At 27.5% G+C, this 57,671-nt stretch carries 58 protein-coding genes and 1 other annotated feature (2 of these 59 cut by a window edge); of the genes, 9 read left to right on the plus strand and 49 right to left on the minus strand.

Going from position 1 to position 57,671, the window contains the following annotated elements; all coding sequences use genetic code 11:
• Nucleotides 1–306: the 3' portion of a 2,3,4,5-tetrahydropyridine-2,6-dicarboxylate N-acetyltransferase gene (gene dapD, locus I2E98_RS03705; protein ID WP_195467620.1), read on the plus strand. It extends 405 nt beyond the left edge of the window; the window shows 306 of its 711 coding nt (coding positions 406–711); its start codon lies off the left edge, out of view; the stop codon is at nt 304–306.
• 40 nt (nt 307–346) lie between these two features.
• On the opposite strand, the gene I2E98_RS03710 is transcribed toward dapD, so the two are convergent.
• Both I2E98_RS03710 and I2E98_RS03715 read right to left on the minus strand, forming a co-directional pair.
• The gene (locus I2E98_RS03710; RefSeq protein WP_195467621.1) at nt 347–1,015 is read right to left on the minus strand and encodes a single-stranded DNA-binding protein; all 669 of its coding nucleotides are present in this window, start codon (nt 1,013–1,015) and stop codon (nt 347–349) included.
• A 117-nt stretch (nt 1,016–1,132) separates the two neighbouring features.
• Entirely contained in the window at nt 1,133–1,891 is a 759-nt protein-coding gene (locus I2E98_RS03715) for a polysaccharide deacetylase family protein (protein WP_195467622.1), read from the minus strand.
• A gap of 125 nt (nt 1,892–2,016) precedes the next feature.
• Here I2E98_RS03715 and I2E98_RS03720 point away from each other — a divergent pair, with 125 nt between their 5' ends.
• A complete protein-coding gene (locus I2E98_RS03720; RefSeq protein ID WP_195467623.1) occupies nt 2,017–2,550 on the plus strand; it encodes a DUF4364 family protein in 534 nt (177 codons plus the stop codon).
• On the opposite strand, the gene I2E98_RS03725 is transcribed toward I2E98_RS03720, so the two are convergent.
• On the minus strand, nt 2,547–3,422 hold the full coding sequence (locus I2E98_RS03725; protein WP_195467624.1) for a YncE family protein: 876 nt from the start codon (nt 3,420–3,422) through the stop codon (nt 2,547–2,549). The two genes, I2E98_RS03720 and I2E98_RS03725, sit on opposite strands and share 4 nt — an antisense overlap.
• Before the next feature lie 157 nt (nt 3,423–3,579).
• Here I2E98_RS03725 and I2E98_RS03730 point away from each other — a divergent pair, with 157 nt between their 5' ends.
• Entirely contained in the window at nt 3,580–3,831 is a 252-nt protein-coding gene (locus tag I2E98_RS03730; RefSeq protein ID WP_195467625.1) for a TIGR03905 family TSCPD domain-containing protein, read from the plus strand.
• 49 nt (nt 3,832–3,880) lie between these two features.
• Here the strand turns inward: I2E98_RS03730 and deoD are convergent, their stop codons facing one another.
• From deoD to I2E98_RS03835, 22 genes are all read right to left on the minus strand, one after another.
• Nucleotides 3,881–4,591, minus strand: a complete 711-nt coding sequence (gene deoD / locus I2E98_RS03735; protein WP_195467626.1) for a purine-nucleoside phosphorylase — start codon at nt 4,589–4,591, stop codon at nt 3,881–3,883.
• Nucleotides 4,592–4,804: 213 nt separating this feature from the next.
• Nucleotides 4,805–6,103: a folylpolyglutamate synthase/dihydrofolate synthase family protein gene (locus I2E98_RS03740; protein ID WP_195467627.1), complete on the minus strand. Its 1,299-nt coding sequence runs from the start codon at nt 6,101–6,103 to the stop codon at nt 4,805–4,807.
• Nucleotides 6,104–6,227: 124 nt separating this feature from the next.
• Nucleotides 6,228–8,210: an ABC transporter permease gene (locus I2E98_RS03745; RefSeq protein ID WP_195467628.1), complete on the minus strand. Its 1,983-nt coding sequence runs from the start codon at nt 8,208–8,210 to the stop codon at nt 6,228–6,230.
• Complete coding sequence (locus tag I2E98_RS03750; RefSeq protein ID WP_195467629.1) at nt 8,188–8,970, minus strand: ABC transporter ATP-binding protein; 783 nt, start codon at nt 8,968–8,970, stop codon at nt 8,188–8,190. Before I2E98_RS03750 ends, I2E98_RS03745 begins: the two co-directional genes overlap by 23 nt.
• Before the next feature lie 129 nt (nt 8,971–9,099).
• A complete protein-coding gene (locus I2E98_RS03755) occupies nt 9,100–10,113 on the minus strand; it encodes an ATP-binding protein (RefSeq protein ID WP_195467630.1) in 1,014 nt (337 codons plus the stop codon).
• A gap of 1 nt (nt 10,114) precedes the next feature.
• Nucleotides 10,115–10,789, minus strand: a complete 675-nt coding sequence (locus I2E98_RS03760; protein ID WP_195467631.1) for a response regulator transcription factor — start codon at nt 10,787–10,789, stop codon at nt 10,115–10,117.
• 44 nt (nt 10,790–10,833) lie between these two features.
• Complete coding sequence (locus tag I2E98_RS03765; RefSeq protein ID WP_195467632.1) at nt 10,834–11,241, minus strand: YrvL family regulatory protein; 408 nt, start codon at nt 11,239–11,241, stop codon at nt 10,834–10,836.
• 247 nt (nt 11,242–11,488) lie between these two features.
• Nucleotides 11,489–11,713, minus strand: a complete 225-nt coding sequence (locus I2E98_RS03770; RefSeq protein ID WP_195467633.1) for a DUF3892 domain-containing protein — start codon at nt 11,711–11,713, stop codon at nt 11,489–11,491.
• Nucleotides 11,714–11,858: 145 nt separating this feature from the next.
• Nucleotides 11,859–14,501: a valine--tRNA ligase gene (locus tag I2E98_RS03775; RefSeq protein WP_195467634.1), complete on the minus strand. Its 2,643-nt coding sequence runs from the start codon at nt 14,499–14,501 to the stop codon at nt 11,859–11,861.
• 175 nt (nt 14,502–14,676) lie between these two features.
• Nucleotides 14,677–14,906 (minus strand) — a binding site (T-box leader).
• Between the two features lie 176 nt (nt 14,907–15,082).
• Complete coding sequence (locus tag I2E98_RS03780) at nt 15,083–15,487, minus strand: hypothetical protein (RefSeq protein ID WP_195467635.1); 405 nt, start codon at nt 15,485–15,487, stop codon at nt 15,083–15,085.
• Nucleotides 15,488–15,571: 84 nt separating this feature from the next.
• Complete coding sequence (gene clpA, locus I2E98_RS03785; RefSeq protein ID WP_195467636.1) at nt 15,572–17,806, minus strand: ATP-dependent Clp protease ATP-binding subunit ClpA; 2,235 nt, start codon at nt 17,804–17,806, stop codon at nt 15,572–15,574.
• A gap of 3 nt (nt 17,807–17,809) precedes the next feature.
• Entirely contained in the window at nt 17,810–18,109 is a 300-nt protein-coding gene (locus I2E98_RS03790) for an ATP-dependent Clp protease adaptor ClpS (protein WP_195467637.1), read from the minus strand.
• Between the two features lie 235 nt (nt 18,110–18,344).
• Nucleotides 18,345–18,515: a hypothetical protein gene (locus I2E98_RS03795; RefSeq protein WP_195467638.1), complete on the minus strand. Its 171-nt coding sequence runs from the start codon at nt 18,513–18,515 to the stop codon at nt 18,345–18,347.
• Between the two features lie 17 nt (nt 18,516–18,532).
• Nucleotides 18,533–18,793 carry a hypothetical protein gene (locus tag I2E98_RS03800; protein ID WP_195467639.1) on the minus strand — a complete coding sequence of 87 codons (261 nt, stop codon included), beginning with the start codon at nt 18,791–18,793 and terminating at the stop codon, nt 18,533–18,535.
• A 17-nt stretch (nt 18,794–18,810) separates the two neighbouring features.
• Nucleotides 18,811–18,942 carry a CPC_1213 family protein gene (locus tag I2E98_RS16160; RefSeq protein WP_279324961.1) on the minus strand — a complete coding sequence of 44 codons (132 nt, stop codon included), beginning with the start codon at nt 18,940–18,942 and terminating at the stop codon, nt 18,811–18,813.
• A 459-nt stretch (nt 18,943–19,401) separates the two neighbouring features.
• Complete coding sequence (locus I2E98_RS03805; RefSeq protein WP_195467640.1) at nt 19,402–19,872, minus strand: hypothetical protein; 471 nt, start codon at nt 19,870–19,872, stop codon at nt 19,402–19,404.
• Between the two features lie 110 nt (nt 19,873–19,982).
• Nucleotides 19,983–20,990: a hydrogenase expression/formation protein HypE gene (hypE, locus tag I2E98_RS03810; RefSeq protein WP_195467641.1), complete on the minus strand. Its 1,008-nt coding sequence runs from the start codon at nt 20,988–20,990 to the stop codon at nt 19,983–19,985.
• 27 nt (nt 20,991–21,017) lie between these two features.
• Nucleotides 21,018–22,097 (minus strand): hydrogenase formation protein HypD, encoded by a 1,080-nt coding sequence (gene hypD, locus I2E98_RS03815; protein WP_195467642.1) that lies wholly within the window; start codon nt 22,095–22,097, stop codon nt 21,018–21,020.
• The gene (locus I2E98_RS03820; RefSeq protein WP_195467643.1) at nt 22,069–22,329 is read right to left on the minus strand and encodes a HypC/HybG/HupF family hydrogenase formation chaperone; all 261 of its coding nucleotides are present in this window, start codon (nt 22,327–22,329) and stop codon (nt 22,069–22,071) included. Before I2E98_RS03820 ends, hypD begins: the two co-directional genes overlap by 29 nt.
• Complete coding sequence (hypF, locus tag I2E98_RS03825) at nt 22,301–24,625, minus strand: carbamoyltransferase HypF (RefSeq protein ID WP_195467644.1); 2,325 nt, start codon at nt 24,623–24,625, stop codon at nt 22,301–22,303. Before hypF ends, I2E98_RS03820 begins: the two co-directional genes overlap by 29 nt.
• 173 nt (nt 24,626–24,798) lie before the next feature.
• The gene (locus I2E98_RS03830) at nt 24,799–25,749 is read right to left on the minus strand and encodes a carbohydrate kinase family protein (protein WP_195467645.1); all 951 of its coding nucleotides are present in this window, start codon (nt 25,747–25,749) and stop codon (nt 24,799–24,801) included.
• 130 nt (nt 25,750–25,879) lie between these two features.
• Nucleotides 25,880–30,169 (minus strand): 2-hydroxyacyl-CoA dehydratase, encoded by a 4,290-nt coding sequence (locus tag I2E98_RS03835; protein ID WP_195467646.1) that lies wholly within the window; start codon nt 30,167–30,169, stop codon nt 25,880–25,882.
• A 151-nt stretch (nt 30,170–30,320) separates the two neighbouring features.
• Between I2E98_RS03835 and I2E98_RS03840 the strand changes: the two genes are divergently transcribed.
• Nucleotides 30,321–30,677: a tetratricopeptide repeat protein gene (locus I2E98_RS03840; RefSeq protein ID WP_195467647.1), complete on the plus strand. Its 357-nt coding sequence runs from the start codon at nt 30,321–30,323 to the stop codon at nt 30,675–30,677.
• Between the two features lie 13 nt (nt 30,678–30,690).
• Here the strand turns inward: I2E98_RS03840 and I2E98_RS03845 are convergent, their stop codons facing one another.
• The 3 genes from I2E98_RS03845 to I2E98_RS03855 are packed head-to-tail and all read right to left on the minus strand — an operon-like array spanning nt 30,691 to nt 33,653.
• On the minus strand, nt 30,691–31,746 hold the full coding sequence (locus I2E98_RS03845; RefSeq protein WP_195467648.1) for a transglutaminase-like domain-containing protein: 1,056 nt from the start codon (nt 31,744–31,746) through the stop codon (nt 30,691–30,693).
• Nucleotides 31,747–31,759: 13 nt separating this feature from the next.
• Nucleotides 31,760–32,398 carry a recombination regulator RecX gene (gene recX / locus I2E98_RS03850; protein WP_195467649.1) on the minus strand — a complete coding sequence of 213 codons (639 nt, stop codon included), beginning with the start codon at nt 32,396–32,398 and terminating at the stop codon, nt 31,760–31,762.
• A 13-nt stretch (nt 32,399–32,411) separates the two neighbouring features.
• Entirely contained in the window at nt 32,412–33,653 is a 1,242-nt protein-coding gene (locus I2E98_RS03855) for a pitrilysin family protein (protein ID WP_195467650.1), read from the minus strand.
• A 204-nt stretch (nt 33,654–33,857) separates the two neighbouring features.
• On the opposite strand from I2E98_RS03855, the gene I2E98_RS03860 reads away from it, so the two are divergent.
• Together I2E98_RS03860 and I2E98_RS03865 are read left to right on the plus strand one after the other, a co-directional pair.
• Nucleotides 33,858–34,544 (plus strand): response regulator transcription factor, encoded by a 687-nt coding sequence (locus I2E98_RS03860; RefSeq protein WP_195467651.1) that lies wholly within the window; start codon nt 33,858–33,860, stop codon nt 34,542–34,544.
• Entirely contained in the window at nt 34,534–36,048 is a 1,515-nt protein-coding gene (locus I2E98_RS03865; RefSeq protein ID WP_195467652.1) for a HAMP domain-containing sensor histidine kinase, read from the plus strand. Before I2E98_RS03860 ends, I2E98_RS03865 begins: the two co-directional genes overlap by 11 nt.
• Before the next feature lie 451 nt (nt 36,049–36,499).
• Here the strand turns inward: I2E98_RS03865 and I2E98_RS03870 are convergent, their stop codons facing one another.
• The 3 genes from I2E98_RS03870 to I2E98_RS03880 form a co-directional block, all read right to left on the minus strand.
• Entirely contained in the window at nt 36,500–36,907 is a 408-nt protein-coding gene (locus I2E98_RS03870; protein ID WP_195467653.1) for a hypothetical protein, read from the minus strand.
• Between the two features lie 30 nt (nt 36,908–36,937).
• Nucleotides 36,938–37,681, minus strand: a complete 744-nt coding sequence (locus tag I2E98_RS03875) for an SDR family oxidoreductase (RefSeq protein WP_195467654.1) — start codon at nt 37,679–37,681, stop codon at nt 36,938–36,940.
• A gap of 65 nt (nt 37,682–37,746) precedes the next feature.
• Nucleotides 37,747–38,679: a metallophosphoesterase gene (locus tag I2E98_RS03880; RefSeq protein WP_195467655.1), complete on the minus strand. Its 933-nt coding sequence runs from the start codon at nt 38,677–38,679 to the stop codon at nt 37,747–37,749.
• 172 nt (nt 38,680–38,851) lie between these two features.
• On the opposite strand from I2E98_RS03880, the gene I2E98_RS03885 reads away from it, so the two are divergent.
• Nucleotides 38,852–40,024, plus strand: coding sequence for an amidase domain-containing protein (locus I2E98_RS03885; protein WP_195467656.1), 1,173 nt, complete (start codon nt 38,852–38,854; stop codon nt 40,022–40,024).
• A 30-nt stretch (nt 40,025–40,054) separates the two neighbouring features.
• On the opposite strand, the gene I2E98_RS03890 is transcribed toward I2E98_RS03885, so the two are convergent.
• The 3 genes from I2E98_RS03890 to I2E98_RS03900 form a co-directional block, all read right to left on the minus strand.
• Nucleotides 40,055–42,154 carry a sodium-translocating pyrophosphatase gene (locus I2E98_RS03890; protein ID WP_195467657.1) on the minus strand — a complete coding sequence of 700 codons (2,100 nt, stop codon included), beginning with the start codon at nt 42,152–42,154 and terminating at the stop codon, nt 40,055–40,057.
• Between the two features lie 135 nt (nt 42,155–42,289).
• Nucleotides 42,290–42,439: a hypothetical protein gene (locus I2E98_RS03895; RefSeq protein WP_195467658.1), complete on the minus strand. Its 150-nt coding sequence runs from the start codon at nt 42,437–42,439 to the stop codon at nt 42,290–42,292.
• 31 nt (nt 42,440–42,470) lie between these two features.
• Nucleotides 42,471–42,620: a hypothetical protein gene (locus I2E98_RS03900; RefSeq protein ID WP_195467659.1), complete on the minus strand. Its 150-nt coding sequence runs from the start codon at nt 42,618–42,620 to the stop codon at nt 42,471–42,473.
• Nucleotides 42,621–42,782: 162 nt separating this feature from the next.
• Between I2E98_RS03900 and I2E98_RS03905 the strand changes: the two genes are divergently transcribed.
• Nucleotides 42,783–42,938 carry a hypothetical protein gene (locus I2E98_RS03905; protein WP_195467660.1) on the plus strand — a complete coding sequence of 52 codons (156 nt, stop codon included), beginning with the start codon at nt 42,783–42,785 and terminating at the stop codon, nt 42,936–42,938.
• Between the two features lie 68 nt (nt 42,939–43,006).
• Here the strand turns inward: I2E98_RS03905 and I2E98_RS03910 are convergent, their stop codons facing one another.
• The 15 genes from I2E98_RS03910 to glyA all read right to left on the minus strand — a co-directional run bounded on the left by I2E98_RS03910 (nt 43,007) and on the right by glyA (nt 56,906).
• Nucleotides 43,007–45,007 carry a YgiQ family radical SAM protein gene (locus I2E98_RS03910; protein WP_195467661.1) on the minus strand — a complete coding sequence of 667 codons (2,001 nt, stop codon included), beginning with the start codon at nt 45,005–45,007 and terminating at the stop codon, nt 43,007–43,009.
• Nucleotides 45,008–45,284: 277 nt separating this feature from the next.
• Nucleotides 45,285–45,923, minus strand: coding sequence for a hypothetical protein (locus I2E98_RS03915; protein ID WP_195467662.1), 639 nt, complete (start codon nt 45,921–45,923; stop codon nt 45,285–45,287).
• Nucleotides 45,924–46,122: 199 nt separating this feature from the next.
• A complete protein-coding gene (locus tag I2E98_RS03920) occupies nt 46,123–46,872 on the minus strand; it encodes an N-acetylmuramoyl-L-alanine amidase (protein WP_195467663.1) in 750 nt (249 codons plus the stop codon).
• Between the two features lie 68 nt (nt 46,873–46,940).
• A complete protein-coding gene (locus tag I2E98_RS03925) occupies nt 46,941–47,453 on the minus strand; it encodes an AmiS/UreI family transporter (RefSeq protein ID WP_195467664.1) in 513 nt (170 codons plus the stop codon).
• 35 nt (nt 47,454–47,488) lie between these two features.
• Nucleotides 47,489–48,691, minus strand: a complete 1,203-nt coding sequence (locus I2E98_RS03930) for an ammonium transporter (protein WP_195467665.1) — start codon at nt 48,689–48,691, stop codon at nt 47,489–47,491.
• Nucleotides 48,692–48,738: 47 nt separating this feature from the next.
• Nucleotides 48,739–49,587 (minus strand): urease accessory protein UreD, encoded by an 849-nt coding sequence (locus I2E98_RS03935; protein ID WP_195467666.1) that lies wholly within the window; start codon nt 49,585–49,587, stop codon nt 48,739–48,741.
• 1 nt (nt 49,588) lies between these two features.
• Complete coding sequence (ureG, locus tag I2E98_RS03940) at nt 49,589–50,200, minus strand: urease accessory protein UreG (protein ID WP_195467667.1); 612 nt, start codon at nt 50,198–50,200, stop codon at nt 49,589–49,591.
• A 118-nt stretch (nt 50,201–50,318) separates the two neighbouring features.
• The gene (locus I2E98_RS03945; RefSeq protein ID WP_243250926.1) at nt 50,319–50,909 is read right to left on the minus strand and encodes an urease accessory UreF family protein; all 591 of its coding nucleotides are present in this window, start codon (nt 50,907–50,909) and stop codon (nt 50,319–50,321) included.
• Nucleotides 50,910–51,009: 100 nt separating this feature from the next.
• Nucleotides 51,010–51,474, minus strand: a complete 465-nt coding sequence (locus I2E98_RS03950; protein WP_195467669.1) for an urease accessory protein UreE — start codon at nt 51,472–51,474, stop codon at nt 51,010–51,012.
• Between the two features lie 18 nt (nt 51,475–51,492).
• On the minus strand, nt 51,493–53,208 hold the full coding sequence (gene ureC, locus I2E98_RS03955; protein ID WP_195467670.1) for an urease subunit alpha: 1,716 nt from the start codon (nt 53,206–53,208) through the stop codon (nt 51,493–51,495).
• Nucleotides 53,208–53,543 (minus strand): urease subunit beta, encoded by a 336-nt coding sequence (locus I2E98_RS03960; protein ID WP_195467671.1) that lies wholly within the window; start codon nt 53,541–53,543, stop codon nt 53,208–53,210. The genes ureC and I2E98_RS03960 overlap by 1 nt, the downstream gene beginning before the upstream one ends.
• Before the next feature lie 13 nt (nt 53,544–53,556).
• Nucleotides 53,557–53,859 (minus strand): urease subunit gamma, encoded by a 303-nt coding sequence (locus I2E98_RS03965; protein ID WP_195467672.1) that lies wholly within the window; start codon nt 53,857–53,859, stop codon nt 53,557–53,559.
• Nucleotides 53,860–53,958: 99 nt separating this feature from the next.
• On the minus strand, nt 53,959–54,501 hold the full coding sequence (locus tag I2E98_RS03970) for a carbonic anhydrase (RefSeq protein ID WP_195467673.1): 543 nt from the start codon (nt 54,499–54,501) through the stop codon (nt 53,959–53,961).
• Nucleotides 54,502–54,724: 223 nt separating this feature from the next.
• Nucleotides 54,725–55,477, minus strand: coding sequence for an exodeoxyribonuclease III (locus I2E98_RS03975; protein WP_195467674.1), 753 nt, complete (start codon nt 55,475–55,477; stop codon nt 54,725–54,727).
• Nucleotides 55,478–55,667: 190 nt separating this feature from the next.
• Nucleotides 55,668–56,906: a serine hydroxymethyltransferase gene (gene glyA, locus I2E98_RS03980; protein ID WP_195467675.1), complete on the minus strand. Its 1,239-nt coding sequence runs from the start codon at nt 56,904–56,906 to the stop codon at nt 55,668–55,670.
• 141 nt (nt 56,907–57,047) lie between these two features.
• On the opposite strand from glyA, the gene I2E98_RS03985 reads away from it, so the two are divergent.
• On the plus strand, nt 57,048–57,671 hold the 5' portion of the coding sequence (locus I2E98_RS03985; protein ID WP_195467676.1) for a threonine/serine exporter family protein. 135 nt of this gene lie beyond the right edge of the window; the window shows 624 of its 759 coding nt (coding positions 1–624); the start codon lies at nt 57,048–57,050; its stop codon lies beyond the right edge, outside the window.

The raw sequence follows: 57,671 nt of genomic DNA on the forward strand, positions 1-57,671 counted from the left end.
GTAATTGGAGCTAGAGGACAATTAGGTAAAAGAGTTCACTTAGGAGCTGGTGCTGTTGTTGCTGGTGTTTTAGAACCACCTAGCAAGGAACCTTGCCAAATCGGAGACGATGCTATGATAGGTGCTAATGCTGTTATCTTAGAAGGTGTAAAAATAGGAGCTGGTGCTGTTGTTGCTGCTGGTTCTGTTGTTACTGAAGATGTTCCTGCTGGTGTTGTTGTTGCTGGTTCACCTGCAAGAATAGTTAAAAACGTTGATGATAAGACAAAAGATAAGACTCAAATCTTAGATGATTTAAGAAAATAAAAGGACTCCCTATTGGGAGTCCTTTTTTTGTTGTTAGTTACTATACTGCACCTTCTTCATGGTTAGTATTAGTATTGTGTGAAGTTTCTTCTGCAGATACTTTTTCCATCTTAGAAATGGATACTTCATAAGCGACCTTTTTAACTACTTCAGTTTCATTTATCTTTTTTTGATATTCTCTACTTTGTAGTCTTCCCCATACTCTAATATTATCACCAACTTCTAACGTTTGACAGAATCTTGAATTTCTTCCCCACGCAATTGTTGGAATATAATCTGACTTATTGTAAGCTCTATTTACCGCTAATAATACATCTGCAATTTCTCTTCCAAATGGTGTTTTTCTGTATACTGGTTCTTTACATATATAACCATCTAAGAATATTTCATTTGGATTTTTACTCTTTTCTATGCATGGTTCTATGTTTCTAGCAAAAACTGTCAATATTAACTTATTTGCTCCATCCACAAACTTATTATAAGATCTTAATTGACCTAATACTACTATTTCTTTACCTATAGATAAATCCATATTACTAATAAGTCTTTCAGATACCGTAATGTTTAATAAATCTACAGAATCACTTAATCTTGTTACCTCCATTAGGAAAGTATAAAAACCTTCCCCATACATCTCATGACTAAACTCCATACCACTTACAATTTTTCCTTCAAGATAAATCTTGTTATTTAACATCAAATTGTCCATCTTTACCCCTCTCTCCCTTAGTAATTAATAAAAATTCTTATTGCTGTTATAAAAATATCAAGGATTTATTTCCATTATAATACAAAAACCTCATAACTTTCAATATTTTTCTAATATTTATTTTTTTATTTGCTCACCTTTTTCATCTATATAGTAATTATCATCATAAATCAACTCGCTTACAGTAACGAATTCATAGCCTTCCTGAGTTAATTGACTAATAATTTTATTTAAATTTTGCGGTGTATATTTTGCATTATTATGAAAAAGAACTATCGATCCTTCTTTAATATTTTTCATAACTCTATTATATTCAACTTCTGCACCTGATTCTTTATAATCTATTGAATCAACATCCCACTGAATACATTCATACCCTAAACTTCTAACATACTCTAAAGCATCTTCATTATAATCTCCACTAGGAAATCTAAATAATTTAATTTCACTACCTGTTGCAGCATAAACAATATCTTCTGTTTTCTTTATTTCATCAGCCATTCTTTCATGACTAATCTTAGTAAAACTAGGATGAATATAGCTATGATTTCCTATTTCATGCCCACCTTCATTTATTTTCATTAGCTTTTCTCTATTTTCATCAGAATAATTTATCCATCCCCCCATAACAAAAAAAGTACCTTTTGCATTATTTTGATTTAATACATCTAATATATCGTATATGTATTCATTTTCTGCCCAATTTACATCAAAAGTTAATGCTACTTTCTTTTCTTGAGTTGAAACTCTATATATGGGAACTTTCTTAGCTTCACTAGCTATGGTATTTTGAATTTTACCACTATAGATTATAGATACAATAATTACCATAAACATTATAAAAATATCAATATTTATTTTTTTGCTGATTTTCATTATATTACTCCTAAACTTAATTTTTATTAATTTATATTCTTAATTTATAATATTATGACTACAATATTCCATCTAACAAATTTTATGTTATAATTAAATAGACACTTTCATATTGGAGGTTTAATATGTACGAAAATTCAGCTGAACTAGCAGAAAATAAACTTTTAGTATTATACGTTATAAAATCCTTAAGACAACCTATTTCTAAAACACAACTTACTGAAATAATTCTTGAAAATAATTTTATTAATTACTTTACTCTTCAACAATATATTAGTGAATTAGAGACTGCTGAATTTGTTGAATATATTGAAAAGAATGATAAGAAATTAATAACTATAACTACTAAAGGAGAGAATGTTCTTTCAATATTTAATGATAGAATTTCTCCAATAAAAAGAGATATAATCGACAATTATATCTCCAAAACAATAGACAATATAAAAAAAGAATTAACTATTCATAGTGATTACACTATAGAAAAGAACAACTCTTTTATTGTTAATTTAAAGGCTCTTGAGGATGAAACACTACTTATAGATCTTAAAATTTCTGTTCCAACTAAAAAGCAAGCAACGTCACTTTGCAATAGATGGAAAGAGAACCCTTCAGATATTTATACTAAAATAGTTCAAGTACTTTTTTCTGATGAAAACTAAAATAAAATCATGGCATTGGGTTCTGACTCGATTGCTATGATTTTTTTTATCTTCTCATCCTCAACAACAATCAATCTTCCCTTTAAATAATCACCTATATAAATTTTATTATCCTTTTTCAAAATCCCCTTTGGCATTCCGCCTATATATATGGTTTTAACTAATTTAAATGTTTTTTTATCTATTACGCTTATACTACCTTCAGTAAAATTTGAAACATAAATATTTTTATTATCTTCATACATATCAATAGGTGATGTACCTACTTCAATTCTTGCCACTCTATCAAATGTTTCTATAGAAAATATATCTAAGTAACCATTATCATCACTACCTAAATAACTTTCACATATATATATATTTTTTTTATCATTAGATATCTTTACTTTTATAGGATATTCTGGAGTTAAGAGGGTTTTAACAATTTGATAATCATTTAAGTTTATAATTTTAGTGCAATTTTCTTCTAAATTTGATACAAATAATAATCTTTTCTTATCATAATAATCAATGCTATGAGGCCAATTACCTGTATTAAGCTCCCATAACACTCTATTCTGATTTAAATCATAAGCAACTATAGCATTTGATTCACCACAAATTGTATAAATTTTATCCCTCACTTTAACTACATCATTGGGTTTAGGTCCAATCTTAATATTTCTTACTTCTTCAAAAGTATCTCCTGAAAAAATAGATATAGAGTCACTATAATTATTTGCAGTTATAATTTCATTATCATATTTTCTTATTCCATGAGGTCCAACTGGTTTTTCAGATAACTTAAATAGTATTTTTTTTACCTCAAATGTATCTAAATCAATTTTAGAAAGTGAATCTGCACCTGTATTGCATAAAACAATAGAGCTCATTAACTACACACCCCCTTAAAACTTCTATGTATTTTAATATATGCAGCTTTCAATAAGTTGGATACTAATACATTATTTCTTATTTTTCTTTATTTTTCTACAAACTCAATATATAATTAATAAGTAAATTATTACTTATTAATTAGGAGGAGTACAAATGTTTGTTTATAAAACATCTGGAGTATGTGCTACAGAAATACATGTAGAAGTTAAAGATAACGTTATTGAAAATGTTGAATTCGTAAGGGGATGTCCTGGTAATTTATTTGGTATTTCACTTCTTGTAAAGGGCATGAATATTGATGAAGCAATTCAAAAATTAAAGGGTATTGATTGCAGAGGAAAAGGAACTTCTTGCCCGGATCAATTATCAAAAGCTCTAATAGAGTATAAAAACAATAATAATTAATAGTATTGTTTATAAAAAAATGACAAGCTTTTGCTTGTCATTTTTTTATCTATTTAATTAATTCTAATGCAATTTCCATCATATCTGTGAAAGTATTTTGTCTTTCCTCTGGTGATGTTTCTTCTCCTTTGAAGATATGATCTGATATTGTTAATATAGATAATGCTTCAACATCATTTTTTGCTGCTAATGTATATAATTCTGCAGTTTCCATTTCTACCGCTAAAACTCCATAATCAGCCCAAGTTTTTAATGAAAAATGATTTGTATCATCATAGAATAAATCACTTGATAACACATTTCCTACCTTAACATTAGCTCCCTTTGATTTTGCTACATTATATGCGTTATATAATAAATCAAAATTCGCAGTTGGTGCATAGTCAAGACCATTAAATCTTCTCTTATTAATTCCTGAATTAGTAGAAGCACTTTGAGCAAGAACTATATCTCTAACATTAACATCATCACTACAAGAACCTGCTGAACCTATTCTTATAAGTCTTTTAGCTCCATAGAATTGAATTAACTCATTTACATAAATTGAATGTGAAGGTAATCCCATTCCAGTTCCTTGTATAGAAACTCTTTTTCCTTTATACGTTCCAGTATATCCATACATACCTCTAACTTCATTATAGCAAACTGCATCTTCTAAAAAGTTTTCTGCTATAAATTTAGCTCTTAATGGATCTCCTGGCAATAATACTGTTTCTGCTATAGCCCCTTCTGGCGCCATAATATGTAAATGCTTTGACATAAACATTACCTCCTTTATTTTGTTATTTATTAGTATAGTATATTCTTTAATAATAGTAAATGATTAGCTTTTCAATAAATTCAAAAATTTAGGTTGTTTTCTTTTTTATTTAATCATCATTTACGAGTATTTTATTTTAGTGTATACTTTTTTGTTTTATTTATTCTTGGTTTCAGCAACAAGCAAAATAAAAGAGCCACATACAGTGACTCTTTACTTAGTTAAAAATTTATTAATTATTTTCCTCATATCTCCAATCATATATAATGATCCACTGGCCAATATAATATCATTTTCCTTGGCATTTTTTAGTGCTTCTAAATAAGCTTCTTCATATTTATCAAATGATCTGCAATTTTTGTTGTATTTAACTATTTCATTTTTTAAATCTTCTGCTAATTCAGCTCTTATTGAATTAGGAGTAACAGCATATACTTGTTTCGCCATAGGCGTTATTATTTTAACCATTTCCTCAACATCTTTATCAGCTAAAATACCTAAAATTAAATATAACTTCTCATATTTAAAATACTTCTTTATATTTTTGCTTAACGTTTTTATCCCTTGTATATTATGAGCACCATCAATAACTATATAAGGACTATTTGATAAAACTTCTAATCTTCCTTTCCAAGTAACATTCTTTATACTTTTTATAATGCTTTCAATAGATATATCTACTATTTTTTTATTGTTTAAAACTTCAATAGCTTGCATTGCAACACTTAAATTAATTATTTGATGTTCTCCTAGTAAAGGAAGTAGTATATCAAATTCTTTTTTATATTTCAATAATTGATATGGCTTATCCTCATTTACTACATTTACAAACTCTAATTTATCATCAAGTGCAATATAAAGTTCTGAATCCATTTCAATACATTTATTCTTAATTACTTTTAAAGCTTCTTCTTCCTGTGGATATATTACTGTAGGAATATTTTTCTTAATAATCCCCGCTTTTTCTCCTGCTATCTCTTCTATAGTATTTCCTAACAAATTAGTATGATCAAAACTTATAGATGTTATGACCTGAAGTATTGGTGTAATAACATTAGTTGAATCTAGTGTTCCTCCTAATCCTACTTCTATAACTCCAAAGTCTATATTTTCTCTTTTAAAGTATAAAAGCATTAAAACAGTAATTATTTCAAATTCTGTAGGATGATTATATCCACCTTCTATTACTTTATCTACTGCCTCCTTAACTTCATCCATTAACACTGCTAAGGTTTCTTTTGGAATATTATTTCTATTAATTTGAATTCTTTCTTCAAACTCTTCTATAAATGGAGAAGTATACATTCCAACCTTATATCCTGCCCCCATTAAGATTTCTGTTATCATTGAAGTTGTAGATCCTTTTCCATTTGTACCTGCAATATGTATAAGCTTTAAATCCTTTTCTGGATTACCTAGGTACTCTAATAATTTATAAGTTCTTTCTAATCCATAATTCGATCCAAAATTTCCAACACCTGTTATGTATTTCATTGCTTCTTCGTATCTCATAATTTACCTCATCTTATTTTACTTTATACTATTAAATATAAATTATATTTAATAAAAAATCAAAATTTATAAAGGTAAATCCCAATAATACTTATTATTAGAATTTACCTTTATTCTAATCTACCTATTCTTGTTGCACTATTTTATAATAAACATTTGATGTAATTATATATACAATTGCATAAAGTACAATAAATACTATTGTAGTTATTATTATTGATATTAAAAATACATTTGTATCAAATAATCCAAATAACCCAAGCAACTTTGATATTAGTTTAAATGCAAATACTGTATGAATTACTGCAATTCCTATAGGGAAGAAAAATACCATAAGGACTTGTTTATTAATTACTTTTTTAACTTCATCTTTACTCATTCCAACTTTTTGCATAATTTTAAACCTATTACTATCATCATATCCTTCTGATATTTGCTTATAATAAATAATTAGCACTGTTCCTAGAATGAATAATACCCCTAAAAAGCATCCCAAAAATATAAAACATCCATTTGCAATATAAGACTCTTCTCTATCTACATCAATACTACTAATATTGGCTGAATCTAAATTTGCTAAATCATTACTTATAGAGTGACAAAACTTTATTTTATCCTCTTTATTTCCTTCTAAGTTAAATCTCATTTCATAATCTGTAAACAATGAACCTGTATTAACTACATCTTTACATATATCATCTATTAATTTTTGATTTTCAAATATAATACAATACTCATTAACCATATTATTTTCATTTTTATTTATCAATTTAAATTTATCTAACTTTTCTACAATATTAAACTTATTATTGTTAATAGTTATTGAATCATATTTATAATTCTTAGCTACCGAAAATATTAAAACTTCATTATTATTTAAACTTACGTTTGTTCCTTGAATTTTATTATAATCATCTAGTGAGTATAATTGAATAATACTTATATTATCCATTTCAACATTTTTAAAACCAGTTGCAATTTTTACATTTTCACCATTAATATTTACAATTAACTCATTTGCTCTGAATTCATTTAAATCATGTAATGTTACTTTATTATCATTTGCTCTATCTATTAAACTTCCTTTTAAATTATCATAAATATCTTTTTGTGAGATTGGAATTACTACCTTTGTATCGTATGGATATGAAATTTTTAAGCTTCTTTCTTGTCCTAAATATAAAGAAACTGTTGTAGATATTGTAATCAATACTGCTGTGCATAATATACATATACTAGCAAGCCCTGTTGCATTTTGTTTCATACGATAAATCATACCTGATACTGATATAAAGTTTCTTGATTTATAATAAAATCTTTTATTCTTCTTTAATAATTTTAAAATCATAATGCTTCCACTTGTAAATAAACAATAAGTTCCACCAATTACTAATATAATTGCTATAAACAATACTGAAGATGCTTTTAAAGGATTATTTGTAGTAATAGCTATTATATATCCTGATAATAAAAATATAAATGCCATTATTGCTGAAATCCATTTTATTTTTGGTTCTTTTTCTCCTTTTTCTCCACCCTTTAAAAGCTCTATTGGATTATTAACTTTTATCATTATTACATTTTGAAGTAACACTATAATAAAAATAGGAATAAATAAAAAAATTGTGCTTTTAATTGAAGTTAACGATATAGAAAACGTACTTGAAATATTAATATCAACCTGTAATAAATTAATTAATATTAAAAATAATAACCTTCCGAATATAACTCCAAACATAAATCCTAAAATTAAACTTCCAAAACCAATTAATACAGTTTCAATTATTAAAATTTTGCTTATGTGTCTCTTTTCCATACCTAAAACATTATAAAGTCCTATTTCTTTTTTTCTTCTTTTTATTAAAAAGCTATTTGTATAAAATAAAAATATTATTGAAAATAATCCTGTTATATTAACTCCAATTCTAAGAAGTGTTTTTAAATAATCACCTCCACTTATAGACGCTAAACCTTCATTTGTTGCTATACAATCTATAATATAAAACATCATTATTGTGCCTATACATGCAAAGATATAAGGTAAATAAGTTTTCTTATTTTTTAATAAGTTATTTTTGGCTATACTAAAATACATTGAATTTTTCATTTTTGTTTCCTCCTGTAGCAAGTATAGCTAATGTATTTGATATTTTTTCATACATATCATCATTATTCATATTACCCCTATATATTTGGTTGAATATTTTTCCATCCTTAATAAATAAAACTCTACTAGCATGACTAGCTGCTAAAACACTATGAGTTACCATAATTATTGTTTGACCTAAGCTATTAATTTTAGAAAATAGCGTTAATATCTCTGCTGTAGTTTTTGAATCTAAAGATCCTGTTGGCTCATCTGCAAGTAATAATTCTGGATTGGTTATTATTGCTCTTGCTATGGCTGCTCTTTGCTTTTCTCCTCCTGATACTTCATATGGATATTTTTCTAATATTTTTTTTATTCCAATTACTTCTGCAATAGCTCTTAACTTTTCTTCCATTTCTTTATGATTTTTTCCTGCTAGTACTAATGGTAAAAATATATTATCTTGTAAAGAAAAATTATCTAAAAGGTTAAAATCTTGAAATACATAACCAAGATGTTTTCTACGAAAAGCTGCCATATCCTTTTCTTTTATATTAGTTATATTCTTTCCTTTTAATAAAACCTCACCACTAGTTACCTTATCTAAAGACGCTAAAATATTTAAAAGTGTAGTTTTACCTGAACCTGATTCCCCCATTACAGCTATATACTCACCATTTTCTACTGAAAAAGAAATATCTCTTAAAGCCTCTATTTTATTAGTACCAAATCTTGTACTATATACTTTTCTTAAGTTTTTAATTTCTAATATTGTCATTTAAATACCTCCAAAATTCTCACTTTTTGCTTTTATTTATTTTCTATATATTAATCATAATAAAAAAAGAAAGGCCTTGCCTTAACATGACCTTACATTGCTTCATTTTAACCTTACAGTTATGTAAGCTTACTTTATTTTTATATTATTAATTGAAAAATCTATATAAACCTTAGTACCTACTCCTACCTTAGAAGTAGCATATAACTTATGTGAAAGCCTTGTAGCTATTTCTTTACATAAATATAATCCTATTCCCGTAGATTTTTTATCACTTCTTCCATTGTATCCAGTAAACCCTTTTTCAAAAATTTGTGGTATATCTTCCTTTTCTATTCCTATACCTGTATCTTCAATTACTAATGTATTATCACTATCCTTATCTAAATAAATAGAAATACTCCCTTGAGTAGTATATTTTAAGCTGTTAGATACGATTTGCTCAATTATAAATGTAGTCCATTTTTTATCAGTAATAATCTTACAATTTATTTCTTCTAATTTTAACGCTATCTTTTTATATATAAATGTTGCAGAATACTTTTTAATAGCAGATTGTATAATATCTTTTAGCTCATATTCTTGTAGCTTTAAATCATAATTTAAAGTATCTAACCTTATATAATACAAAACCATATCAACATACTCATTAATTTTAAACAATTCTTGTTTCATCATAGCCTTTTCTGGTGATGCATCCATAGATTGAACAATCATAAAAAATGCTGAAATAGGTGTTTTTATTTGATGAACCCACATTGTATAATAATTTACTATATTCTCATACTTAAAATCTAAGTCTGTTTTTAAATTTGTTTTATTTTTATATAGAGCCTTTATAATATTTTCATAATCTTTATAAATTAATGAGTTACTTTTTGATAACTTGTCCATACTAAACTCTACTTCATTTAATACACTAACTAAAATTTTATGTTTATTATAATAATTATTAAAATCATATAAACTAAATAAAAAACCTAATGTAACAACAAGAAGTGATGCATATAAAAATACACCTAAAGGTAGATGATATAAACTATATACTATAAAAAATATCCCAATAAAAACAATAAACTTCATAATAATACCTAGCTTATCTTTATAATAGCTAATTAGTATATCAATTTTTTTATCATTCATATTATTCACCTATTATATAACCAATTCCCTTTTTAGTTTTTATAAAATCATTTAAGCCTATTTCCTCAAGCCTTTTCCTAATTCTAGTTACATTAACAGTTAAGGTGTTATCATCAATATAACTTTCACTTTCCCAAAGATAAACCATAATTTCTTCTCTAGATACAGCTTTATTTTTATTTTCTAATAATATTTGAAGAATTTTAAATTCATTTTTACTTAAACTTAATTTATGATCTTTATATGCTAATGTAATTTCTTCTAGGTTAAGTATTACTCCATTACTTTCTAAGACATTCATTTTAACTTTAAATGAATAAGTTCTTCTAAGTAATGCTTGTACCTTTGCTAAAAATATATTTAAATCAAAAGGCTTTACTATAAAATCATCTGCTCCCATATTTATAGCCATAATATAATTCATATTATCGCTTTCTGATGATATAAATATTATTGGAAGTTTTGATATTTTTCTTATTTCTGAACACCAATAATATCCATTATAAAAAGGTAAATTAATATCTATAAGTACTAATTCAGGATTAAAATTTTTAAACTCATCTATTACATTTTTAAAATCTGAAACACTACTTGCTTCATATCCCCATTTACACAAGTTATTTTTTAATAATTCTGAAATAACAGTATCATCTTCAATTATTAATATTTTATACATATTTCACCTCCACATTAGAAATACTTTGAACTTATGATTCTATTTTATTTATCAAAATCTATACTAGATAAAACTGCTATTATAATTGATATAACAGCTATAGAAATATCAGATACTGATACACTAGTCATAAAATAATCAACTAAACTCATTATAAACATTGTTGACATTGTATCTAATATAATAAATATTATTTTATAACATCTAACAGTAATTTTATCTAATGATAATAATGCCTTAGGAATTGCTTTTGCAAAAATTTCAATTGGAAACCCTATTATTGCTTGTATCATAAAAAATATTATAATATCTTTAATAGAATTATATTGAAATCCAAATAACTTCATTATTGCTCCAGCAAATATTGACATAACACCAATAATAAAAATTAAAATTATAACTACAATTCCATAAATCATGATTGAACCTAATGATTTCTTAAGTTTATTCATAGTCTCCTCCCCCTACTTTAAAAAAGGTTTATCTTAAAGTATACTAATTACTTAATTTTATAATATGTAATTTAATTTTACATTTTTTACTTATTATAACATATGTATTTTTATTCTTCTACAATATATAACATATACATCTTATATTAATAACATTAAGCATCTGTTATCTAAATATATAAAAATAACGTCCAATAAAGCTTAAATTATCTTTATTAGACGTTATCTTTATAATTTATTTTAAATTTTAGTCTTCCTTAGCCATAGATGATAAATTATTTCCTTCTGTTCCATCTGGCTTAGTTCTTAAATATTCTTCACCTTTTCTAGAATGAGCAACAATTACTCCTTCAATTTGGCCATTCTTAGCCATTTCAACACCTTGTGCTTTTTCTACTGTTTGACCATTTTCTAGTACATATTGTGTTATTTCACCACTACTATTTTTGATTGTTTCTACTATTTTACTCATTTTATTCACCTCTTAAGAGTATTTTTCACAAAATGAATATTTTTATGCATATTTCCGATTAATATAAGATATTAAAAATGACAAGTAACAAAGTATAATCAACTTGTCACTTGCCACTTTTAATTTATTATAAAATTACTTATGACTATTTTAAAGTTTCAATTCTAACTAAAACTGCATCAAGCATTTCTTGATACTTAACTAGCTTTTCTTTTTCACCGTTAATTACTGCTTCTGGTGCTTTAGCTACAAATCCAGCATTAGAAAGTTTCTTTTCAATTCTTGTAACTTCACCTTCTAATTTCTTCTTTTCTTTATTTAATCTTTCAAGTTCCTTATCCTTATCAACTAAGTCAAGTAGTGGCATGAATAATTCTCCACCTTTAACTACTAATGATACTGCATTTTCAGGAACTAAAGTTGTATCAGCTATAAATTCAACCTCTGAAGCTGAACCTAGCTTTTCCATGTAAGGAATACCAGCAGTAAATGCTTCTTTAGCTTCTTCAGATATATAGCAAATTACTTTTGCTTTTCTTGAAGGTGGAACGTTCATTTCAGCTCTAACGTTTCTTAATCCCTTAACAGCTTCAATAATGAATTCCATATCTTTTTCAGCCTTGTTATCTGCTAATGCTTCAGAATATTCTGGCCAAGTTGAAATAGCTATAGATTCTCCTTCTGTTAATGTAGTGTATATTTCTTCAGTTATATATGGCATAGCTGGGTGTAATAATTTTAATCCTGTAGTTAATACAGTGTTTAATACGTTATATGCTACTCCCTTAGCTTTTTCATCATCACTGAAGAATACTGGTTTAACAAGTTCTATATACCAGTCACAGAATTCAGTCCACATAAAGTCATAAACCTTTTGATTTGCTATTCCAAGCTCATATTTTTCTAAGTTTTCTGTTACTTCTTTAACTACAGTGTTCATTCTTGAAAGAATCCACTTATCAGCTAAGCTGTAGTCTGTGCAATCAGCATATTTATTCATTAATTCTTTATCAAGGTTCATCATAACGAATCTTGAAGCATTCCATATCTTATTAGCAAAGTTTCTTGCAGCTTCAACTTTTTCTGGAATATATCTTATATCATTTCCTGGTGTGCTTCCTGTAACTAGCATGAATCTTAATGCGTCAGCACCATATTCTTCAATTACTTGTAATGGGTCAACACCATTTCCTAAAGACTTACTCATCTTGATACCATTAGCATCTCTTATAATACCATGCATTAATACTGTATCAAATGGAGTTTTATCCATATTATATAATCCTGAGAATATCATTCTTGCAACCCAGAAGAATATGATATCATATCCAGTAACTAATACATTACCAGGATAGAAGAAATCTAAATCTGGAGTTTTTTCTGGCCAACCTAAAGTTGAGAAAGGCCATAATGCAGATGAGAACCATGTATCAAGTACATCTTCATCTTGTCTTATGCTTTCAGAACCACATTTTGAACACTTACATGGTGCATCAACTTCAACCATGATATGATTACAATCATTACAGTAGAATACAGGTATTCTGTGTCCCCACCATAATTGTCTTGAAATACACCAGTCTTGGATATTTTCCATCCAGTTAAAGTATATTTTTTCAAATCTTTCTGGAATAATCTTTGTTTCACCTTTTCTAACAACGTCGATAGCTGGTTTTGCTAAAGATTCCATCTTTACATACCATTGTTGTGATATTATAGGTTCAACTACAGTATTACATCTATCATGTGTTCCAACGTTGTGAGTATGAGGTTTAACTTTAACAAGTAATCCTTGCTCTTCTAAATCTTTAATCATTTGCTTTCTAGCTTCGTATCTATCTAAACCTTGGTATTTTCCACCTAATTCATTGATTACACCGTGGTCATCCATTACTCTGATTATTGGAAGGTTATGTCTCTTACCAACTTCAAAGTCATTTGGATCGTGAGCTGGAGTTATTTTAACTGCTCCTGTACCAAATTCGATATCAACATATTCATCACCAACTACTGGTATTTCTCTATCAGTTAGAGGTAATTTTAATGTTTTACCTATTAAGTGCTTAAATCTATCATCATTTGGGTTAACAGCAACTGCAGTATCTCCAAGTAATGTTTCTGGTCTTGTAGTAGCTATTTCTAAGAATCCAGAACCATCAGCTAATGGATAGTTAATATGCCAGAAGCTCCCTTCTTTTTCTTCATATACTATTTCTGCATCTGATAAAGCAGTAGTACATTTTGGACACCAGTTAGTTATTCTGTTTCCTTGATAGATTAATCCATCATTATATAATTTAACAAATACTGTTCTTACGGCTTTGTTTAAGTTTTCATCCATTGTGAAAGCTTCTCTTGTAAAGTCACATGAAACTCCTAATTTCTTAAGCTGAGTTCTAATAGTACCTTTGTACTCTTCAGCCCATTTCCAAACTTCATCTAGGAAAGCTTCTCTTCCCATTTCTTTCTTAACTAAACCTTGCTTTAATAATTCATTTTCAACTTTAACTTCAGTCGCAATTGAAGCATGGTCTGTTCCTGGAAGCCATAAAGTGCAATATCCTTGCATTCTTTTAAATCTTATAAGCATATCTTGCATTGTATTATCTAATGCATGACCTAAGTGAAGTTTACCAGTTATATTGGGTGGGGGCATCATTATTGTAAATGGCTTCTTTGTTTTATCAACAACAGGAGTGAAATATTTTTTTTCTTCCCATGTTTTATAGATTCTTTCTTCAAATTCTTTTGGATTATACGTTGTGGCTAAATTTTTCTTTTCTTCCATCAATAAAACCTCCTGAATAATTATTTTTATATTTAAAGTTCTTATATTAAGACCACTTTACTAATTAATAGTTTTCTTTATTTATGCTTTCCATAATATTATTTTTAAGTCAATGATATAATTTTGATTAACTTTTATGATATTACTATAACGCAAAAAAGAGCCTTAGTCCTTAAAAAAGGACGAAGACTCGCGGTACCACCTTTATTCCTATTCTACAGACTTTCTCTGCTTTTATAGGCTCTTAATTCAAATAACGACTTAGACAAGCCGTCTTTAGCTACTACTACTTCACTAAAGAAACTCAAAAGCTACCTTCAGGATATTCAATATAGAAGGCTTACACCCTAGACCTTCCTCTCTTAATATTTCCTATTCCTTACTCCTCTTTATCACTGTTTTTAAATATTTATTTGTTCTTATATTATGATATTTTTATATCTTTGTCAACAAATGTACTATAATTTTTATTATTTAATAAAGTATAACTATAAAATTATTTTTAAAAGTAGCACTTACTATTACCACTTAAGATAAAAATAAATGCTACTTCATAACTTAAAACTATTTATAAAATAAACTTATTTTTCTATACTTTCAACAAACTCATCATAAGTTTCTGGCTTTCCATTTCCAAAGATAATCTTAAACTCATTAGTTTCTGGATTTCTATAATTAATATATGTCTTATTCATATTTAATCTAGATGTATCACTAAAATTAAACATTTGTAAAACTTGTTCTTCACTTAAATTTTCACCTAATGTTCCTGATTTAGTTACTCCACTTAAAGTTACTAATTTATAGGCACCACAAGGCTTTAAGTACTCTACTTTACTTGTATTATCATTTTCATTATCTAGCTTTTGCTTATTATAATAATATCCACAACAAGTACAAACTTTACTAACTCCATAAGAGTTATTTTCTATTCTCACTAACCCAGAACAAATCTTACATTTCTCAATATTTAATACGTTATCCATTTTTCCCTCCATATATTTAAAATTATATTATTTATATTATTTATAACTAAAATATATGAAGGTATTTAATAACTATCTAAAGATTTATTTATAAATAAACTTATTATCTATAACATTAATTTCTATTTCTCCACCATTGCTTAGCCTTCCAAATAATATCTCATCAACTAACATAGGTTTAATTTCCTGATTTATTATTCTTATTATTTCCCTTGCTCCATACTCTTGAGATACTCCCTTTTTAGCTACAAAAGAAACACACTCATCACTAAAGCTTAATCTAACATTTTTATTAGCCAATTGCTTACTAAATTTATTTAATTCATTTCTTGCAATATTTAATGCCATTCCTTTATTTAAATGATTAAATACTACAACCTTATCTAATCTATTTCTAAACTCAGGAGTAAAGAACTTTTTAACTTCATCATTTATAGCCTCACCATTAATTATTCTTTCTCCAAATCCTATAACTGATTTTCCTATATTTTTAGCACCTGCATTAGAAGTCATAATTAAAACTACATTTCTAAAATCAGCTTTTCTTCCTTGATTATCACTTAATGTAGCATAATCCATTACTTGAAGTAAAACATTTAATATATCTGGATGTGCCTTTTCAACTTCATCAAGTAATAAAACACAATATGGATTCTTTCTTATTGTATCTGTTAAAAGTCCACCCTCTTCATATCCAACATATCCTGGAGGAGCCCCTATAAGTTTTGCTGCTGCATGTTTTTCAGCGTATTCACTCATATCAAATCTTATAAGCTTAACACCTAGATTTTCTGCTAAAGTTTTTGACAGTTCTGTTTTACCAACTCCTGTTGGACCTACAAATAATAAAGAGCTAATTGGCTTATTTTCTCCATTTAATCCTGCTCTTGACATCTTAATACATCTGACAACTTCATGAATAGCTTCATCCTGTCCAAATATATTTTTTTCTAAATTACTTTCTAATTCTTTTAGTGATGTAATTTCATCTTTTTCTACTGTATTCTTTGGTATATGACATATCTTTGATATTACATCTTCAATTATTTTTTCATTAATAATTATCCTTTGTGAATCTTTCCTATTCATAGAAATATATGATCCTGCTTCATCTATAATATCTATAGCCTTATCTGGCAAAAATCTATCATTAATATATTTACTACTTAATTCAACAGCTAATTTTATAGCTTCATCAGTGTATTTTACATTATGGTAATTTTCATAATTACTCTTTAAGCCTTCAATAATTTTTATTGTTTCTTCAACTGAAGTTTCTTTAACCTCAATAGTTTGAAATCTTCTAATTAATGCTTTATCTTTTTCAAAATACTTTTTATATTCATCAAAAGTAGTAGCCCCTATAAATTTTATCTTTCCTTCCATTAAATATGGTTTTAAAAGATTAGATGTATCTAGCGATCCACCCCCAATAGAGCCAGCACCTACTATTGTATGTATTTCATCAATATATACTATTGGATTTTCATGATTCTTAATCTCATTTAATACCTTTTTTATTCTTTCTTCAAAATCTCCTCTATACTTAGTTCCTGCAAGAGTAGCTCCAATATCTAAAGAAAAAATTTCTGCATTTTTTAACTTTTCTGGTACTTTAGCTTCATTTATAAGTCTAGCTAAACCTAAAGTTATAGCTGTTTTCCCAACCCCAGGCTCACCAATATGAATAGGATTATTTTTAGTTCTTCTACAAAGGATTTGTATAGTACGATTTAATATATCTTCTCTTCCTATAAGTGGATCAGTATATTCATTTTTTACATACTCATTTAGATTACTAGTTAACTTTTGTATAAGAGTTTCTTTATTACTTTCTTCCTTTATCTCTTCTACTTCTTCACTATACTCTTCTTCAGAATCTACATAATAAGTATTTTCTACTCCTCCATGACAAAGCTTATATAGTAAATCTGTTTTTTCTATTCCCTGTTCAGCTAAATAATATACAGCATAACTGTGCTCTAACTCATAAATAGATGCTATTATATGCTCTAAAGAAATATTAGTGTTACTTGAATAAATTGCTTGCTCACTTGCTCTTAATATTGTTTGTTGGAAATTATAGCTTTCTTGAATTTTACCACTTTCATCTTTATCAATATGATTATCTAAATACTCTAATAAATTTTCTCTTAAAGCTTCTATATTACCTTCTAATTCTTCTATAACATCGATAAATCTTTCTTCAAATGTTATTGCATATAATAAATGCTCTGCAGTAACAAATTCATGATTATACTTTTTAGCCACTTCATAGGCTTCAACTAAAATATTATTTACTTCTCTTGTTATCTCCATATATTAAGCCTCCTCAATAGTTATATTAAAGGGAAAGCCTTCTTCCTTTGCCATTCCTAATGATATAGCAACTTTTGTGGCTGCAATATCATAAGGATATATTCCAACTATTCCTCTTCCAACCTTATGAACATCCATCATTATTTTATTTGATGTATTTATATCTTTCTTAAAAATTGTCATTAATATATTAACTACAAATTCCATAGTTGTAAAATCATCATTATGCATAACAACTTTATATTGTTTCGGCTTTTTTATTTTAACTTTTTCTTTTTTTTCTGCTATGATTTTAGTTTCCATTATTATCCCACCTTAATTTTAAATTTAGACAAGTATATATTTTAGAAATTTTCAACTTATCAAAAAAATTTCTCTCTATATTTCATATGTTTTATATGGTAATTATAGTAATGAAACTTTATAATATCAAGTTTTTAATTTTTATAATACAGCTTTTTTATTGTATCTTCATAATATAATAAATAAAAGGCTATACATTTGTTTTGTATAACCTTTTTAACTTTATATATGATTTTTATTTATCTTGCATCCATTCATAGGTTTTATAGTTCTTTTTATTATGTGCATGAGCACCTATTCTTTCTCCATTTTCTATTCCAACTTCTGAATTTCCAGTTGGGTCAATTTTTCTTAACTCATTTTTAGACTTAGGTCTATCCTTCATTCTATTTTTATTATTATCCATAAATTTTACCTCATATTCTAATAATTAAATTTACTTTTTACTGCATTAAATACAGTTTTAAAATCCTCTTCATTTTCATCAAATAATTTAATTAATTCTTCCTTGGCTTTAATATATTTAGGGTCATTTTCTTCATATTTTACAATGGCCCCAGATTCTTTATGAAATTTCATAAAAATTATAGGATGTTTTTTAGCAAAGTGTTCCATTTCATCAATATGACGTTCTGGTTTTGATGCATTTTTTAACCATCTAAATATATAATCATATTTATCCATATATTTATAACTCCTATTTAAATATTAAAGTCAGTTGGGTCATATGTTTTTGCTTTAGGTTCTGAAAAACATGCTTTTACACTTTCTACTTGCGGATTATGATTTACATTTTTATGTTGATGTTTTATTTTTTTCATCTTGTTTCCCATAATATCACCTCATTAATATTCTTTCCTTCTTATTTTCTATTATCCTATTAGATGTTTTCCATTTGTTCTTGTTTTTAGTTTAATGCTCATTTACGAGTATATTAAATAAAAGTATAATTTGTATTTTTTCTTATTAATCACTATTTCTATCTATAATCATATTATGTACTATGTGGTATTTGAACTAATGATTAAACTAGGAGATGGTAACATGTCAAAATGTGAAGAAGATTTTTATAACTATTCTTCTTCATGCCTTAAAACTGAAATAAGAACACAAATTACTATTTTATAAGATTCACTAGATATGTATTCTTCATATTATGCTCAAAGAAAATGTATCTATATTGAAACATCAGACAATTGTAAAGCTATTAAGATAATTAATTCATTAAATTAATATGATAAAATAAACCACAGTATATAAATTTAAATTTTTATACTGTGGTTTTATATTTATTAATTGCTTTTCTTATAAAATTCATTATATATTTCTTTTGTATATCCGTAATCAATTAATACTAATCTATTTTTTATCTTACCCCAACTTGTAAATTTATATAAATCTGCCCAAACTAAATTATGTGTATCATGAATTTCTTTAATAAATCTATTATTACTTAATTCTCTTTTATTTTGTATTTTAAAATAATTTAAAAGTTCTTTTTCACTTTTAATATTATTAGCTTTTTTCATAATTAAATATCTATAATCATCAGATACAAAATAAACTTTTGCAAGTAAAGGAGAATCATCATCATTTGAAATTAAAAATTCAGCCCTATTTTGTGCAACTCCTTTAATATTTTTAGCAATTTTTATTACAAATCCATTATCTAAATCATAAACCTTTCTAGCTGAACCTGCACCTATATATCTATACATTCCATTTTCTATTCCATATAAAATATGATAAATATCAATATACATACCAAGCACCTACTCTTTTGTATAAAATTAGAGTACTTATTAAAGTACTCTACATATTTATGTTATTCAATTACTACTTAATATGTTCTTATATTATTAATTGGTGATTATCAACATATTCTCACTAATATTTCACCCTCTGGCATATTTATTATTCTTCTTCCACCAATATTAGTTTTTAAATATAACTTATTCTTCCCATCATTTATTGCTTCTCCCAATAAAATGGAATCTTTTCCCGCCGAGTTCTTTCTCATTATATTTAACACATTATCAGCATCTTTCTCATCTACTATTACAACTAACTTACCTTCATTAGCAATAAATAATGGATCAAGACCTAAAATTTCGCACATAGCAGCTACTTCAGGCTTTACAGGTATAAAATCTTCTTCTATTTCCATACTAATATTACTATGTTCTATAATTTCATTTAAAGTAGTTGCTAATCCTCCTCTGGTAGGATCTCTTAAAACTCTCACATTATTGCTAACAGATAATATATCTTCAATTAATTTATTTAATAAACAACAATCACTTTTAATATTACTTTCAAATCCCAAATTTTCTCTTTTATTCATAATACACATACCATGGTCACCTAAAGTACCACTTATTATTATTTTATCACCACCTTTTACTTTATCTCCACCTAAGTAAGGTTTATCCTCTTCAATTATACCTATTCCTGTAGTGTTAATATAAATTTTATCACAACTACCTTTTTCCACTACCTTTGTGTCACCAGTAACAATTTTAACATCAGCTTCATTAGCAGTTTTAGCAATAGATTGTACAATTTTTTCTAGATCATTAATAGATAATCCTTCTTCTATTATAAATCCAACAGATATATATAAAGGCTTTGCTCCACTCATACATATATCATTTATAGTACCACAAACTGCTAATTTCCCTATATCTCCACCTTCAAAAAATATGGGGTTTATTACAAATGAGTCTGTAGACATAGCTATTTTCCCATTTATAGCTGGCAAAACACTTGAATCATTCTTTTGTGATAAAAATTCATTATTAAAATATTTATAAAACAAGCTATCTATTAATTTATTAGTTGCCTTACCTCCACTACCATGTGATAAAGTTATTATCTCCATATAAATCACCTCTTATATTTATATAATTTATCTATATTTATAAAATGCTGAACAAGCTCCCTCTTCCGATACCATACATGCTCCAATAGGATTTAATGGAGTGCATACACTTCCAAATAATTTACATTCAGTTGGTTCTTTAATTCCAATTAACACATCTCCACAAGAGCATCCATTATTTACACAATTTTCTTTCATACTCATTCTAAATTTAAATAATACATCAAAATTTCTATATTCATCTTTTAATTCTAATCCAGCATTATTAACTTTTCCTAAACCTCTCCAAGTACTTTCAGTTGAAGTAAATATACTATTTAGTAACTTATTAGCTTCTTTATTTCCATCTTCTTTTACTAATCTACTATATAAATTTACTAATCCATATTCATTCCTTTCTCTCATCTCAATTAACATATATATAGATGCTAAAATATCATTTACTTCAAACCCACTAATAACCATTGGAATTTTATACTTATTTGATATCTCTACAAATGGTTTTTCTCCTATTATAGTTGCAACATTGCCTGGACATAAAAATGCATCTATATTAACATCTGGATTTAAAACTAAAGCTTTCATTGCCTCTGGCATTGTCTTTAAACTATTTAATATTGAATAATTTTTTATATCTTGATCTTTTGCTATTTTTATACTAAGAGCTATTATAGGTGCAGTGGTCTCAAATCCAATGGATAAAAACACTACTTCTTTATCACTATTTTCCTTTGCTATTTTTATACTATCTAAAGGTGAATATACAACTCTTATATCTCTTCCTTTAGCCTTTTCTTTCGCCAAGTTGCTCTGGCTCCCTGGAACTCTAATCAAATCACCAAATGTAGTTATTATTACATCATTTCTTTTAGATAACTCTATAGCAGTATCTACATATCCCTGTGGTGTTACGCAAACTGGACATCCCGGACCATTTATAAGATTAATATTATTCGTTAAAATGTCTTTTAAACCACTTTTTAATATTACATTTGTATGGGTTCCACAAACCTCCATAATAGAAACTTTAAAGTTAGCCTTACTATTTATATTGTTTAATAAATTTTGAGATATATTATTATTTTTCAACTCTTTTAATATGTCCATTAAAATTACACTCCTCTATAGTATCACTTAGCTCCTTAAATATATCTAAAGTTTCTTTTGCATAATTTTCATCAATTTTTTGAATTGCACATCCTGCATGAACCAATACATAATCTCCTATCTTAGGATTTTCAATAAACATTATATTTACTTTCACTTTAACTCCATTATAATTTACAATAGCATCATCTTCTAATATCTCCTCAATCTTTGCTGGAACTGCTATACACATGACTTTCCTCCCTTAATTCTTCTTTTACTAATTCATTAGCAATTATTAACTGCCCTAAACTTACACCACTATCATTGCAAGGAATTATTTTATGAGTTACTACATTAAATTTATATTCCTCTAATCCCTTAACAACACCTTTAAATAATATTTCATTTTGAAAAACACCACCACTAACAACTACAGTATTGATATTTGTCTTTTCCCTAATATATAAAATCATTTCAATAGTACTTTTTATTATAGTATTATGAAACTTCCTTGCTATAATGCCAATATTGACTTTACTACCAATATCACAAATAATACCTTTTATAATATTATTAAAACCTAAAATAAATTTTTCTTCATATTTTTTAATTTCAAATTCATAGTTATCATCATTTTTTTCAGTACATATATTTTCAAGTCTAATAGCTGCTTCTCCCTCAAAAGTAATTGCTTTATTAAATCCTAATATAGAAGAAACTCCATCAAATAATCGTCCCATACTAGATGTCTTTGGTGAGTTTATTTTTCTATCAATCATAGTTCTAATTATGTTATATTCCTTACCTTGTAAATATTGGGGTATGAATTTATTAATTTCTTCCTTAAAGGTTTTATAAATTAATGAAATACCTATCCTCCATGGTTCTTTAACTGATTTATCTCCACCTGGTAAATAAAACTCATCTAAATGTCCAACTCTTTTAAATTCTCTCTTATTACATATGAAGAACTCTCCTCCCCATATACTTTTATCTTCACCATATCCAGTTCCATCAAATGCAATTCCAATAACATCTGTACTTATATTATTTTCAGCCATACAACTTACAATATGGCTATGATGATGTTGAGTCTCTATTACTCTAATATCTTTATTTATATTTAAAATTTCTTCTAACTCAATTTTCTTATATCCAAAATCTGGATGCTTATCATATACTAAAACATTTGGAATAACATCATATATTCTACTAAAATGTTCTATTACTCTTTCTAAAGAATTTATCGTTTCAACATTATTTAAATCTCCTATATATTGACTGATAAAAATGTCATTTTTATTGCTTAAAGAAATTGTATTTTTAAGTTCTGAACCTAATGCCAATATTTCTGTAACTGTATTTATATTTAATGTATATGGCGAATAACCTCTTCCGAGCCTAATAACCCTCTCTTCATCTAAAACAACCTTACTTACTGAATCATCAACACTAATATAAATATCTCTATTATGCATTAAAAAATAGTCAACAATATTATTTAATTTTTTAAGTGCATCACTATTTTTGTATATAATTGGTTCTCCACTAATATTAGCACTGGTCATAACCAAACTATCTAATTCATCATCAAATAGCAAATAATGTAATGGCGTATACGGTAACATAACTCCTATCTTTTTATTATTAGGTGATAAATTTTCTGAAAAGACATATTTATCTTTTTTATCTAAAAGTACAATAGGTCTTTTATTGCTTTTTAATAAATCCTCTTCATCTTTACTTAAAATACAATACTTTTTTACAGTTTCTATATCCTTTATCATTACTGCTAAGGGCTTATTAGGCCTATGTTTTCTTTCTCTTAATCTTTGGATTGTTTCTTCACTTTTACTATTGCAAACTAAATTAAAACCACCAATTCCCTTAATAGCAAATATATTTCCTTGTTTTAGTAACCTTATTACTTCATTGAAAGAATCATTAGTCTTTATTTCGTTATTATATTTATCCGTAATATATACTCTTGGTCCACATTCTGGACATGCATTTGGTTGTGCATGAAATCGTCTATTAGCTGGATTCATATATTCTTCTTTACATTTATCGCACATTTCAAACTCACTCATTGTAGTGGAAATTCTATCATAAGGTAATGACTTTATTATTGAAAATCTTGGTCCACAATTTGTACAGTTTGTAAAAGGATATCTATACCTTCTATCATTTTTATTAAATATTTCACCCTTACATTTTGAACATATTGAATAATCTGGTGAAATATATGTTGTTGCACTTAAATTATCATTACTTTCTTTTATAAAAAAATCTTTATAATTTATAACTTTCTTATCACTTATATTAATTGAAGTAATTTTTGATAAAGTAGGTGGGTTATTCTTTAACTCATATATAAAATTATTAATAAACTTTTCATTACCTTCAATATCTATCATTACACCTTGACCTGTATTATTTACCCATCCAACTAAATTATTTAATTTTGCTAATTTATAAACAAATGGTCTAAAACCTACTCCTTGAACTATTCCTTTTACCTCAATAAACTTTCTATTCTGGTTCATATTACCTCATCCTTTAATACTTCAGCTTAATTTCTAATTATAGTTACAAAATAATTATATCACTTTTTTGATATTTTTACATTTTAAGGGAAATTGGCTGTAAAAAATAAGACCTATTAGTTATCATACTGGTTCTTAAACTTTTAATGATATCTAATAAGTCTTATTATTTTTTAGTTTTCTCTCCACTTTGTTCTATTAACTAAGTCTTCAACTAATTCATGACTAATTTTCGGATTTATTGTTTCCTCATGAGTAATTGTTATTATTGACATGGCAACTGAATATTTAAGTGTATCCTTAATATTTAAGTTATTCATATATCCATATCCTATTCCAGCTACAAAAGAATCTCCAGCCCCAGTTACATTTTTTACCTCTATTGCCTCACAACAAGCTAATGTTCCTTCTTCACCTTCACTAGTTATATAATATATTCCATCTGCATCTAGACTAATAAATACATTTTTCACACCTTGTTCTATAAAGAATCTACCTGCTTTTCTTAAATCATCATTAGTTTCAATTTTAAATCCACATAAAGCTTCTGTTTCAAATCTATTTGGCTTTATAGTATGGAAGTATTTTATTAAATGACGAATCTTTTTTGCTTTCTTTGCAGATACAGGATCTAAGATAAATTTACTTTTACCTTGGTATTTTTTTAATATGTACTCTAATAAAGCTGGATTATCTGAATCAACAATTGTATATTCAGCATTTTCAAAAACTTCATGCTTTTCATCTACAAATCTTTCATCCATCTTATTTAAACTTTCCATATCTACAACTGCAGATTCCATCTCCCCTTGATGGTTTAAGATTGCTAGATATGTAGGAGTGCTTTCCCCTTCTAAGAAAAGAGAATTCTCCATATTATATCCAAATTTTTTAGAGTGCTCTAAAATACTCTTTCCATTTTCATCGTCTCCTAAGGTAGAAATAAACTGTGTATTTACTCCAACTCTTGCTAGATTTTCAGCAATATTTCTACAAACGCCCCCAAAAGATATTTTTATATGCCCTGGAATTGAATCTCTTTGTGCATAGCTTCTTCCACAAAAACCAAAAATATCAACTATTGATGCCCCTAAAACTAATATATATGGATTATTATCATTCATACTATCTCTCCTGCTACAAATTTAACGTATTAAAATATAAATACATTATATTAAAGACAAGAAAAAAAATAAAGAGGAAAATAAAAAAATGTCGAATTTTTTATTTCTCTTTATTTTTATACTTCGTATTCTATATATTATTAGTTCTTAAAGTATTTATATCTATTTTTATTTCATCACTACACTTATATCCTGATTGTGTTACATTCATATTTTTAAATGCAACCGACATCATTAATTTAATTCTATTTAATTGATTAACCTCTGATGCTCCCGGATCATAATCTATTGCAATAATATTAGCAAATGGATATTTAGCCTTTAATGCTTTTATCATACCTTTTCCTGTAACATGATTAGGTAAACAAGCAAATGGTTGAATACATACTATATTATTTACATCACTTTCAATTAATTCAATCATCTCTCCAGTCAATAACCATCCTTCACCAGTTTGATTCCCTAGTGAAACTACTTGTGATGCCTTTTCTGCAAGATTACTTATGGAAGTTGGATGTCCAAATCTTTCGCTTTTTTGTAATTCCTTTATTACAACTTTTCTGAATGATTCAATATAAGTAGTAACTATATTACTTGCTGTTTTAACAATATTACTTTTAGATAGATATTTAGTTTTAAATTCAGAGTTATAACAACAATATAAAAAGAAATCTAATAATTCAGGAACTACAACTTCTGCTCCTTCACTTTCTAAAATATCAACAATATTATTATTTGCTGTTGGGTGATATTTAACAAGTATTTCTCCAACAACTCCAACTTTAGGTTTTATAACATCATTTATTTCTAATTTATCGAATGCCTCTACTATATTTTTTATATTTTCATTCATTTCTCTTTTATTTCCATTAGAAACATTTTCAAATGCTTTTTCTCTCCAAAACTCATATAATTCATTTGCAGATCCTGGAACTTTTTCATAAGGCCTTACTCTATAAAGTACTCTCATAAATAAATCACCATATATAATTCCCATCATAAGCTTTTTAATAAAAGGATAGCTTATACTAAATCCCGGTTGTTTTTCCATTCCTAGTACGTTTAATGATATTATAGGTACATATCCAAAACCAGCTTCTCTTAACCCTTTCTTTAAAAATCCTATATAATTAGTTGCTCTACATCCACCACCAGTTTGACTTATTATTACAGCAGTTTTTTTAGGATCATACTTTCCAGACTTTAATGCATTTATCATTTGCCCTATTACTAAAATAGATGGATAACATGCATCATTATTAACATACTTTACTCCTTCTTCAATGGCTTCTTTATCATTTGCAGGTAATACATCAAGATTGTATCCTTCTTCCCTAGCAGCCTTTTCTATAAACTGAAAATGTATTGGAGACATTTGTGGAGCGAGAATTGTCCAATCTTTTTTCATTTCTTTCGTAAATAAAACTTTATTATATTTGTTATCAATAGTCTTAAGTTCTATTTTATTTTTTTCTCTTTCTTCCATAGCAGCTTTTAAAGATCTAATTCTAATTTTTACTGCTCCTAAATTACTTCCTTCATCTATTTTTATTAATGTATACATCTTACCTTTTGATGCTAATATTTCTGAAACCTGATCACTTGTTACAGCATCTAATCCACATCCAAAAGAAGTAAGCTGTACTAATTCTAAATCATTTCGCTCCTTAACAAAAGCTGCTGCTCTATAAAGCCTAGTATGATACATCCACTGATCTACAACCCTAATAGGCCTATCTAAATTTCCTAAGTGTGCTACACTATCTTCAGTAAATACAGCCATGTTGGATGAAGTAATTATATCTGTTAAACCATGATTTATCTCTTGATCTATATGATAAGGTCGACCACTTAAAACTATTCCCTTCATATTATTTTCTTCGATATATTTTAATGTTTCTTCACCTTTTTTTCTTATATCATTTATTACATTTTCTCTTTCATCAAATGCAGCATCTACAGCCTTTTTAGCTTCTTTCATAGTTATATTATAATCTTTAAATACATCATAAATTCTCTTATATAACTTTTGCTTATTATCTAGAGATAGAAATGGTGAAATATATTTTATATCTTTTACATTCAACTCATCTATATTATTTTTTATAACTTGAGGATATGATGTAACAACAGGACAATTATAATGATTATTTGCTTTATTATCCTCTTTATACTCATAAGGTATACAAGGATAAAATATAGTCTTTATTCCCCTATCTATCAATGACATTATATGCCCATGACTTAACTTTGCTGGATAACACACTGATTCTGATGGTATTGTCTCTATTCCTAAATTAAATATCTTCTTACTTGAAAATGGAGAAATTATAACTCTAAACTTTAGTTCTGTTAAAAGTGTAAACCAAAATGGATAATTCTCATAAATATTTAAAGCTCTTGGTATACCAATTTCCCCACGTGTTGCTTCTTCTTTTGGTAATGGTTTGTAATTAAATATCCTTGATAATTTATATTTATATAAATTAGGAACCTTTAAATTTTTACCACTATTGCCCAACGGTCTTTCGCATCTATTTCCAGTAATATATTTTTCCTCATTATCAAATTCATTAATAGTTAATAAACAATTATTTCCACATCCCCCACATCTAGAGCAAGTAGTTTTAAAATGAAACTTTTCTAATTTATCCTCTCTTATTAAAGTAGATACTTCTCCTTCTTTATAATTTTCCTTACTAATTAATGCAGCTCCATAAGCACCCATTAATCCAGCTATATCAGGCCTTATAACATTAGCTCCTGTTAACTTTTCAAAACTTCTTAATACACCATCATTATAGAATGTTCCACCTTGTACAATTATATTTTTACCTAATTCATCAAAATTTCTAATTTTTATAACCTTATATAGTGCATTTTTTATAACTGAATAACATAATCCAGCCGAAATATCTCCAACACTAGCCCCTTCTTTTTGAACTTGCTTTACTTTAGAGTTCATGAATACCGTACATCTAGAGCCTAAGTCAACGGGTTTTTTAGCTTTAACTGAAAGCTTTGCAAATTCATCTATGGAAATATTTAATGACTTACTAAATCCTTCTATAAATGAACCACATCCTGATGAACAAGCTTCATTTAATAATATATTATTTATTACGCCATCCTTAATCATTAAAGCCTTCATATCTTGTCCACCAATGTCTAAAATAAAATCTACATTAGGCATAAATGATTTTGCACCTTTAAAATGACAAATTGTTTCTATTTCTCCTATATCTACTCCTAAAGCAGCTTTTATTAATCCTTCTCCATATCCCGTTACTGTAGCCTTAGCTATAGTTATATTCTTGTTAAGTTTTTTATATAAATCTTTTAATATATCAATTGTTTTATTTAATGGACTACCTTCGTTATTATTATAGCTAGAGTATAATAATTCTTTATCTTCACCTATTACTGCTAATTTAGTAGTTGTAGAACCTGCATCTATTCCAATGAATACATTTCCTCTATAGGTTGATATTTCACCTCTTTTAGCCCTATTAGATGAATGTCTATTTAAAAATTCCAAATATTCTTCTTCATCTTTAAATAGTGGTAATAAATTATCTTGTATTATATCTTTATAATTAACCTTATCTAAATTATCTATTAGTTCAGCTAAAGTTATAGTTTCTTCATTTTCTGCTAATATTGCTGCACCAATAGCAACATATAACTCCGAATTTTTAGGTATAATATACTCTCCTTCTTTTAAATTCAAAGTTTCTATAAATCTTCTTGTTAGTCCATCAAGGAAGTGTAATGGACCTCCTAAAAAAGCTACATTTCCACGTATTGGTTTTCCGCATGCTAGTCCACTTATAGTCTGATTTACAACAGCTTGAAAAATAGAAGCTGCAATATCACTTCTCTTTGCTCCTTCATTAATAAGTGGCTGAACATCAGTCTTTGCAAATACACCACACCTTGATGCTATTGGATAAATAATAGTTGCCTCTTTAGATAATTCATTTAATCCCTTTGCATCTGTATTTAATAATATTGCCATTTGATCAATAAATGCACCTGTCCCACCTGCACAAGTTCCATTCATTCTTTGATCTACTCCATTTTTTAAGTATGTTATTTTCGCATCCTCACCTCCAAGTTCAATTACAACATCAGTTTTATGTAAAAACTCCTCAACGGCTTTTGTACATGATATAACTTCTTGTTGAAAGTCAACTTTTAACCATTCTGATGCTGCAATTCCTCCAGATCCTGTAACTGTTACTCTTAGATTAACATTACCAATTTCTTCAATACACTGTTTTAAAGCTTGTTTTAAAGTAGTTTTAATATCTGAAAAGTGTCTTTTATAATCACTATATATTACTTTATTATAATAATTTAAAACTACGACTTTTATTGTTGTCGAACCTACATCTATTCCTAATTTAAAACATTTCATTTTTACCACTCTTCCTAAATTTTATTATACAAAGAATTATACCATATTTTTCCTAAAATTGTATATTATTTAACATAAGAATTTTTTATGAATAATATTATATTTTATAGACAATAATTAAAATAACGCAGTAAATACTTAGGAGGGTATTATGAGCTACTTTAATGAAGGAAATAAATATTATAATAATAAAGATTATTCTAAAGCGATTGAAAACTATATAGAATCAATTGAAGCTGGTGAAAACGAAAGTTGTGCTTATTATAACGCTGGTGTATGTTATATAAAACTTAAAGATTTTAATTCAGCTATTGATATGTTAAAAAAGGCGTTAAGCATACAAAAGGAAAGTAAATATTATTTTAATTTGGCATACTGCTACGCAATGCTAGAAAATACCAATAAAGCATTAATTTATTTTAACAGAGCATGGGCTCTAGATGCTTCAGATAAAGATTGTGAAAAAGCAATAAATTTAATAATGTCTAAAAATAAAAAAGCGCTATAAAAGCGCTTTTCTTTTACCATTCTCCTGCAATACTATCTATAATATGATCTTCATAAAAATCATCATTATTAAAATAATTACCCGCTAAGTAAAAAGTAGTATCTACAGGTACCCACTTTTCTATTTCACTTATATATACTTCATTCCATGCATGAGGACCATATTGTGATCCATCATATGCACTTCCTGTTAATAATCTAACCTTTAAGTTTACTGCTCTTGCCATCGCTACATAAAGACATGAATAATCAAAGCAAATTCCACTTCTATTATTAAAGGCTGCTATTGCCCCACTATCTTCTACCTTTTCATTATTCAATGCTTTTTCTGCTCTATCATAATCATACTGCAAATTACTACCTATCCATGAATATAATATTCGTGCTTTATCCATATCATCAGTAACATTTTTAGTTAACTCTCTTGCCATAGCATCAATTTCATCAGTAGACTTAATACCCTCTTCTAATGTTACTCCATTATAATATATTACTATATTACTAGCTGGAAGAAAGTTCTCAACTATTTCTTCTGTAAGTTTACTTGTATTTCTTTCTAATATATATGATAATTCAGCATATATTTTATTTTCATTAAAGATTTCTACTTTATTATAAATTCCTATTGTATTATTATAAGTAATTATACCCACAAAAATAATTGATAAAAATATAATACTCTTTATATTTCCCAAAGCAGATGATAACACTACTAATAAAACACTATTTTGTCTATTTAACTTTGAAAAAATAGGACTTAAAATTAACTTTAAAACCTTGTATAAAATAATTTGAATCATAAAGAATAAAACTACAAGTAATGCAATTTTAAAAATATCATTATATACTCCACTTAGATTAAAACTTACCATGGATATCTTTGTAATACCTTCAAGTATTATATCTATTTCCAAAGCTATCAACAAAATACTTACCAATATAGAAAAATAATAAAGAACTCTTTCTAATGAAAAATTTACTGTTCGTCTTTTAAGCGTCTTTTTAACACTACTAGTAATACCTAATATTATTATAAATAAACATATAGCATAAGAGAGTATTTCCTTCATTAAGATTTCTCCTTTATTCCAAATCTTCTGATTTGACTATAGATTTAACAACATCTTTAATCAAATCATAATCATACCCCTTCCCCATTAAAAATCTATACAATTTCTGTGATAATTTATAATCATCACTTTCTCTTTTACATAAAACCTTGTATTTTTTTAACGCCATCTCATGTACAACTTCTTTTATTTCATCTTTATCTAGTTTCTCTAGTTCTTCTTCAATTATATTTTCATCTATTCCCTTTTGCATAAGTGTATATTTAATTTTCTTTTTTCCTTGATTTTTAGACCTATCTTTTACATACATCTTTGCATAAGTAATGTCATTTAATAAATTATACTCTCTTAAGAAATTAATTGTTCGTTTAATTATATGGTCTTCATATCCCTTTAATGCTAATTTATCTCTTAACTCTTTTTCACTTTTGTAGCTTCTTTCAATTATTCTAAGAGCTGAATTTTTACACTTTATATAATTATCTTCATCCGCTAGTTTTTTCAAACTTTCAACATTAATTTGATCCTTAACTTTTAAATTTTCCTTATAAACTAATTCTGCACTTATAGAAAAAGCATATTCCTCATCAATATAAATATTTACTCTTTCTTTATTTCTTTTACCTAATTCAATTTTAGTTATTATATTCATAATTATTGTCACCTTATGAAGATTTTAGTATATGAATAGTAGGATTATTTAATACTTTATTCGCTACCTCGTATATTTCATCAGCAGTTATTGTATTTAAACTATCCATATCTTTTAAAAATTCAAATATATCTTCACCTTCTAAGCTTTGACTTAATATATAGCTACATAACTCAACTGAATCTTCTAATGTGGATATAACTGCAGTTTTATGAACTTTCTTCATTATATTTAAATCATTCTCTCCAATTATTATCTTTCTAAACTTAATATCCTTAAAAATTTCTTCAATTGCACTAGCAGCATCATCAATATCTTCTTCATCAACAGCAGTATATACATATAAAGTTCTTACATTTTGAGTAATATCTAAATGAGAATATATATCATATGCTAATCCTCTATTTTCTCTTACTTCTCTAAATAATAAAGAGTTAGCACTTTCCCCTAGTCTGTGATTTAATATTCTTAAAGGTAATTCATACTTTTTATCTAGGTCATAAAATGTAAATAAATAAATTATTGTACAAAGTTCTATATTATCTTTAGTTGTTACCTTTTTTATGTGTCTATTTTTTTCATCTTTAACTACTAACTTAATACTTTCCTTTGCTTCCCACTTACTAAAATGCTTTGATATTTCCTCAAAAGCTTCTTCATGAGATAATGATGATACCATAGTTATCAATGCATTATTAGGTATATAATATTTTTTATAATACTCATAAAGCTCTTTTCTAGTAAAAGATCTTACATTTTCATCTAGCCCTGCAACATCATATCTTAATGCACTTTTCTTAAATGCTACTTCATTTATTTTTTTAAAACTAAAATCTTCTACGCTATCTTTACTTGATCTTATTTCTGCTAATATTACTCCTCTCTCCTTTTCAATCTCTTCTTCTGGAAACTTAGAGTAAATTAACATATCACTTAATATTTCTATAGCTCTTTTTAATTCTTCTTCTAAGCAGCTTATGGAGTAAACTGTTTGAGAAAAATCTGTATAGGCATTGTATTCTCCACCTAAAGCTTCTAAATCATCATTTAACTTTTGGAATGTTCTATTTTCAGTCCCTTTAAATAACATGTGCTCTATATAATGAGAGATTCCCTTTTCACTTAAAGTCTCATTTAAGGCCCCAACTTTTACACCTATGTTAATTGATGAGATTTGGGTATCTTTCTTTATTGTTATCACTTCTAAACCATTTTCTAATTTATGCTTTTTCACATCAAAATTTATTTTTACCATCGCGCCTACCTTCCCCCATCTATATAATTCTATCTAGAATTATAATATAATATGTTTGATATGTAATTACAACCTAATAATATTTTTACACTCCATATAATTCTTTACAATATAGTTTTTATATGAATTATTTTATATCATAGTTTATAATTAAATAATAATGTTTTATAATTTATGTAATAAACTATTTTTAAAGGAGGCATTATGAACAAAACAATATTAATAATAGAAGATGAATTAAAAATAAGATTTCTTTTAAGAGATTATTTAAAAACAGAAGGATTTAATGTTTTAGAAGCTTCTGATGGTGATGAAGGATTATTTGTTTTTAAAAGCAATAAAGTTGATCTTATACTTTTAGATATAATGATGCCTAAAATTGATGGAATAACAGTATTAGAAACTATTAGAACAGTATCTAATCTTCCAATAATTTTATTAACAGCTAAAGGGCAAGAAGAGGATAAGCTATTTGGATATGAAATGGGTGCCGATGATTATGTAACAAAACCTTTCTCACCTAAAATACTAATTGCAAAAATTAAAGCTTTATTAAAGAGAACTATTTCTGATGAAGATGATTTTAATCCTACTCAAAACTATAATGGTTTAACTATAAATAAGTTAGCTCACGAAGTAAAAATTAATAATGAAACCTTAACACTTTCTCCAAAAGAATTTGAACTTTTAGTTTACTTATCTGATAATATGGGAATAGCTTTAAGTAGGGATGTAATACTAGATAATGTTTGGGGAATAGATTACTATGGTGACTTAAGAACTGTAGATACAAATATTAAAAGACTCCGTGAAAAACTTGGGGAAAAATCTAATTATATTGTAACAGTTAGAGGAAGTGGCTATAAATTTGAGGTTCAAAATGAAAAATAGTATTTCAAAAAGAATAACATTAATAACCTTCGGGCTTATATCAATAGTATTTTTACTTACTTTTCTATTTCAAAATATGTTTTTTGAAGAATTTTATTTGTCAAAAAAGACTGAATCATTGATATTAGATGTTAAACGAATTAAAACCTTATATTCTTATCAAAATTTCAATACAAATAATTTAAGTAATGCTTTATTAAACTATGAAGAAAAAAACAACTCACGTATTGCCATCTTTTCTTTAGATGGTAGTATTGAATATTTATCATATTTTGATAAAAATAATATTGAAGATATGAAATCACTTACGGATTTTTGTTCTGAGCTATTATCTGATAATGAATTAATTCAAGAAGTTTTATCAACTAATAAAATTCAAAGTACTATTTTTACTAATAAATATAGCACTTATAAAAAGATAGGTATAATATCATCAATGTCTCTTCAAAGTGAGAATGACTCTATACTTATTTCAGTATCATCTGTTCAACCAATAAAAGAAGCAGCTAGTGTAATTCGTAGTTTTTATCTTTATTTATTTATAGGTTTTTTGATTTTAGCTATTTTCTTATCTAAAATCTATTCAAAATTAATAAGCAAACCCCTTATTAATTTAAATAATGTTGCTAAACGAATGTCTACTCTTGATTTTGATGCTAAATGTGAAGTAAATTCTGATGATGAAATCGGAAACTTAGCTAACACACTTAACTTCTTATCGTCAAATCTTGAAAATTCACTGCAAACATTGCAAGAAAAGAATAATCAATTAGAAAGAGATATTGAAAAAGAAAGAAACCTTGAAAACATGAGAAAAGACTTTGTGTCTAGTGTTAGTCATGATTTAAAAACACCACTTGGAATAATTAGTGGTTATGCGGAAGGTTTAAAAGACGGAATTGTTTCTGGTAAAGATGCAGAAGTGTATCTTGAAACAATAATAGATGAGGCAACTAAAATGAATCTTCTATTAACAAACATGCTTGATTTATCAAAACTTGAATCAGATACTATTAATCTAAACTTAGAATCATTTAATATAGTAAGACTACTTCAAGGTATGGTAAAAAGATTTTCATTAGAATTACAAAATAAAGAACTAACGATTACATTTAATTTACCTGAATATGCATATGTAGAAGGAGATATTATGACATTAGAAAGAGTTGTTCAAAATCTACTATCTAATGCAATAAAATATACTCCTAGAGGAAATGAAATTATTATATCTGTTATTGAAAGTGAAACACTGTATTTAATTTCATTTGAAAATAAGGGAATTACTATTCCTACTAATGAGCTTGATAATGTTTTTGCAAAATTCTATAGACTTGATAAATCTGGTGATAGAACTAAAAATAGTTATGGTCTTGGATTAGCTACAGTAAAGAGAATCTTAACACTTCATAATAGTGATTTTTCATTAAATAATGGTGAAAATAGTGTTATATTCACCTTTACACTAAAAAAACAAGACTTAATAATATCCGACGACTTTGAATAATATTTTTCATCAAGTGAAGCCAAAAAATAATGATATAACCTCCAGGAATGGTGTAATTTACGTTAAGAATTTATATTGTTTTTTCCGGAAAAGTGCTAAAGCTTCGAAAGTCACTTTGTTTCCTCAGCTTTTTAACGCCCTATTTCCTCCAAAAACAATTAAATTCTAAAACTTAATTACAATATTCCTTCCGGTAATATCATTATTTTTTTCTCTTCTACTTGATATCCTCCGCTTCTCACTTAAAACATTATTTTTTTCTCTTCTACTTGATATCCTCCGCTTCTCACTTAAAAGTTAACAATTTGTGCTATAAATTATTCTGAGAATATAGTTATCTTTTTAATTAAGTATATTGGCTTTATTTTAAAATGATATGAAAATAGGTATAACATAAAGGATGTCTAATGGACATCCTTTTAAATCGCAATACTTTAAATTTATTTACCATTTAAATATAGACGCGATCTATTTTTTTGAATATTATTTCTTTTTTAACATCTAATGTTTCTCTATCTATCTCTACTTTAAATATATTAGGACAACCTTCTTCTCTCCATTTTCTCATAAATTTTGCATTTGCCTCTAAAATATAATAGTAATTCTCATCAAAATCATCTGAAAACTCTAAATATGCTAATTTACTATATCTATCTAATTTTATATTACTTTTATCTAAATTTTTAATAATTGGTAGAAAATATTTTAATGGAATTTCATATTTGTATGTACCCTTTATTTCTTTTCCTTCAATTAAAGCTCTTTTTAGAAATCTATTTTCTTTTTCATCTAACTCTTTAAATCCAAGCTTAAATATTGGTTCATTTGCTCTATTTTTATCTATTTTTATCTTTATCATATTAATCACCACTTTTACTTTAGCTATATATTATAAAAAGCCACCATCAACTCTAATAATTTGCCCTGTTAAATACTTACAGTCATCTTTACATAAGAAGATAACTGCTTTTGCAATCTCACTTACATCTCCAAATCTATTCATAGGGATTTCATCAACTAATTGATTTTTCTCTTCTTCGCTTAAAAAATTATTCATTTCTGTATTTATAACACCTGGTGCTATTGAATTCACTCTTATTCCAAAAGGAGCAACTTCTTTAGAAAGAGATTTTGTAAATAAGTTTAATCCACCTTTTGTAGTTGAATATACTACTTCGCAAGATGCTCCCGCTTCACCCCAAATAGATGAAATATTAATTATATTACCATTTCCTTTTGAAATCATATAATTTAATGCATATTTTGATAAATACATAGGAGCTAGAAGATTTGTATTTATTAGACTTTGGAAATTTTCATCATCAACGTCTATAAATAATCCAATTTCTGATTTTGCTGCATTATTAATTAATATATCAATTTTTCCAAAGGTATCAATTACTTCTTTTATGAGTTCTTGACACTGTTCTTTCATTGCTATATTTTTTTTAATTACCTTAGCATACCCTCCTAACTCCTTTATCTCTCTTAATGTTGAATTAGCACCTTCATCATCTTTAGAATAATTTATAATAACACTTGATCCATTTTTTGCAAGTTCTTTTGCTATTGCCTTTCCAATTCCACGTGAAGCACCAGTAACTAATGCAACTTTTCCTCTTAAATCACTCATTATTTTCTCCTCTCTAGCTTTATTTATATTATAATTTATATTTATATTTATATCAAAATAATATATTATTTATTTCTTCTTAATCTTTCTTCCTTAGCATATTGTAAGTATGCTGAAACTTCTGCTGGTCCTGCAATACTCTTTCTAGTTACCCAAAGTGAACCAGTATCTTCTGTATCAATTACCCACTTTACTAATTTTATTTTTCCTTTTTCTATTTCTATAGCTGTAATAGCTGCTGGATAAACGCAACATCCATCATTAAAGTATGGTGGGTCATATAAATCTGGGAATCTACTATTATGTGTATGTCCACAAATAATCATTGTACAATTATCTCTAGCCCAATTTTGCAACTTAATATCTACCCTACTTCGCTTTGTTTTGCTCTTAGCTGATCTAGTAGGATCCTTAAAACCAGCAACACCATTTAAAAACCTCCATATATATCTTACTAAAAATTCATTTATCCTCCATATTTCATTATTCCAAAAATCTAGTTGGTGTCCATGAGTAACCATTATTTTTTCTTTAAGAGGCTTATACATTAAATTTATTCCTGCATAATATTCATTGTTATTTATAAACTTTATAAATTCATCTCCATAATCTGCACCTATTTTTCTTAAAGCTTTTTCTTGCCTTTGCCTAAAATTTTTTTGCCTTTTAATAAGATCATGATTTCCATAAATACAATAAATATTATTCTTCTTACTAAATTTATTAAATATTTTATATATATCATCATAAAAATAAGCTATTTCATTGAAATTCTTATTTTTCCATAACTCGTCCCCATCACCAACTTCTATATAAGTATAATCATTTTTCAAGTAATATTTCAATGCTGTTATATATATATTTCTATTAGGTAGAAGTGAATCTGAATATGTTCCATCACCTCTATGCACATCTGAAATTAATACTATCTTACTTTCATCATCAAAATCTAAAATAAATCCATTTTCATAAATATTATTTAACTCTTTCTCTGACATACTCTCTCCAGTTTTTAATATTATATATTTATTTTATGAAAATAATTTAATATTTGATAATTTCTAATATTTATTTTGTATATAAAATTTAATATCATGGCACAAACTATAATAAGACCTATTTACAAACTAATTTAATAAAATAACAAATGATAAGTAAGGAGTAATGAAAATGAATAACTTATTACTAAAAAAGAATCAATTTTTATATAAAATAATTTTATTTATTTTAATTCTATCAAGTTTAAGTACTTTAACAGTAAGTGCATTAGAATCTCCTGAAACTAATATATCTAATATACAACAAGACTTTACTGATGTTTCTAGTGATAACGATAATAATGATGAATTAAAACAACAATTTCAACCTTTAATAGAAAATATATTTTCAAATAGAAATTCTGCAATTTTAACTAGAGATTGTGAAGGTTTAAAAGTATTTTATGATTTGAATAAAAACGTTGGAAAATGGGCTTATGAAAATGAAGTTACTAAAACAAAATACTTTACTAATTGGTGTGAAAAACAATGTGTTTCATTTACGAAAATAAACTCTATAATTAAAGTTTCAAAGGTAAAAGAGATTGAAAAAGATGTGTATAACGTAATTTGCTATGCTTGCACAAAATTTTGTTATAGCTATGAGGATGAACCTAATATTGAAAATTATTTTAAACTTGGCACTTGCCATTATATAAATCTTAGAAAAGATGATGATAAGTATATAATTATAAAAGAATGGTATACTGATCCTTTAGCTGATTCTCTTGATCTTAATAATATAGAATGTACTGAAATTAAAAACACTATTCTTTCTCATAAAAAATTTGATTTCACAATAGACGAAAGAACTCAAAAAGCAATTGACTATGCTCATGAATATTGTGGAATTAGTGATAATGAAGAACATTTATTTAAATATAATAAAGAATATAAAAACTTTAATCCAGATGGTGGTGATTGCGCTAATTTCGCCTCTCAAATTATGTTTGAAGGTGGTGGCTTTAAAAAAAATAGTACTTGGAATTATTGCAATAAAAGTGCTACAAAAGCATGGGTTAATGCCCAAGGATTTAAAAATTATTTAATAAATAGCGGACGTGGTTCTTATATAGCAAAAGGTTATTATTGTGACACTTATAAAGATGCTTTTAACCTTAGACCTGGAGACATAGTAGCTTATGAAAAGAGAGGAAGAATAACTCATGTTTCCACTGTTACTGGTTTAGATTCTAAAGGTTATCCATTAGTAACTTGCCATAATACCGATAGAATGCTTGTACCTTATGATTTAGGATGGAGTAATAGTAATATAAAGTTCCATTTTATAGATGTACATTATTAAAAAAAGCGAAGACAAAAGTCTTCGCTCTTTTTAGAAAATATGGAAAGTCAATATTACCATACCAAATACTATTGAAATTATAGACATTAACTTAATTAATATATTGATAGCTGGTCCTGAAGTATCTTTAAAGGGATCACCTACAGTATCTCCAACTACAGTACCTTTATGACACTCTGAACCTTTACCACCAAAATTACCTGCTTCGATATGCTTTTTAGCATTATCCCAAGCTCCACCAGAGTTTGACATCATAACTGCTAAAACAAATCCACATATTGTTGCTCCTGCAAGTAATCCTGCAACTCCATTAGGCCCTAAAATTATTCCTACAACTAACGGACTTATAATAGCTATTGCTGCAATTACAAGAAGTTCTTTCTGAGAAGATTTTGTACAAATATCAACACAAGAAGCATAATCTGGTTCTGCTTTTCCATCCATTAAACCTTTTATCTCTTTAAATTGTCTTCTTACTTCAACAACTATTTTACTTGCAGCTCTACCAACTGCACTCATTGTACAAGATGAAAATGCAAAAGTAACCATTGCACCAATAAATGCACCAATTAAAACTTGTGGATTTAATATTGATAAGTCAAAATTAAATGCTATATTATTACTTGTTGCCATTTCTTCAATTGAATTCTTATATGCCGCTATAAATGCTAATGCTGTTAATGCAGCTGATCCAATGGCAAAGCCTTTTCCTGTTGCAGCAGTTGTATTACCTAAAGAATCTAATGCATCGGTTCTATCTCTTACTTCTGAAGGTAATCCTGCCATTTCTGCTATCCCACCAGCATTATCAGCAACTGGTCCATAAGCATCAGTAGCTAAAGTTATACCTAAGGTAGATAACATACCCACTGAGGATATTGCTATACCAAAAAGCCCTATATTAAAATTATTAAATCCACCAGAAGCAATAAAACTAATTAATATAGAGCATCCTATTATAATTACAGGTGCTGCTGTGGATTTCATTCCAACTGACAATCCAGTAATTATTACAGTTGCAGGACCTGTTTCTGATGACTTTGCAATACTTTTTGTTGGTTTATAATTATCACTAGTATAATACTCAGTGAAAAATCCAATTAGTAAACCAGCTACAAGCCCACATAATATTGAGAAATAGATACCAATATTTTCTCTGCCTAAAATATTATTTACTACAAAATAAGATGCTATTGCAATAATAATTGCTGAAAAATATGTTCCTCGTCTTAATGCACTTAATAATGCTTTTTGTGATACATCTTCTTTAGATTTAACAAAGAAACTACCAACTATTGAAGCCATTACACCTATAGAAGCAATAACTATAGGAACTGCAGCACCATTTACTGAAAGACCTGCAGATACAGCCAATGCACAAGAAGATAAAATTGAACCTACATATGATTCATAAAGGTCTGCACCCATTCCAGCAACATCACCTACGTTATCACCTACATTATCTGCTATAACAGCTGGGTTTCTTGGGTCATCTTCTGGAATACCAATTTCAACTTTTCCAACTAAATCTGCTCCTACATCAGCGGCTTTAGTAAAAATACCACCACCAACTCTTGCAAAAAGAGCCATAGATGATGCACCCATACTAAACGTTAACATTGTAGCTGTTATTATTGTAATTCTTTGGTCTATCGGCATCGCTCCATAATACCAATTTAAAATAAAATACCAAATACTTAAATCTGCCAATGCTAGTCCTACAACAACTAGTCCCATAACTGAACCACTGGAAAAGGCTACTCTTAAACCACTATTTAAGCTTTTAGTACATGCATTTGCAGTTCTACTATTAGAGTTTGTAGCAATTTTCATTCCTAAATATCCACTTAACCCTGAAAAAATTCCTCCAGTTAAAAAAGCAAATGGCATAAAAATACTTACAAACTTAAATTGAGCCAGTATAAATAAAATAATAAACATAATTACAAAAAATATTCCAACACCCTTGTATTGGCGTTTTAAAAATGCATTAGCCCCTTTTCTTATACTTTCAGCAATATACTTCATCCTGTCTGTACCTTCATCAACTTTAAAAATTGTGTAGGTGTAGAACGCAGCAAAAATTAATGCTAAGCTTGCTCCTACTGGTGCAAAAACCATTAAGCTCATAACCTTTTTCCCCCTTATTTTAGAATAAATCTTAAATAAACCTTTGTTTTAAAAATATTAAAAAGCAATATAAAATATACCATTATAATAAAAAATAATATATTTCATATTGCTTATAAAATCTATTTTACTTTTTTAAAATCCTTTTCTCTTAGCCTCAATACCACTTTCATTAAGTGCAGGTTCCTCTATTGTTGTTACATATTTATTTTTAGGATTATTATTTTGAGATTTTGTTCCATTTTTTAAGTAATTTTCTTTAGTATATTCTCTTTGATTTTTCATTATTCTCTCCTTATTTTTTATATAAAATCTATTAGAATTTTGGGTCTATTTCATCTCTTTGTATACGTTTTAAATCCTTTAATCTTAAATGAGTTGTCTCCATTATTTTATCCCAAGGTTCGCCATCAATAATCATTTTTTTGGCAACATCTCTACTTAAAAGTGTATCCAGCTTCTTCATTTTAGAACCTCCTTTTATCTTTTTGTTACTATTATTTTATGGCTTTTTATAAAACTTATTCGAGTTATTAATTTCAAAAACTTACATTAAATTAATTAAATTTAGAGTAATAAAAATTTTTTTACTAAATATAATGTAACATAATGAAAGGAGAGATGAAAAATGAGTAAACAAAAACGTGGAAAATACATTAAAACACTTCCTAATTGGAGAGGAACTTGTCCTATTTGTGGTAGAAAGAGAGTTAAATTAGTTTGGAACAAAAAGGATGAGAATGGCAATACTATTAATGTTTGCAAAAAATGCTCTCTTACTTAAATATTTTAAATATTTATTCATAAAAAAGGTATAGTAAAAATTACTATACCTTTTTAGAATCTTATTTATTAACGGATTCTACTATTTTTTCCTTTTTTATTTTTACTATTTTTAGCATTTCTAGAATCTCTATTTTTCTTAGAATTACTATTCTTCCCTCTACTTGAAGAATTTTTATCCATTTGCTTTCCATTTTTTCTTGAAGAACTCTTTCCCTTTGAGTTCCCTTTAGATTTTGGTCTAACTAATCCATGGGCTTCTTTATATCTTTGTTCCTTTGATTTTATTAAGCACTTAGGTCCATTTCCTATTAAGTCTTCTCTTCCCGCTTTCATTAATGCATCATAAACTATATTATAGTTTTTAGGATTGCTAAACTGTAATAGAGCTCTTTGCATAGCCTTTTCTTCTTTACTCTTAGGAACATATACAGGTTTCATTGTTATCGGATCTAATCCAGTATAGAAAATTGTAGTTGATAATGTCCCTGGTGTTGGATAGAAATCCTGTACTTGCTCTGGTTGATATTTTATATCTCTTAAATATTCAGCAAGCTCGATGGCTTCCTTTAAAGTACTTCCAGGATGACTTGACATTAAATATGGAATAATGTATTGTTTCTTTCCTAGTTTTTCTGTTATTCTAAAGAATTTTTGTCTAAAATCTTCATATGTTCTTCCTGCCGGTTTACCCATATGCTTTAATACTTCTTCTGATACATGCTCAGGCGCAACTTTTAATTGACCACTTACATGATGTTCTACTAACTCTTTAAAGAATGTATCATCCTTATCAGCCATTACATAATCATATCTTATACCTGAACGCACAAATACCTTTTTTATTTTAGGTAAACTTCTTACGCTTCTTAATACATCTATAAACTCCTTATGATCTACTTCCATGTTTTTGCATACACCTGGACTTAAGCATTGCTTAGTCTTACATGCACCTATAGTTAATTGATGCTTACATGCAGGTTTTCTAAAGTTTGCTGTAGGACCACCAACATCATGAATATAACCTTTAAAGTCTTTCATTTCTGTCATTTCTTTAGCTTCTTTAACTATAGATTCTTTACTTCTACTTTGAACTGCTCTACCTTGATGGAATGTTATTGCACAGAAAGAACAGTTACCAAAACAACCTCTTGATCCTACTATACTAAACTTAACCTCTTCTAATGCAGGAATTCCACCCATTGGTTCATAACTTGGATGATATTCCTTTGTAAATGGTAAATCATAAACTGCATCTAACTCTTCTCTATTTAAAATTACTTCTGGTTTATTTACTACTAAGAATTTATCCCCTTGATCTTGAACTATAGTTCTTCCTCTTATAGGATCTTGTTCTTGATATGTAACCTTAAATGCCTCGCAATATTTAATTTTATCAGTAGAAACCTCTTTATATGATGGAATAACTATATGCTCTTCATAAACTTCATCTAAACTATCAGCTAAGTAACATGTACCAGGTATATGTCTTATATACTTAGCATCAAATCCTTCATTTAAATAATGAGCAACTTCTACTATTTGCTTTTCACTCATTCCATATATTAAAAGATCAGCTCCACTATCAGTTAATATAGATTTTCTAACCTTGTCTGACCAATAGTCATAATGTGCAAATCTTCTAAGACTAGCTTCAACACCACCAATACAAATATTAATATTTTTATATGCTTCTCTAATCTTATTGCAGTATACTATAGTAGCTCTATCTGGTCTAAGCCCCATTTTTCCACCTGGAGAGTACAAATCCTTTTCTCTAACCCTTTTACTTACAGTATAATGATTAACCATAGAGTCCATATTTCCTGCATTAACTAAAAATGCTAGTCTAGGTCTTCCAAGCTTCATAAAATCATCTGTACTATGCCAATCTGGTTGAGCTATAATACCAACCTTGTAACCAGCATGCTCCAATACCCTAGATATTACTGCTGTACCAAAACTATGGTGATCAACATATGCGTCTCCTGTTACAATTATGAAGTCACATTGTTCCCAACCTCTCTCTTCCATATCTGCTTTACTTATAGGTAAAAATTTATTATTCATTTAATCACATCTTTCATTTTTTTCTTTACGCATCTATTTAAAATACATTTTCTTATAATTCGACATCTATTAATATACCATCTAATTTTACTCTTGTTAATACCCCATATAAATTTACCATAATATTTATTTATAACTTAATTATTTCCTAAAATATAATTTTAAACCCTTAAATTATTTTTATGACTAACTAAAAAAATAAACCTTGATTTAAAGTGGCAATTACAATATTGTATCACTTTTCTCAAGATTTATTTTATACTTTCATACTAACTACTTAAAACTCTAAAGTATTACTTAAATAAGTTCCCAATCTTTTTAACATAAAAGGATTTTTATCTATACCATCAAATAATGCTAATATTTGATTTTTATTTAAATCCATATGGCTTTCTAATTCATCAAGCATATTATCATCCTCAAACTCTTTTACAAGTTCTTTTCCTATTTCATTTACATTTTTAAAAAACTCAAGCTTACTAAATATACCAAATGCTACATTACCTCTAGAGTTTGTTATATTAATAAATCTCTTCAATTTTTCTAATGTAAAATTATTTTTTAAACTTTTAATCATTTCATAATCATGTCTGATTTCTCTTAAAATATCATACTTTTCACGATTCTCATTTTCTTCAATAAGGTCTATGGTTTCATAATCATCTAATGCATCTAAAAATATTGTATTTTCTTCTCTTCCAAAAGCTTTTGTTATATATGTTGATGGTATTACAACAAACCTAATAAATCCTATAAGTTCTTGTGGTGATTTAAAAGAATACCAATTACAAAAAAAATCTCTACTATATGAATTTACTAAAGAGAACTTTAATACATACGCATCAGGTTTAATATCTATATTATCTTGATTCATTAAATAATTTTGCCAATAGTAAATTAAATCATATTTTTTCAAAATTACACCTCCTAATACCATACCCTATTGCTTATTTTAGCTTGTACATTAATATTTTCAAAACTGCTTAAATTTTAATATATTTATGATTATGTTTTATAACATTATTTTATCCATAATTTATATTTTTATTACTACTAAATACTATAAGCCTTCCCCCTAAAACTTAACCTTAGAACCATAAAAAATATATCTATAATCAGTTTGTTAAAACTTCTTCACTATACTTATCTATAGATTCTGTTACACATCTCATTAAAAGCTTTTGATAAGTAGGATCTGATAACATTTGATCTTCATTATAATTACTCATAAATCCCATTTCTAATATAACAACCGGTACTCTAGACCAATTAAATCCTGTTATATCATTTCTCTCAAACACACCATTAACCTTAACATTATTATCTTGTAATGTTTTCTTTAATATCTCTGCATACTTATTACTTTCACAATAAATATTTTTAGTATACTGACAATCCTTTGATGGAACTAATATAGTGGCCCCTGTTTTTCCTGAATCATTAATACTATCGCAATGAATTCTAATTGTAATATCTGCATTTGCATTATTAGCAATTTCTGCTCTTTCTACATTACTAATATTAACATCAGCAGTTTCTCTAGTCATAACTACATTGTAATTCTTTTGTATTAATAAATCTTTTAATATCATTGATGCTTCTAAATTTACAACATGTTCGGCCTTCTTCGTTGCAATTCCAGCTGTTCCTGCTGATACTCTTGCTTTCTTATTTGTAGAACCTGGTGCAACCGGCTCTCCTTTTGGATCGCCTTTTCCTTGATGTCCTGGATCTACGCATACAGTAAAACTTTTATTTGAGCTTTCACTTTTCTCATCTTCTTCATAAGCACTTGCTAAAATTGGAGTAATTAAATTTAACATAATTAATATGCTCATAAATACTATTAATAATTTTCTAATCATTTTTTCCTCCGTTCTTTCTAATTAATAAGAGGCCAATACAAATTGTATCTAGCCTCTTAATTTACTTATTATTTAGGATACATATTTAATAATATTAATGCTCCTGGTATCCATGCTGTAACAATTCCATCGAAAATTGATAAATATGGAGTAAATTTACCCAAGTCTTTTTTTAGTACTAACTCAATAAATCCAGTTAACCATAACAATCCCCATAATAACCATATAACCATCCAATAAATATTTCCTGTTGTAAATTCTATAAATCTTAATGTATTAGCATCGATAAATGCTAATGGCACAGTATTTATTGCTACAAATAGACAGTACCAGCCATATAACCTTAAATCTAAATTAAATATATTATTTGCAGCTATAAATAAATAAGTAAATCCAAACAATAATCCTGTAGATGCACCAAAATAATCTCCCCTAGCTGCTTCGATGACATTTAAAACAAATGACAAACCTCCAGTAAATATATTGAATACTGCTAAAGTTTTACCATTTACATTATATAGTCTTCCTATTCCATTTAACATAAGAACTACGCCTACGTAAATCAATATTTCACCTAACATTTTTTCCTCCTTAGTGTTAATTATTACTATGTATTTTAATGTAAGTCGCTTTCATAATGTTCTCCAAAGAACTCTTGATCTAATCCTTTTTCTTGAATTTCTTTACTTACTTTTATTGTCTTTATCTTATCTATAACTTTAAATATCAAGAATGTTACTAATACAGAATAAACTCCGATAATAACAACTCCAAGAAGTTGAATTAAAAATTGATGTAATCCTGCAGTAACTCCATTTACTCTAGGATCTGCAAATATTCCTACTAATAAAGTACCTAATAATCCACCCATTCCGTGAACACCCCAAACATCTAATGCATCATCCCACATTTTTCTCTCGAATTCAACACAGAAAAAGCATACAATTGCTCCTAAAGCACCTATAATTAATGAACTTATTGTAGTAACATATCCTGAAGCTGGAGTAATTGTTGCAAGTCCTGCAACTGCTCCTATTATTGCTTCTAAAAAAGATGCTCTTTTTTTATGCATTGCATATAAAATAAGCCATACAACCATACCTGATACTGCTGCAAGACCTGTATTAGCAAAAACAATTGCAGCTATATCCGCAGCTGCTATTGTGCCTCCAGCATTAAATCCATACCATCCAAATAATAATAGTCCAGCACCTATTGCTACTAACCCTAAATTAAAGGGACCTTTTTCATTTTTAACTTTTCTTTCACCTAATACATAAATACCACCTAAACATCCAAAACCTGATGTAATATGTATTACAGCTCCACCGGCGAAATCTACGAATCCTAATTTACTTAAGAATCCTCCACCCCAAACCCAATGTGCAACTGGGAAATAAATTAATATCATCCACACTATTAATATTTTTATCCATCCACTTACAGTTAATCTGTTTGCATATGCTCCTGTCATTAATGGTGCAGTAATAATTGCAAACATCATTTGATACATAAAAAATAGTATAAATGGTATTGTTTCACTATATCTTAAATCTACAGTAAAAACTACATCCCTTAATGCAAAAAATTGAAGTGGATTTCCTATAATTCCACCAATATCATCTCCAAATACCAGGCTAAACCCTCCAAATACCCATAATAAACCTACTATACCAATTGATATAAATACTTGAAACATAATGGTTAGAGCATTTTTTCTTTCAACTAAACCTCCGTAAAAAAATGCTAATCCTGGCGTCATAATTAAAACAAGCGTTGTAGCTAATATCATAAAAGCTACGTCACCATGAATAATCATAGAATCACTCCCTTAACTTTTCATTTATTTAATTTAAATAAAGCTATTTAGTACTTTCTTATAATTAAATCTTTAGATGATAAAAACTTCTTTCTTATATAATTATGACAAGTTCCCATAGCTAGCTCTATATGTTGTGTTAAATTACCTAATACTCTAAGAACAAGTCCATTAACTTCTAATTTTGATATTCCAAAATCTATAGGTAAATTTAAACTTTTAATTATTTCTCTCAAGTCATTTATAACAATATCATTAATGTTTTCATTAATGACAAGTAATGTTCCCAAGTTTGAATATTCCTCAAAAAAGCCTAGCTTTGTTACATCATTTTCATCAGGTTTTACAATTAAATTATCCAATAATACAAGTTTGTTATTTACATAAATATTACTTTTTAATTGAACACTATTATATGTAAATTTATCTCCTTCTGGAGACCATCCTGCCGTAATTCCATCACTATAAATCAATGTTGAACTTTTATCTAAATATATATTATTAACCTGCTTATATATAGCACCTTTATATAAAATAACACTATCTGTTATATATTCTAAAACACTATTCTTGCCTAAAGTTATTTCTGTTTCTTGTTCAGTGGTTATATTATTTAAACATTTATAAACTTTTGTAGATGCCTGAGTAGTTATTATTGCTCTTGCTTCATTATTTAATTTAAATATATTTTTATATTTCTCTCCTTCAATATATCCACCACCAAGTTGTAAAAGATAAAATGTAGGTATATTTTCTCTATCCATTTTAATAGTTGGAGATACTTTTACTAATCCTTCATAGTATTTTTTAGTTGCAATTGTTTTGTCATTTTTTTTATCTATAACTAAATCTATAAATCCTGAATATTCACTTTTAACTTTTGTTTCCTTGAACATATTATGCTATTCCTTCTAACAAACAATTCTTTTTAATCCAACTAATAACACTTTGTATACCTTCATCAGTTTTAAGATTAGTAAAAATAAAACTATTTTCATCTCTAAAAGCTAATGTATCTTTCCTCATAATATCTAAATTTGCTCCAACATATGGTGCTAAATCGATTTTATTTATTATAAATAAATCACTCTTTATCATACCTTGCCCTGCTTTTCTTGGAATCTTTTCTCCTTGAGCGACATCTATAATGTATATTGAAAAATCAACTAAATCTGGACTAAAAGTTGCGGCTAAATTATCTCCACCACTTTCTAAAAAAATAATATCTAAATCATCAAATCTTCTTTTTAATTCTTCTAATGCTTCAAAATTCATAGATGCATCTTCTCTTATGGCTGTATGTGGACATCCTCCTGTTTCAACTCCAATAACATGATCTTCACTTAAAACAGAATTTTTAACCATAAACTTAGCATCTTCTTTTGTATAAATATCATTAGTTATAACAGCACATTTATACTCATTATTCATTACCCTAGTTAATCTTTCTATAAGTAATGTTTTACCACTACCTACTGGACCTCCAACTCCTATAACTACTGGTTTCATATTACAACACCCTTTCAATAAATATTTAATTTATTTTGAATTATGAATGAGAAAACTTATTCATAATTCAAAATAAAACTTAATTATAATTATTCTTCCTTTAAAAATTTTCACATAATTAAGACATAAATAATCTGAATTCCATAACCTCATGCTTAATTTGAGATAATTCCAATCCCGGGCTAGTAGCTCCAAAATAATCATCATCCAAATTAATAAGAGTTTTATATATATTTTCAAATTGTTCACTAAACTCTTTCAATAATAACTGACCATCTTTTTGCCCTAAAGGAATTGTTCTTACAGCATTACTAATAAGAGTCGAAATAGTACTATACATATGATAAATTATAGCTTCTTTTAAACTAAAACCTAGAGAATACATTAACATACCAAATACTATTGCTGGATGTCCAAAGGCTTCTTTATTAACTAATTTTCTATTATATTCTTTTAATAAATCAGAATCATATAAATCCATAAACAATTTTATCATTCTACTTGCAACTAGTTTTCCACCATTTCTAGTTTCAATTGCAACGGTCTGAACAGTAATACGATTATCTAAATCCCATATACTTTCTAAATCATGGTTATTTAAATATTCATATAACATTTTTATAGCTAAACCATCACTAAAAATAAATTGTTCATTTAAATATACCTTTAACCATTCTCTAAAAGTTTCTGTATTATAAACTTTTTTCAACCTTAAATATGTCTCCATACCATAGGAATGATTAAATGATCCAATTGGAAAGTTAGAATCACATATTTGAATAACCTTTAAAACATCCAAAATATTATTGTTAATTGGCATGTGTATGAGTGTGCCCAAATTCTACGTGCCTAAATGCCTTTTTAAGCTTTAAATTTTCTCTAGAATAGTTTATATTATCTCGCTTTAATTCACCTTCTACTAAAGCATCATATTGAATTATCATTTTTCCATCTTCAAACTGTGCTTGTAAATGTCTATTTCCAAGACTATGTGCTATAATTCCCATATCTGTCATAGAATTTGGTTTTATAACTAAGACATCATCACCTTTAATTTTAACTATTATTATATTTTTATCATCACGATAAAGTATATCTCCATCTTTTAATTCAACATTTTCAGATAATGCTATACCATATTCACGGTTATGATCTGAATTAACTCTCATTATCCTTTTTAATGAATCTTCACTAGATATATATATTTTCTCTATATGTAAGTTATTTAAATCATTTATGTCATTTATGTTTCCTAATACTTGATTAAAAATCATATAAACCTCTCCTTAATATTAGAATAAGAAATATCTTTGGGCTAATGGTAATTCACTTGCTGGTTCACAAGTTATTAATTCACCATCAACAGTTACATCATAAGTTTGTGGATCCACTCTAATTTCAGGAGTAGCATCATTAAGCTTCATATCTTTCTTAGTTAAGTTTCTTATTCCGCTTACTGGTAATACTGTTTTCTCTAATCCTAATTCTTCTTTAATGCCATGTTCATAAGCATATTTAGAAACAAATGTAATACAAGTTGATTCCTTTGCTTTACCAAATGCACCATAACAATCTCTATATACAACTGGTTGGCATGTTGGAATAGATGCATTTGCATCTCCAATTATTCCTCTAATAGCCATACCACCCTTAATTATCAAATGTGGTTTAACTCCAAAATATGGTGGTTCCCAAAGCACTAAATCAGCTATTTTACCAACTTCTACTGAACCAATATATTGATCCATACCTTGTGCTATAGCTGGATTAATTGTATATTTAGCAATATATCTTCTAACTCTATTATTGTCGTTATATTCACTATCTCCTTCTAAAGTTCCTCTTTGTTTCTTCATCTTTGAAGCTGTTTGCCAAGTTCTTGTTACAACTTCTCCAATTCTTCCCATTGCTAATGTATCAGAACTCATAATGCTAAAAATGCCCATATCTTGGAATATATCTTCTGCTGCTATTGTTTGATGTCTAATTCTTGAATCAGCAAATGCTATATCTTCTGGTACTTTTGCATCTAAATGGTGACAAACCATAAGCATATCTAAATGTTCTGCTATTGTGTTAACTGTATAAGGTTTTGTTGGATTTGTTGATGCTGGTAACACATTTATTTGAGATGCAACTTTCATTAAATCTGGTGCGTGACCACCACCTGCACCCTCTGTATGATATGTATGAATTACTCTTCCAGCAATAGCTTGAATTGTATGTTCTACAAAACCACCTTCATTTAAAGTATCACTATGTAAAGCAACTTGGATATCATATTTTTCAGCAGTTTCCAATGCATAATTGATAGCTGATCTTGTTGCTCCCCAGTCTTCATGAACTTTAAGTCCAATTGCTCCTGCTTCAATTTGTTCAGCATTTACATCAATATTAGCTCCACTACCTTTTCCTAATAAACCAACATTTACTGGCCATCCATCTGCAGATTGTAACATTTGTTTAATATTCCAAGGACCTGGAGTTGAAGTAACGGCATTTGTTCCATCAATAGGTCCTGTTCCTCCACCAACTAATGTAGTTATACCATTTTCTAATGCAACTTCTGCACAACCTGGATGAATATAGTGAACGTGAGTATCTATTCCACCAGCTGTTAAAATTCTACCTTCCCCTGCTAAAGCTTCAGTTCCAACGCCAACTACAAAGTCAACGTTATCCATTGTATCTGGGTTGCCCCCCTTACCTATAGCAAGGATTTTACCATCTTTAATTCCTACATCTGCTTTATATATTCCAGTGTAGTCTACTATAGTAGCTCCTGTTATAATTAAATCTGCAACTTCTGGATTTTTACTAGTCTGTGTAGCATTTTGACCCATACCATCTCTAAGAGTCTTTCCGCCACCAAACTTACATTCATTACCATAACCTGTATAATCTTTTTCAATTTTTATAAAAAGATCAGTATCCCCTAATCTGATACTATCCCCTTCTGTTGGTCCAAACAATTCTGCATATCTATGTCTATCAATTTCAAAACTCATTACTTTTCACCTCTCCCTTTTGACATTCCATCTAAAAATCCATCGCACATATTTCTAATTCCATAAACTCTTCTATATCCACCGATATCAATTAAATTTACTTCTTTTTTATCTCCAGGTTCGAATCTAACAGCTGTTCCTGAAGGGATATCTAATCTTTTTCCCCAAGCTGCATCTCTATCAAAACTTAAAGCATCATTTACTTCATAAAAATGATAATGTGAACCTATTTGTACTGGTCTATCTCCTGTATTTACAACTTGCATTTTAATTGCTTCTTTTCCTGCATTATACTCAATATTTCCTTCTTGTATTTTTATTTCACCTGGTACCATACTAAATTCCTCCTTATTTAATTGGTTCATGTACTGTTACTAATTTTGTTCCATCTGGGAAAGTACATTCAACTTGAACAGTATGAATCATTTCTGGAACTCCTTCCATTACATCATCCCTAGATAATATTGTTGTTCCATAATCCATTAAATATTCAACAGTTTTTCCTTCTCTGGCCCCTTCCAGCATTTCATCTGTTATTATTGCCATAGCTTCAGGATAATTTAGTTTTAATCCTTTTTCTTTTCTTTTACGAGCTATATCAGCTGCAACTGCAACCATTAATTTTTCTTGTTCTCTAATTGTTAAATGCAAAATAAATTCCTCCTTCTTCTTGTAATAAAATCCAAAACATATTACACATTTATTATTTTTCCAACATTTTTATATTTTATTCTTTTTATTTAGATTTTTTTATTCATAAAAAGTTACTTTTCCACCCAAATCATAATAAGCTCCTATAACTTTAACTTTCCCTTGATCTATTAATAATTTAATTGACTCATCTTCAGATACTTCTTTTACTACTGAATCAATATTATTATGAATTGCATCATCTACTGTTCCATTCTTATTAATACTTGGTGTTATTTTTTCAACAAATGATTCCATATTTCCTGTAACTTTTTCACCTTTAACTACTTCATTATATGTTGCAGTTACAGCTCCACAACTTTGATGTCCCATTACCACTACTAACGGTGTATTTAGATGCTCAACCGCATATTCAATAGATCCTAAAGCATCATCATCTACAACGTTTCCTGCAAGCCTTACATCAAATATTTCCCCAAGACCAGCATTAAAAACAGTAGTAGGGGTTACTCGTGAATCTGAACAAGATACAATTACTGCATATGGATTCTGACCACTCTTTAAATAATCTCTTCTCTCTTGACTTACATTTCTTAATATAGATGTATCTGTAAGAAATCTAGTATTACCATCCTTTAACATTTACAATGCATCATCATTAAATTTCTATTCATAACTTTTGCTCCTTTTCTTTGCATAATTAAACTATACACATACTTTAATTATGTATGCTAAGTATAATATGAACGAAAATTTAATAACATATTCATTTAATTCAAAATAAATAACCACGAAAGATAACAAAAATACTTCTGTTACCTTTCGTGGTTATGATAAATACATTTTAAACTTATTACTATTTATTCTATTTTATAACTAATTCAACAGGACAATGATCTGATCCTAGAATTTCAGTATGTATTTTAGCACTTTCTAATTTACTTTCTAATGCTTTAGAAACTATAAAATAATCTATTCTCCATCCAGCATTATTCTTTCTTGCATTAAATCTATATGACCACCAAGAATATGTATCTTTTAAATCTGGATAAAAATATCTAAAAGTATCTATAAATCCACTTGATAATAAAGTCGTGAATTTTTCTCTCTCTTCATCAGTAAATCCAGCATTTTTTCTGTTTGTTTTTGGATTCTTTAAATCAATCTCTTTATGTGCAACATTTAAATCTCCACAAACTATTACAGGCTTACTTTCTTCTAATGACTTTAAATAATCTCTAAAATCATCTTCCCATTTCATTCTATAATCTAATCTTGCAAGTTCATTTTGTGAATTAGGTGTATAGACTGTAATCATAAAGAATTCTTCAAATTCTAATGTAATTACTCTTCCTTCTTTATCATGCTCTTCAATACCTAATCCATATCTGACAGATAAAGGTTCTTTCTTAGTAAATATAGCAGTACCACTATACCCTTTCTTTTCTGCATAATTCCAATACTGATTATATCCCTCAATCTCAAGGTTTATTTGTCCCTCTTGAAGCTTACTTTCTTGTATACAAAAAATATCTGCATCAACTTCTTTAAAGAAATCCAGAAAACCTTTCTGTACACAAGCTCTTATTCCATTTACATTCCATGATATTAACTTCATTTTTATCCTCCATCATATCTAAAAAAACTGCATCAAAATTTCATTATAAACACTCAAATAATATTATAAAAAATTTAAAAATTAAGATTTAAACTTAATTCATCTAGTTTAAATCTTAATTTATTAACAAAAATTGTTTTACAATTTATTTATATTTCACAATATATTTCTATTAATAAGTATTCATTTTTTACTCACTATATAAAGGGTATTTAGCACAAAGTGTTTTTACTCTTTCCCCTAATACCTCTAAATTTGAATTTCTATTTTCTATAGCATCATTTATTATACTTGCTATTTCCTTCATTGCTTCAATATCAAATCCTCTTGTTGTAACTGCTGCAGTACCTATTCTTACTCCTGATGTAACAAAAGGACTTCTTGTTTCATTTGGAACTGTATTTTTATTAACAGTAATCCCAATAGAATCTAGAAGATTTTCTGCTTCTTTTCCTGTAATATTCTTATTAGTTAAATCTACAAGAATTAAATGATTATCTGTTCCATTAGAAACCAACTTAAAGCCATACTTAACTAATTCCTCACCTAAAACCTTGCAATTTAAAACTACATTTTTCATATAATTTTTAAAGCTTGGTTCTAATGCTTCCTTAAAGCATACTGCTTTAGCTGCAATTACATGCATAAGTGGTCCACCTTGCATACCTGGGAATATATTCTTATCTAATGCTTTAGCATATTTTTCCTTACAAAGAATTAATCCACCTCTTGGGCCCCTTAAAGTTTTATGAGTTGTTGAAGTTACAAAATCAGCATAAGGAACTGGTGATGGATGCTCTCCAGCTGCTACTAATCCTGCTATATGTGCCATATCTACCATGAAATATGCTCCAACCTCATCACAAATTTCTTTAAATTTTTCGAAATCTATAACTCTTGAATATGCACTTGCTCCTGCTACAATTAATTTTGGTTTATGCTTTAACGCAAGTTCTCTTACATTATCATAATTAATTCTTTCAGTTTCACTATCAACTCCATAAGAAACAAAATTAAATAATTTTCCTGAGAAGTTTACTGGTGATCCATGAGTCAAATGCCCACCATGACTTAAGTCCATTCCAAGTACTGTATCACCTGGTTCTAATATTGTAAAGTACACAGCCATATTTGCTTGTGATCCTGAATGTGGCTGTACATTAACATGCTCAGCTCCAAAAAGTTCTTTAGCTCTATTTCTTGCTATTTCTTCAACCTCATCAACTATTTCACAGCCCCCATAGTAACGCTTACTAGGATAACCTTCAGCGTACTTATTAGTTAAATGAGATCCCATAGCTTCCATCACTGCTTGTGATGCAAAGTTTTCTGATGCAATAAGCTCTATACCTTCTCTTTGTCTTTTTAATTCTTTCTCCATTAAGTCAGAAATCTCTCTGTCTTCCTTCTTTAAATTCATAAAATCCATTTAATCACCCCAATTATCTTTTTATAAAATTATATATATAAATAATAATTAATTCAACTACTTTTTAATATAAATATACATTTTTATAATCTCTTATGGTATAATACATAAAAAATTTAAAAAATATAGGGGTTTTGTATTATGAATGAAATACTTCAAGTTGCAATGCTTGCTGGACAAATGATTTTAGAAAATGGTGGCGAAACTTATAGAGTAGAAGAAACTATATGGCGTATTTGCAAAATATATGGTGCTGCAGAAGCTGAAAGTTTTGCTACCCCAACAGGAATTATGGCTTCAATTTGCCACGAAGGTAAAATATACTCCTTGACACGTCGTGTTTCTAATAGAACTGTTAATTTGAATAAAATTGATAAAGTAAATGATTTATCTAGAAGTATATTGTCAAAAAATTTATCTGTTAATGATTTAAAGCAAGAATTAATTAAAATTAATAAGGAAGATATTTATCCTCTTCCTGTCATTATAATCTTCTCCGCCCTAGGGGCAGGTTCATTCTCAGTATTATTTGGAGGAACCTTTAAAGATGTTTTTGCTGCATTCCTAATTGGTTTAATAATTAAATCTCTAACTATAAAATGGTCTGAAATAGGCATAAATTCATTCTTTATAAATAGTATATGCAGTGGAATTGCAGCTCTTTTAGCCATAATCCTTTATAAACTTGGCATTGCAAGTCAAGTCAATCAAACCATTATTGGTGCTATAATGCTATTAGTTCCAGGATTAGCCATTACAAATGCC

The organism is Clostridium sp. D43t1_170807_H7 (assembly GCF_015555905.1).
Lineage (GTDB): Bacteria > Bacillota > Clostridia > Clostridiales > Clostridiaceae > Clostridium.

What these genes read in the sequence shown, in the direction of transcription:
- I2E98_RS03880 (WP_195467655.1), bottom strand. Translation starts at nt 38,679, where the DNA reads ATGTCAGAGAAAGAGTTAAATAATATTTATGAAAATGGATTTATTTTA.
- clpA (WP_195467636.1), bottom strand. Translation starts at nt 17,806, where the DNA reads ATGGAGATAACAAGAGAAGTAAATAATATTTTAGTTGAAGCCTATGAA.
- I2E98_RS03860 (WP_195467651.1), top strand. Translation starts at nt 33,858, where the DNA reads ATGAACAAAACAATATTAATAATAGAAGATGAATTAAAAATAAGATTT.
- hypF (WP_195467644.1), bottom strand. Translation starts at nt 24,625, where the DNA reads ATGAACCAGAATAGAAAGTTTATTGAGGTAAAAGGAATAGTTCAAGGA.
- I2E98_RS03730 (WP_195467625.1), top strand. Translation starts at nt 3,580, where the DNA reads ATGTTTGTTTATAAAACATCTGGAGTATGTGCTACAGAAATACATGTA.
- ureG (WP_195467667.1), bottom strand. Translation starts at nt 50,200, where the DNA reads ATGAAACCAGTAGTTATAGGAGTTGGAGGTCCAGTAGGTAGTGGTAAA.
- I2E98_RS03855 (WP_195467650.1), bottom strand. Translation starts at nt 33,653, where the DNA reads ATGGTAAAAATAAATTTTGATGTGAAAAAGCATAAATTAGAAAATGGT.
- I2E98_RS03790 (WP_195467637.1), bottom strand. Translation starts at nt 18,109, where the DNA reads ATGGAAACTAAAATCATAGCAGAAAAAAAAGAAAAAGTTAAAATAAAA.
- I2E98_RS03900 (WP_195467659.1), bottom strand. Translation starts at nt 42,620, where the DNA reads ATGAAGAAGCTGGATACACTTTTAAGTAGAGATGTTGCCAAAAAAATG.
- I2E98_RS03820 (WP_195467643.1), bottom strand. Translation starts at nt 22,329, where the DNA reads ATGTGTATAGCAGTTCCAGCAAAGATTGAGGAGATATTAGAAGATGAT.
- I2E98_RS03745 (WP_195467628.1), bottom strand. Translation starts at nt 8,210, where the DNA reads ATGAAAAATTCAATGTATTTTAGTATAGCCAAAAATAACTTATTAAAA.
- I2E98_RS03805 (WP_195467640.1), bottom strand. Translation starts at nt 19,872, where the DNA reads ATGTATATTGATATTTATCATATTTTATATGGAATAGAAAATGGAATG.
- I2E98_RS03975 (WP_195467674.1), bottom strand. Translation starts at nt 55,477, where the DNA reads ATGAAGTTAATATCATGGAATGTAAATGGAATAAGAGCTTGTGTACAG.
- I2E98_RS03935 (WP_195467666.1), bottom strand. Translation starts at nt 49,587, where the DNA reads ATGTTCAAGGAAACAAAAGTTAAAAGTGAATATTCAGGATTTATAGAT.
- I2E98_RS03740 (WP_195467627.1), bottom strand. Translation starts at nt 6,103, where the DNA reads ATGAGATACGAAGAAGCAATGAAATACATAACAGGTGTTGGAAATTTT.
- I2E98_RS03885 (WP_195467656.1), top strand. Translation starts at nt 38,852, where the DNA reads ATGAATAACTTATTACTAAAAAAGAATCAATTTTTATATAAAATAATT.
- I2E98_RS16160 (WP_279324961.1), bottom strand. Translation starts at nt 18,942, where the DNA reads ATGGGAAACAAGATGAAAAAAATAAAACATCAACATAAAAATGTAAAT.
- recX (WP_195467649.1), bottom strand. Translation starts at nt 32,398, where the DNA reads ATGAATATAATAACTAAAATTGAATTAGGTAAAAGAAATAAAGAAAGA.
- I2E98_RS03830 (WP_195467645.1), bottom strand. Translation starts at nt 25,749, where the DNA reads ATGAATGATAATAATCCATATATATTAGTTTTAGGGGCATCAATAGTT.
- I2E98_RS03780 (WP_195467635.1), bottom strand. Translation starts at nt 15,487, where the DNA reads ATGGATAACGTATTAAATATTGAGAAATGTAAGATTTGTTCTGGGTTA.
- I2E98_RS03800 (WP_195467639.1), bottom strand. Translation starts at nt 18,793, where the DNA reads ATGGATAAATATGATTATATATTTAGATGGTTAAAAAATGCATCAAAA.
- I2E98_RS03845 (WP_195467648.1), bottom strand. Translation starts at nt 31,746, where the DNA reads ATGAAGGAAATACTCTCTTATGCTATATGTTTATTTATAATAATATTA.
- I2E98_RS03725 (WP_195467624.1), bottom strand. Translation starts at nt 3,422, where the DNA reads ATGAGCTCTATTGTTTTATGCAATACAGGTGCAGATTCACTTTCTAAA.
- I2E98_RS03715 (WP_195467622.1), bottom strand. Translation starts at nt 1,891, where the DNA reads ATGAAAATCAGCAAAAAAATAAATATTGATATTTTTATAATGTTTATG.
- I2E98_RS03930 (WP_195467665.1), bottom strand. Translation starts at nt 48,691, where the DNA reads ATGATTATTCATGGTGACGTAGCTTTTATGATATTAGCTACAACGCTT.
- I2E98_RS03775 (WP_195467634.1), bottom strand. Translation starts at nt 14,501, where the DNA reads ATGGAAGAAAAGAAAAATTTAGCCACAACGTATAATCCAAAAGAATTT.
- I2E98_RS03720 (WP_195467623.1), top strand. Translation starts at nt 2,017, where the DNA reads ATGTACGAAAATTCAGCTGAACTAGCAGAAAATAAACTTTTAGTATTA.
- I2E98_RS03895 (WP_195467658.1), bottom strand. Translation starts at nt 42,439, where the DNA reads ATGAAAAATCAAAGAGAATATACTAAAGAAAATTACTTAAAAAATGGA.
- I2E98_RS03905 (WP_195467660.1), top strand. Translation starts at nt 42,783, where the DNA reads ATGAGTAAACAAAAACGTGGAAAATACATTAAAACACTTCCTAATTGG.
- I2E98_RS03865 (WP_195467652.1), top strand. Translation starts at nt 34,534, where the DNA reads ATGAAAAATAGTATTTCAAAAAGAATAACATTAATAACCTTCGGGCTT.
- I2E98_RS03840 (WP_195467647.1), top strand. Translation starts at nt 30,321, where the DNA reads ATGAGCTACTTTAATGAAGGAAATAAATATTATAATAATAAAGATTAT.
- I2E98_RS03710 (WP_195467621.1), bottom strand. Translation starts at nt 1,015, where the DNA reads ATGGACAATTTGATGTTAAATAACAAGATTTATCTTGAAGGAAAAATT.
- I2E98_RS03920 (WP_195467663.1), bottom strand. Translation starts at nt 46,872, where the DNA reads ATGATTAGAAAATTATTAATAGTATTTATGAGCATATTAATTATGTTA.
- I2E98_RS03950 (WP_195467669.1), bottom strand. Translation starts at nt 51,474, where the DNA reads ATGATTTTTAATCAAGTATTAGGAAACATAAATGACATAAATGATTTA.
- hypE (WP_195467641.1), bottom strand. Translation starts at nt 20,990, where the DNA reads ATGGAGATAATAACTTTATCACATGGTAGTGGAGGTAAGGCAACTAAT.
- I2E98_RS03770 (WP_195467633.1), bottom strand. Translation starts at nt 11,713, where the DNA reads ATGAGTAAAATAGTAGAAACAATCAAAAATAGTAGTGGTGAAATAACA.
- I2E98_RS03960 (WP_195467671.1), bottom strand. Translation starts at nt 53,543, where the DNA reads ATGGTACCAGGTGAAATAAAAATACAAGAAGGAAATATTGAGTATAAT.
- hypD (WP_195467642.1), bottom strand. Translation starts at nt 22,097, where the DNA reads ATGGACATATTAAAAGAGTTGAAAAATAATAATATATCTCAAAATTTA.
- I2E98_RS03910 (WP_195467661.1), bottom strand. Translation starts at nt 45,007, where the DNA reads ATGAATAATAAATTTTTACCTATAAGTAAAGCAGATATGGAAGAGAGA.
- glyA (WP_195467675.1), bottom strand. Translation starts at nt 56,906, where the DNA reads ATGGATTTTATGAATTTAAAGAAGGAAGACAGAGAGATTTCTGACTTA.
- I2E98_RS03760 (WP_195467631.1), bottom strand. Translation starts at nt 10,789, where the DNA reads ATGTATAAAATATTAATAATTGAAGATGATACTGTTATTTCAGAATTA.
- I2E98_RS03925 (WP_195467664.1), bottom strand. Translation starts at nt 47,453, where the DNA reads ATGTTAGGTGAAATATTGATTTACGTAGGCGTAGTTCTTATGTTAAAT.
- ureC (WP_195467670.1), bottom strand. Translation starts at nt 53,208, where the DNA reads ATGAGTTTTGAAATTGATAGACATAGATATGCAGAATTGTTTGGACCA.
- I2E98_RS03870 (WP_195467653.1), bottom strand. Translation starts at nt 36,907, where the DNA reads ATGATAAAGATAAAAATAGATAAAAATAGAGCAAATGAACCAATATTT.
- I2E98_RS03875 (WP_195467654.1), bottom strand. Translation starts at nt 37,681, where the DNA reads ATGAGTGATTTAAGAGGAAAAGTTGCATTAGTTACTGGTGCTTCACGT.
- I2E98_RS03765 (WP_195467632.1), bottom strand. Translation starts at nt 11,241, where the DNA reads ATGAATAAACTTAAGAAATCATTAGGTTCAATCATGATTTATGGAATT.
- I2E98_RS03795 (WP_195467638.1), bottom strand. Translation starts at nt 18,515, where the DNA reads ATGGATAATAATAAAAATAGAATGAAGGATAGACCTAAGTCTAAAAAT.
- I2E98_RS03970 (WP_195467673.1), bottom strand. Translation starts at nt 54,501, where the DNA reads ATGTTAAAGGATGGTAATACTAGATTTCTTACAGATACATCTATATTA.
- I2E98_RS03755 (WP_195467630.1), bottom strand. Translation starts at nt 10,113, where the DNA reads ATGAATGATAAAAAAATTGATATACTAATTAGCTATTATAAAGATAAG.
- deoD (WP_195467626.1), bottom strand. Translation starts at nt 4,591, where the DNA reads ATGTCAAAGCATTTACATATTATGGCGCCAGAAGGGGCTATAGCAGAA.
- I2E98_RS03835 (WP_195467646.1), bottom strand. Translation starts at nt 30,169, where the DNA reads ATGAAATGTTTTAAATTAGGAATAGATGTAGGTTCGACAACAATAAAA.
- I2E98_RS03890 (WP_195467657.1), bottom strand. Translation starts at nt 42,154, where the DNA reads ATGAGCTTAATGGTTTTTGCACCAGTAGGAGCAAGCTTAGCATTAATT.
- I2E98_RS03750 (WP_195467629.1), bottom strand. Translation starts at nt 8,970, where the DNA reads ATGACAATATTAGAAATTAAAAACTTAAGAAAAGTATATAGTACAAGA.